The 54,774-nt window shown below is 71.9% G+C and carries 54 protein-coding genes and 1 pseudogene (2 of these 55 running past the window's edge); 21 read left to right on the top strand and 34 right to left on the bottom strand.

The window, feature by feature from the left end; genetic code table 11:
* Positions 1-405: the final stretch of a DEAD/DEAH box helicase gene (locus tag ACLJPL_RS24950; RefSeq protein ID WP_411083156.1), read on the top strand. 1,839 nt of this gene lie to the left of the window's left edge; 405 of the gene's 2,244 nt are visible here — the last part of the coding sequence; its start codon lies beyond the left edge, outside the window; the stop codon is at positions 403-405.
* A gap of 123 nt (positions 406-528) precedes the next feature.
* Positions 529-1,386, top strand: coding sequence for an alpha/beta fold hydrolase (locus ACLJPL_RS24945; protein ID WP_411083155.1), 858 nt, complete (start codon positions 529-531; stop codon positions 1,384-1,386).
* 152 nt (positions 1,387-1,538) lie between these two features.
* On the opposite strand, the gene ACLJPL_RS24940 is transcribed toward ACLJPL_RS24945, so the two are convergent.
* Complete coding sequence (locus tag ACLJPL_RS24940) at positions 1,539-2,450, bottom strand: NYN domain-containing protein (RefSeq protein ID WP_411083154.1); 912 nt, start codon at positions 2,448-2,450, stop codon at positions 1,539-1,541.
* A gap of 207 nt (positions 2,451-2,657) precedes the next feature.
* Between ACLJPL_RS24940 and ACLJPL_RS24935 the strand changes: the two genes are divergently transcribed.
* Entirely contained in the window at positions 2,658-2,810 is a 153-nt protein-coding gene (locus tag ACLJPL_RS24935; protein WP_411083153.1) for a hypothetical protein, read from the top strand.
* Positions 2,811-3,017: 207 nt separating this feature from the next.
* On the opposite strand, the gene ACLJPL_RS24930 is transcribed toward ACLJPL_RS24935, so the two are convergent.
* The 3 genes from ACLJPL_RS24930 to ACLJPL_RS24920 all read right to left on the bottom strand — a co-directional run bounded on the left by ACLJPL_RS24930 (position 3,018) and on the right by ACLJPL_RS24920 (position 5,402).
* A complete protein-coding gene (locus ACLJPL_RS24930) occupies positions 3,018-3,623 on the bottom strand; it encodes a MarC family protein (protein WP_411083152.1) in 606 nt (201 codons plus the stop codon).
* 135 nt (positions 3,624-3,758) lie between these two features.
* Complete coding sequence (locus ACLJPL_RS24925; RefSeq protein ID WP_411083151.1) at positions 3,759-4,625, bottom strand: PHP domain-containing protein; 867 nt, start codon at positions 4,623-4,625, stop codon at positions 3,759-3,761.
* A gap of 99 nt (positions 4,626-4,724) precedes the next feature.
* The gene (locus ACLJPL_RS24920; RefSeq protein ID WP_411083150.1) at positions 4,725-5,402 is read right to left on the bottom strand and encodes a DUF6758 family protein; all 678 of its coding nucleotides are present in this window, start codon (positions 5,400-5,402) and stop codon (positions 4,725-4,727) included.
* 160 nt (positions 5,403-5,562) lie between these two features.
* Between ACLJPL_RS24920 and ACLJPL_RS24915 the strand changes: the two genes are divergently transcribed.
* The gene (locus ACLJPL_RS24915; RefSeq protein ID WP_411083149.1) at positions 5,563-6,804 is read left to right on the top strand and encodes an MFS transporter; all 1,242 of its coding nucleotides are present in this window, start codon (positions 5,563-5,565) and stop codon (positions 6,802-6,804) included.
* Positions 6,805-6,831: 27 nt separating this feature from the next.
* Here ACLJPL_RS24915 and ACLJPL_RS24910 read toward each other — a convergent pair whose 3' ends face one another.
* Complete coding sequence (locus ACLJPL_RS24910) at positions 6,832-7,416, bottom strand: suppressor of fused domain protein (protein WP_411083148.1); 585 nt, start codon at positions 7,414-7,416, stop codon at positions 6,832-6,834.
* A 456-nt stretch (positions 7,417-7,872) separates the two neighbouring features.
* Here ACLJPL_RS24910 and ACLJPL_RS24905 point away from each other — a divergent pair, with 456 nt between their 5' ends.
* Complete coding sequence (locus ACLJPL_RS24905) at positions 7,873-9,000, top strand: magnesium and cobalt transport protein CorA (protein ID WP_411083147.1); 1,128 nt, start codon at positions 7,873-7,875, stop codon at positions 8,998-9,000.
* A 238-nt stretch (positions 9,001-9,238) separates the two neighbouring features.
* On the top strand, positions 9,239-9,760 hold the full coding sequence (locus tag ACLJPL_RS24900; RefSeq protein ID WP_411083146.1) for a hypothetical protein: 522 nt from the start codon (positions 9,239-9,241) through the stop codon (positions 9,758-9,760).
* Positions 9,761-9,965: 205 nt separating this feature from the next.
* Here the strand turns inward: ACLJPL_RS24900 and ACLJPL_RS24895 are convergent, their stop codons facing one another.
* Complete coding sequence (locus ACLJPL_RS24895; RefSeq protein ID WP_411083145.1) at positions 9,966-10,730, bottom strand: hypothetical protein; 765 nt, start codon at positions 10,728-10,730, stop codon at positions 9,966-9,968.
* Between the two features lie 266 nt (positions 10,731-10,996).
* Between ACLJPL_RS24895 and ACLJPL_RS24890 the strand changes: the two genes are divergently transcribed.
* The 3 genes from ACLJPL_RS24890 to ACLJPL_RS24880 are packed head-to-tail and all read left to right on the top strand — an operon-like array spanning position 10,997 to position 13,998.
* Positions 10,997-12,271 carry a magnesium transporter MgtE N-terminal domain-containing protein gene (locus ACLJPL_RS24890; protein ID WP_411083144.1) on the top strand — a complete coding sequence of 425 codons (1,275 nt, stop codon included), beginning with the start codon at positions 10,997-10,999 and terminating at the stop codon, positions 12,269-12,271.
* A complete protein-coding gene (locus tag ACLJPL_RS24885) occupies positions 12,261-12,821 on the top strand; it encodes a DUF1003 domain-containing protein (protein ID WP_411083143.1) in 561 nt (186 codons plus the stop codon). The genes ACLJPL_RS24890 and ACLJPL_RS24885 overlap by 11 nt, the downstream gene beginning before the upstream one ends.
* A 43-nt stretch (positions 12,822-12,864) precedes the next feature.
* On the top strand, positions 12,865-13,998 hold the full coding sequence (locus ACLJPL_RS24880) for an Mrp/NBP35 family ATP-binding protein (RefSeq protein ID WP_411083142.1): 1,134 nt from the start codon (positions 12,865-12,867) through the stop codon (positions 13,996-13,998).
* Between the two features lie 119 nt (positions 13,999-14,117).
* Here ACLJPL_RS24880 and ACLJPL_RS24875 read toward each other — a convergent pair whose 3' ends face one another.
* The 5 genes from ACLJPL_RS24875 to sigE all read right to left on the bottom strand — a co-directional run bounded on the left by ACLJPL_RS24875 (position 14,118) and on the right by sigE (position 19,217).
* The gene (locus ACLJPL_RS24875; RefSeq protein WP_411083141.1) at positions 14,118-14,783 is read right to left on the bottom strand and encodes a hypothetical protein; all 666 of its coding nucleotides are present in this window, start codon (positions 14,781-14,783) and stop codon (positions 14,118-14,120) included.
* Positions 14,784-14,908: 125 nt separating this feature from the next.
* Complete coding sequence (locus ACLJPL_RS24870) at positions 14,909-15,397, bottom strand: sec-independent translocase (RefSeq protein ID WP_411083140.1); 489 nt, start codon at positions 15,395-15,397, stop codon at positions 14,909-14,911.
* Positions 15,398-15,570: 173 nt separating this feature from the next.
* Positions 15,571-17,289: a S1C family serine protease gene (locus ACLJPL_RS24865; protein ID WP_411083139.1), complete on the bottom strand. Its 1,719-nt coding sequence runs from the start codon at positions 17,287-17,289 to the stop codon at positions 15,571-15,573.
* 99 nt (positions 17,290-17,388) lie between these two features.
* Complete coding sequence (locus ACLJPL_RS24860) at positions 17,389-18,459, bottom strand: anti-sigma factor family protein (protein WP_411083138.1); 1,071 nt, start codon at positions 18,457-18,459, stop codon at positions 17,389-17,391.
* A complete protein-coding gene (sigE, locus tag ACLJPL_RS24855; RefSeq protein ID WP_411083137.1) occupies positions 18,456-19,217 on the bottom strand; it encodes an RNA polymerase sigma factor SigE in 762 nt (253 codons plus the stop codon). Before sigE ends, ACLJPL_RS24860 begins: the two co-directional genes overlap by 4 nt.
* Positions 19,218-19,396: 179 nt before the next feature.
* On the opposite strand from sigE, the gene ACLJPL_RS24850 reads away from it, so the two are divergent.
* The gene (locus tag ACLJPL_RS24850; RefSeq protein ID WP_411083136.1) at positions 19,397-20,062 is read left to right on the top strand and encodes an O-methyltransferase; all 666 of its coding nucleotides are present in this window, start codon (positions 19,397-19,399) and stop codon (positions 20,060-20,062) included.
* An 83-nt stretch (positions 20,063-20,145) separates the two neighbouring features.
* Here ACLJPL_RS24850 and ACLJPL_RS24845 read toward each other — a convergent pair whose 3' ends face one another.
* On the bottom strand, positions 20,146-20,313 hold the full coding sequence (locus ACLJPL_RS24845) for a DUF3117 domain-containing protein (RefSeq protein WP_003966491.1): 168 nt from the start codon (positions 20,311-20,313) through the stop codon (positions 20,146-20,148).
* A gap of 316 nt (positions 20,314-20,629) precedes the next feature.
* Here ACLJPL_RS24845 and ACLJPL_RS24840 point away from each other — a divergent pair, with 316 nt between their 5' ends.
* The gene (locus ACLJPL_RS24840; protein WP_411083272.1) at positions 20,630-21,442 is read left to right on the top strand and encodes an enoyl-CoA hydratase/isomerase family protein; all 813 of its coding nucleotides are present in this window, start codon (positions 20,630-20,632) and stop codon (positions 21,440-21,442) included.
* 118 nt (positions 21,443-21,560) lie between these two features.
* Here the strand turns inward: ACLJPL_RS24840 and ACLJPL_RS24835 are convergent, their stop codons facing one another.
* Both ACLJPL_RS24835 and ACLJPL_RS24830 read right to left on the bottom strand, forming a co-directional pair.
* On the bottom strand, positions 21,561-22,151 hold the full coding sequence (locus ACLJPL_RS24835) for a DNA-3-methyladenine glycosylase I (RefSeq protein WP_411083135.1): 591 nt from the start codon (positions 22,149-22,151) through the stop codon (positions 21,561-21,563).
* On the bottom strand, positions 22,148-22,552 hold the full coding sequence (locus ACLJPL_RS24830; protein WP_411083271.1) for a cell division protein DivIVA: 405 nt from the start codon (positions 22,550-22,552) through the stop codon (positions 22,148-22,150). The genes ACLJPL_RS24835 and ACLJPL_RS24830 overlap by 4 nt, the downstream gene beginning before the upstream one ends.
* 136 nt (positions 22,553-22,688) lie before the next feature.
* Between ACLJPL_RS24830 and folP the strand changes: the two genes are divergently transcribed.
* A complete protein-coding gene (folP, locus tag ACLJPL_RS24825; RefSeq protein ID WP_411083134.1) occupies positions 22,689-23,561 on the top strand; it encodes a dihydropteroate synthase in 873 nt (290 codons plus the stop codon).
* Positions 23,562-23,775: 214 nt separating this feature from the next.
* Here folP and ACLJPL_RS24820 read toward each other — a convergent pair whose 3' ends face one another.
* Positions 23,776-24,561, bottom strand: a complete 786-nt coding sequence (locus ACLJPL_RS24820; protein WP_411083133.1) for a TIGR00730 family Rossman fold protein — start codon at positions 24,559-24,561, stop codon at positions 23,776-23,778.
* Between the two features lie 129 nt (positions 24,562-24,690).
* On the bottom strand, positions 24,691-25,770 hold the full coding sequence (dapE, locus tag ACLJPL_RS24815) for a succinyl-diaminopimelate desuccinylase (RefSeq protein ID WP_411083132.1): 1,080 nt from the start codon (positions 25,768-25,770) through the stop codon (positions 24,691-24,693).
* Positions 25,771-25,866: 96 nt separating this feature from the next.
* Here dapE and ACLJPL_RS24810 point away from each other — a divergent pair, with 96 nt between their 5' ends.
* Positions 25,867-26,787, top strand: a complete 921-nt coding sequence (locus tag ACLJPL_RS24810; protein WP_411083131.1) for a hypothetical protein — start codon at positions 25,867-25,869, stop codon at positions 26,785-26,787.
* A 309-nt stretch (positions 26,788-27,096) separates the two neighbouring features.
* Entirely contained in the window at positions 27,097-27,540 is a 444-nt protein-coding gene (locus ACLJPL_RS24805; RefSeq protein ID WP_411083130.1) for an ATP-binding protein, read from the top strand.
* Positions 27,541-27,636: 96 nt separating this feature from the next.
* Here the strand turns inward: ACLJPL_RS24805 and dapC are convergent, their stop codons facing one another.
* Entirely contained in the window at positions 27,637-28,731 is a 1,095-nt protein-coding gene (dapC, locus tag ACLJPL_RS24800) for a succinyldiaminopimelate transaminase (RefSeq protein ID WP_411083129.1), read from the bottom strand.
* Positions 28,732-28,924: 193 nt separating this feature from the next.
* Complete coding sequence (fdxA, locus tag ACLJPL_RS24795) at positions 28,925-29,245, bottom strand: ferredoxin (RefSeq protein WP_336679498.1); 321 nt, start codon at positions 29,243-29,245, stop codon at positions 28,925-28,927.
* Between the two features lie 117 nt (positions 29,246-29,362).
* Here fdxA and ACLJPL_RS24790 point away from each other — a divergent pair, with 117 nt between their 5' ends.
* Together ACLJPL_RS24790 and ACLJPL_RS24785 are read left to right on the top strand one after the other, a co-directional pair.
* Positions 29,363-30,403 carry a GNAT family N-acetyltransferase gene (locus ACLJPL_RS24790; protein WP_411083128.1) on the top strand — a complete coding sequence of 347 codons (1,041 nt, stop codon included), beginning with the start codon at positions 29,363-29,365 and terminating at the stop codon, positions 30,401-30,403.
* 60 nt (positions 30,404-30,463) lie between these two features.
* Positions 30,464-31,345 carry a tetratricopeptide repeat protein gene (locus ACLJPL_RS24785; protein WP_411083127.1) on the top strand — a complete coding sequence of 294 codons (882 nt, stop codon included), beginning with the start codon at positions 30,464-30,466 and terminating at the stop codon, positions 31,343-31,345.
* Positions 31,346-31,370: 25 nt separating this feature from the next.
* Here the strand turns inward: ACLJPL_RS24785 and ACLJPL_RS24780 are convergent, their stop codons facing one another.
* On the bottom strand, positions 31,371-32,348 hold the full coding sequence (locus ACLJPL_RS24780) for an ArsR/SmtB family transcription factor (RefSeq protein WP_411083126.1): 978 nt from the start codon (positions 32,346-32,348) through the stop codon (positions 31,371-31,373).
* 217 nt (positions 32,349-32,565) lie between these two features.
* Here ACLJPL_RS24780 and ACLJPL_RS24775 point away from each other — a divergent pair, with 217 nt between their 5' ends.
* Both ACLJPL_RS24775 and ACLJPL_RS24770 read left to right on the top strand, forming a co-directional pair.
* Positions 32,566-33,825, top strand: a complete 1,260-nt coding sequence (locus ACLJPL_RS24775; protein ID WP_411083125.1) for an MFS transporter — start codon at positions 32,566-32,568, stop codon at positions 33,823-33,825.
* A 95-nt stretch (positions 33,826-33,920) separates the two neighbouring features.
* On the top strand, positions 33,921-34,487 hold the full coding sequence (locus tag ACLJPL_RS24770) for a sugar O-acetyltransferase (RefSeq protein WP_411083270.1): 567 nt from the start codon (positions 33,921-33,923) through the stop codon (positions 34,485-34,487).
* Between the two features lie 98 nt (positions 34,488-34,585).
* Here the strand turns inward: ACLJPL_RS24770 and ACLJPL_RS24765 are convergent, their stop codons facing one another.
* Complete coding sequence (locus tag ACLJPL_RS24765; RefSeq protein ID WP_411083124.1) at positions 34,586-35,128, bottom strand: DUF4265 domain-containing protein; 543 nt, start codon at positions 35,126-35,128, stop codon at positions 34,586-34,588.
* 315 nt (positions 35,129-35,443) lie between these two features.
* On the opposite strand from ACLJPL_RS24765, the gene ACLJPL_RS24760 reads away from it, so the two are divergent.
* Both ACLJPL_RS24760 and ACLJPL_RS24755 read left to right on the top strand, forming a co-directional pair.
* A complete protein-coding gene (locus ACLJPL_RS24760) occupies positions 35,444-37,219 on the top strand; it encodes a coagulation factor 5/8 type domain-containing protein (protein ID WP_411083123.1) in 1,776 nt (591 codons plus the stop codon).
* Positions 37,220-37,413: 194 nt separating this feature from the next.
* The gene (locus ACLJPL_RS24755) at positions 37,414-37,926 is read left to right on the top strand and encodes a hypothetical protein (protein ID WP_411083122.1); all 513 of its coding nucleotides are present in this window, start codon (positions 37,414-37,416) and stop codon (positions 37,924-37,926) included.
* On the opposite strand, the pseudogene ACLJPL_RS24750 reads toward ACLJPL_RS24755, so the two are convergent.
* The 5 genes and pseudogenes from ACLJPL_RS24750 to ACLJPL_RS24730 all read right to left on the bottom strand — a co-directional run.
* A pseudogene (locus tag ACLJPL_RS24750) lies at positions 37,918-38,070 on the bottom strand (alpha/beta hydrolase); the annotation flags it as partial. The gene ACLJPL_RS24755 and the pseudogene ACLJPL_RS24750 sit on opposite strands and share 9 nt — an antisense overlap.
* Before the next feature lie 203 nt (positions 38,071-38,273).
* Positions 38,274-40,577, bottom strand: coding sequence for a hypothetical protein (locus ACLJPL_RS24745; RefSeq protein WP_411083121.1), 2,304 nt, complete (start codon positions 40,575-40,577; stop codon positions 38,274-38,276).
* Between the two features lie 175 nt (positions 40,578-40,752).
* Positions 40,753-41,262 carry a DUF6113 family protein gene (locus ACLJPL_RS24740; protein ID WP_411083120.1) on the bottom strand — a complete coding sequence of 170 codons (510 nt, stop codon included), beginning with the start codon at positions 41,260-41,262 and terminating at the stop codon, positions 40,753-40,755.
* Positions 41,259-42,305 carry an N-acetyl-1-D-myo-inositol-2-amino-2-deoxy-alpha-D-glucopyranoside deacetylase gene (gene mshB, locus ACLJPL_RS24735; protein WP_411083119.1) on the bottom strand — a complete coding sequence of 349 codons (1,047 nt, stop codon included), beginning with the start codon at positions 42,303-42,305 and terminating at the stop codon, positions 41,259-41,261. Before mshB ends, ACLJPL_RS24740 begins: the two co-directional genes overlap by 4 nt.
* A gap of 214 nt (positions 42,306-42,519) precedes the next feature.
* Entirely contained in the window at positions 42,520-42,714 is a 195-nt protein-coding gene (locus ACLJPL_RS24730) for a hypothetical protein (protein ID WP_411083118.1), read from the bottom strand.
* 161 nt (positions 42,715-42,875) lie between these two features.
* Here ACLJPL_RS24730 and ACLJPL_RS24725 point away from each other — a divergent pair, with 161 nt between their 5' ends.
* On the top strand, positions 42,876-45,002 hold the full coding sequence (locus ACLJPL_RS24725; RefSeq protein ID WP_411083117.1) for a prolyl oligopeptidase family serine peptidase: 2,127 nt from the start codon (positions 42,876-42,878) through the stop codon (positions 45,000-45,002).
* 160 nt (positions 45,003-45,162) lie between these two features.
* On the opposite strand, the gene ACLJPL_RS24720 is transcribed toward ACLJPL_RS24725, so the two are convergent.
* From ACLJPL_RS24720 to ACLJPL_RS24680, 9 genes are all read right to left on the bottom strand, one after another.
* Positions 45,163-46,524: an ABC transporter ATP-binding protein gene (locus tag ACLJPL_RS24720; RefSeq protein ID WP_411083116.1), complete on the bottom strand. Its 1,362-nt coding sequence runs from the start codon at positions 46,522-46,524 to the stop codon at positions 45,163-45,165.
* The gene (locus tag ACLJPL_RS24715; RefSeq protein WP_411083115.1) at positions 46,514-47,491 is read right to left on the bottom strand and encodes an ABC transporter ATP-binding protein; all 978 of its coding nucleotides are present in this window, start codon (positions 47,489-47,491) and stop codon (positions 46,514-46,516) included. The genes ACLJPL_RS24720 and ACLJPL_RS24715 overlap by 11 nt, the downstream gene beginning before the upstream one ends.
* Positions 47,492-47,504: 13 nt before the next feature.
* Entirely contained in the window at positions 47,505-48,482 is a 978-nt protein-coding gene (locus tag ACLJPL_RS24710; RefSeq protein ID WP_411083114.1) for an ABC transporter permease, read from the bottom strand.
* Positions 48,475-49,398 carry an ABC transporter permease gene (locus tag ACLJPL_RS24705; protein WP_411083113.1) on the bottom strand — a complete coding sequence of 308 codons (924 nt, stop codon included), beginning with the start codon at positions 49,396-49,398 and terminating at the stop codon, positions 48,475-48,477. Before ACLJPL_RS24705 ends, ACLJPL_RS24710 begins: the two co-directional genes overlap by 8 nt.
* Before the next feature lie 160 nt (positions 49,399-49,558).
* Positions 49,559-51,190, bottom strand: coding sequence for an ABC transporter substrate-binding protein (locus tag ACLJPL_RS24700; RefSeq protein ID WP_411083112.1), 1,632 nt, complete (start codon positions 51,188-51,190; stop codon positions 49,559-49,561).
* Positions 51,191-51,417: 227 nt separating this feature from the next.
* Positions 51,418-52,539 (bottom strand): ABC transporter ATP-binding protein, encoded by a 1,122-nt coding sequence (locus tag ACLJPL_RS24695; protein WP_411083111.1) that lies wholly within the window; start codon positions 52,537-52,539, stop codon positions 51,418-51,420.
* 14 nt (positions 52,540-52,553) lie between these two features.
* Complete coding sequence (locus ACLJPL_RS24690) at positions 52,554-53,615, bottom strand: ABC transporter ATP-binding protein (protein WP_411083110.1); 1,062 nt, start codon at positions 53,613-53,615, stop codon at positions 52,554-52,556.
* A 10-nt stretch (positions 53,616-53,625) separates the two neighbouring features.
* Complete coding sequence (locus tag ACLJPL_RS24685; protein ID WP_411083109.1) at positions 53,626-54,603, bottom strand: ABC transporter permease; 978 nt, start codon at positions 54,601-54,603, stop codon at positions 53,626-53,628.
* 106 nt (positions 54,604-54,709) lie between these two features.
* Positions 54,710-54,774, bottom strand: partial view of an ABC transporter substrate-binding protein gene (locus tag ACLJPL_RS24680; RefSeq protein WP_411083108.1) — the 3' end only. 1,732 nt of this gene lie beyond the right edge of the window; the window shows 65 of its 1,797 coding nt (coding positions 1,733-1,797); its start codon lies beyond the right edge, outside the window — the gene reads right to left on this strand; its stop codon occupies positions 54,710-54,712.

Below are 54,774 nucleotides of genomic sequence, written 5' to 3'. Positions count from 1 at the left end.
CCGGCGCGCGCCACGAGCCGGCCGAAGGCGGAGTCGAAGCCCAAGGCGGAGGCCGGTACGAAGGCCGAGTCCAGGCCGAGGTCGGCCGCCCGGTCGAAGACCGAGGCCGTCACGGAGGCCGAGTCGACGCCCAAGGCGGAGACGAAGCCGAAGAGGGCGTCGAGGGCGAAGGCCGCGGCCCCCGCCGAAGCCGTCGTCGCGCCGGAGACTCCGGCCGCCGTCGAGGCCGAGGCCAAGCCGCGCCGCCGCCGGGCGACCCGCAGCGTCACCTCCACCGCGACCCAGGAGGCCGCTGTGGTCTCCGAGGCCGAGGCCGTGGTGAGCGAGGCCGCAGCCGAGGTCAAGCCGCGCCGCCGCCGTGCCACCCGCGCCGCGGGCAAGGCCACCGCGACGACCGAGAGCTGACGGTCCCGCCAGACCCTACGGCCCCGGCCCCCGCACCATGCGGGGGCCGGGGCCGTTTCGGCTGCCCCGGGCGCCCGCACGCCCGGTGGCGCCCCGGCCCGGCCGCGGCGATAGCCTCGCCCCATGAGCCGCCCGCCCACCTTCACCCCGCCCGCCTGCGCCACGTCCCGCGTCCTGCGCACCGAGCGCGGCGACTTCGCCGTCCTGGACGCCGTACCGCGCACTCCCGCACGGGCCACCGCCCTCCTGCTGCCCGGGTACACCGGCAGCAAGGAGGACTTCATCGCCCTGCTCGAACCGCTGTGCGCGGCCGGGTACCGGGTGGTCTCCGTCGACGGACGCGGGCAGTACGAGTCCGAGGGCACGGGCCGCCAGGAGACGTATGCACAAGGGGAGTTGGCCCGTGACGTGCTCGCCCAGGCGGCGGCGCTGAGCGGCGTCGGCGAGACGCTGCACCTGCTCGGGCACTCGCTCGGCGGCCAGATCTCCCGCGCCGCCGTCCTGCTGGACGCCGCTCCGTTCCGCTCGCTGACGCTGATGTCCTCCGGCCCCGCCGAAGTGGTCGCCGCCCAGCGGGACAAGCTGAAGATGCTGAGCGACGCGCTGTCCGTGCTCACCATGGACGAGGTGTGGGAGGCGATGCGGGCGCTGGAACCGCCCCAGGAGGCGGACGTCGGCGACGGCGAGGACCTGCGCCGCCGCTGGCTGCTCCACGACCCCGCCCAGCTGATCGCCGCCGGCGCCCAGCTGTCCGCCGAACCGGACCGGGTGGACGAGCTGGCCGCCCTGGGGCTGCCCGTCCACGTCCTGTCCGGCGAGCGCGACGACGTATGGCCAGTGGAGCAGTTCGACGCGATGGCCCGCCGCCTCGGGGCGCGCCGCACCACGATCGCCGGGGCCGAGCACTCCCCCAACACCGCCCGCCCGCACGAGACCGCCGAGGCGCTCGCCGCGTTCTGGGACGGCGTGCCGGCCGCCTGAGAGCCCCGCGCGGACGACGTGCCGGCCGCCTGAGAGCCCCGCGCGGACGACGTGCCGACCGGCTGAGAGCCCCGCGCGGACGGCGCGCCGACCGGCTGATCCCTGCACGGACGCCGTGCCGGTCGGCTGAGACTCCGTGGTGAGGGCGCTGCTCAGTACTGCGACTGGAGGTGCTGCCAGAAGCCGTCGCGCAGCGCCCGGCGCAGGTGCGCGTGGCCGCGCAGCGAGTGCTGGAGCAGGCGTTCGGCCTCCACCAGCAGGTCCTGGTCGACGGAGCCCGGCAGATAGGGGTGGCCGGGCAGCAGGTCGGCGAGGGACTCCCGGCCGCGCGCGGCGAGCCAGGCGGCGGCGATCTGCGCGCCGACGAAGCGGACGTCGTCCCGTGCGGGGGCCGGGGTGTCGTCCTCGTACGTCGTGACGGGCCGCCGGGTGACGTAGGGGCGGCAGAAGTCGAGGTCGAAGGTGCGCTGGCTGTCGACCTCCCAGAGCAGCGGCTCCGCCTGGTTGCGGCCTTCGGCGGCCTCGATGCCCCAGAGGTGGACGCGGGCCCCGTAGCCCTGGGCCGCCTCGACCGCCGAGACCAGGTCCTCGTCGCCGCCGATGAGCGCCGCGTCGCTGATGGCGCGGTGCCGGGCGAGCGATTCGAGGTCGGTGCGGATGAGGGAGTCGACGCCCTTCTGCTGGTTGTTGGCGTTGAGGTTGCCCAGGCGCACCTTGACGTCCGGCAGTTCGGCGATCGCCTGCTGCTCGGTGGTGTGGATGCGCCGCCTGGCCCCGTCGTACCAGTACACGCGCAGCAGCCTGCTGTCCGCGAAGATCGTGCGGGCCCGGTCGATGAACGCCTCGATCAGCCCCTCGGCGTCGAGGTCGAAGGAACGCCGGTCCTCGGTGCCGGTGACGAGCAGCCCGGCGGCGGCGTACACATAGCCCGCGTCCACGAAGATGGCGTGCGTCGAGGGGGTCTTGGAGACCTCGACGAGCATGCGCTGGAGCAGCTCGTTGGTGCGGTCCAGGCGCTCGGCGATATCGGCCGGGACGGGGAACTGCGGCTCCGCCGCGCTCATACGAACCTCATGGTCTGTGTACAGATGACTACGGGCGGGTACTTAGACATCCAAAAAATTTCCTTAGCGTAGGGAATGTTTGTACCGGACAAGCCGTTGTCACATTCGTGGAACGCGAGGGAAGCCTCGCGTTCCTATCCTCGCGGGTGGGCCACATCGCCCGCGCCAGTAGTTCTCCAGCAGGAGGATCGGACGAAGGGAAGCCCCATGCGCTTCGAGATCACGCGACTCGACGACGTCGACGGTACCGCCGTGGACAGCACCGTCGTGGACGCCGCCTCCGTCAACCGGATCGTGCGGCAGGCCGCGGCAATCGGCCAGCGCATCTACATCCGGCCGGCCGACAGCTCGGCTTCGTAGCACTCCAAGCCGACAGCTTGGCTTCGTAACGCTTCAGGCCGACAGCTCGGCTTCGAAACGCTCCAGGCCGACAGCTCGGCTTCGTAACGCTCCATGGGCATCTGACGCCTGATCACGCATTGCGCCGCCGAAGACGAAGCGCCCCCGCAGGGATGGTCCGTGCGGGGGCGCTGTGGCGTCCGGGGCGTGACAGGGCGGGCGGCGGGTTCAGGCGTTCTGGATGACCTGGGTGACGCCGTTGATGATCTGCTGCACGGCGATGGCCGAGAGCATCATGCCCGCGAGCCGGGTCACCAGGACCACCCCGCCGTCCTTGATGATCCGGATGATCACCAGCGAGTAGCGCATCGCCAGCCAGAGCACCACGTGCATGGCCGCGATCGCGGACCACACCGAGAGCTGGCCGCCGAAACCGTCGGCGTGCTGCACGGCCAGGATCACCGAGACGATCGCGCCGGGCCCGGCCAGCAGCGGCATGCCCAGCGGTACGAGCGCCACGTTGACGTCCTTGGTCTGCGTCGGCTCGTCCGTCTTGCCGGTCAGCAGGTCCAGCGCGATGAGCAGCAGCAGGAGCCCGCCCGCGATCATCAGGGCGGGCACCGAGACATGCAGGTAGTCGAGGATCTGCTGGCCGAGCAGACCGAAGACGGCGATCACGCCGAAGGCGACCGCGACGGCCTGGAGCGCCATCCTGCGCTGCACCTTGGCGGGGCGGCCCGCGGTGAGGGCCAGGAAGATCGGGGTGATCCCGGGCGGGTCCATAATCACAAAAAGGGTGAGAAAGAGGGATCCGAAGACAGCGACGTCGAACACAGTGAGCCTTGCGAGAGAAGAGCGAGTGGTACGGGAGGTGCGCGGGTCCGGGCGGCGGACGTCGGCGCGAAGGCGCACGACGGCACGCGAAGAGCGCGCGAGGCGTGGGACGGGGTGCGGCGGGAGCGGAGGGGCTTACTTGCGGCCGGCTCCACCGGCGCCCGGCACCGGGAAGGCTCCCGTGGCGCGCCGGGTGATCTCGCCGTAGATCTCGGGGTCGGTCGTGTACTCGCCGAGCCGCACGGTCTTCCGGCTGCCGTGGTAGTCGCTGGAGCCGGTGGGCAGGAGTCCCAGCTCGCGGGCGAGGCCCCGCAGTCGGGCCCGGGTAGGCTCGTCGTGGTCCATGTGGTCGATCTCGATGCCGTCGAGGCCCGCTGCGGCGAGTGCGGCGATCGTGGCCTCGGGGACCACCTTCCCGCGCTTCGACGCGGCGGGGTGGGCGAAGACGGTGACGCCGCCCGCCGCCTTCACGAGCCGGACCGCCTCGAAGGGGTCGAACTCGTGCTTCGGGGCGGAGGCCCGGCCGCCGCTGCCCAGCCAGTCGGGCGTGAAGGCGTCGGAGACGGTGGGCACGACGCCCAGCTCCACCAGGGCGGCGGCGACGTGCGGACGCCCGACCGAGCTGTCTCCGGCGATGCGGGCGACCTGCTCCCAGGTGATCGGCACGTCGAGCGCGCGGAGCTTGCGGACCATCTCCTGGGCGCGGGGCACCCGGCCGTCGCGTACGCGTTCGCGCGCGCGGTCCAGCTCGGGTTCGGCGGGGTCGAAGAGGTACGCCAGCATGTGCATGCTCACGCCGTCGACGCGGCAGGAGAGCTCGGCGCCGGTGACGAGGGTGAGCCCTTCGGGCAGCGCGTCGATGGCCTGCTTGTAGCCGCCCACGGTGTCGTGGTCGGTGAGGGCGACGACGTCCAGCCCCGCGGCGGCGGCGTGGGCGACCAGCTCGGCGGGGGTGTCCGTACCGTCCGAAGCGGTGGAGTGGGTGTGCAGGTCGATGCGCACGACGCTTGGCTCCGGGGCTCGCGGGCGGACGGGGGACCGCTCAAGGGTAACCGCCGCGCACCGGGCCCCCGGCCGGGATCGGCCCCGCTCCGACGTGATCTAGCGCTCGCCCGTCCCCTGCCGGGGCGGGCCCTCAGGCGTGGTGAGCAGGCGCGGGGTGAGCGCCCCGCACGGGACGAGGTCCACCTCTCCCCCGGCGTCGCGCAGATCGGTCAGCACCAGTTCGTCATACATCAGCAGCCCCGACTGCTCGGGCCACAGGATCGCCCAGAGCCACAGCCCGCGCGCCTCGCCCGCGAAGACCGCCCGGTCCCCCGGGGCGTTCTTGACGTGCCAGAGCGGGGTGGGGCGACCGGCGGCGTGCACTTTGGCGTCGGGGGCGGAGTCGACGTTCAGGTGGGGGCCGGGGTCGGGGCCGTCGATTCCGGCGTAGCGGGCGCCGAGTCCGACGCCGAGCTCCTCGGCCACGAGCAGCAGCTCGCCCATGCCCCCCAGCGGACCGGGCCCCGAGCAGGCCACCGCGCTCGCGCGCCCGCCGCTGCGGTCGTCGCCCGCGCTGGCCACTCCGGTGAACAGCCAGCCCACCGGCAGCGGCCAGGGCATCCAGACGGGAACCTGCGCACGGTGCACCACGACGCCGAGCCCCTCGACGCTCGGCGGGATGACCGGCTGCATCGGGTGCACCTGGCCGTGCGCGGAGCACTGCCAGGCGTCGGCGAAAAGACCGGGCGCCCTGACCCGGCCACCGCACTTCGGGCAACTGGGTTCGCCCCTCATAGGGCCCAACGGTCCTCCCCGCCGGTCGCCGCGTCAAGGACGATCACCCGTCCGCAGCGTGGCCGCCGCCGGGACAGTTTAGGTGTAGCTTGCACTTATTAGCTCGCCTAACTTATTCTGTGTATGACACATCGACCTGGCGGAGAGAAGGAGTCGGCCCATGCAGGAAGAGGACCCGTTCGACGAAGGCGCGGGGACGCCGAGCATCCTGCGCCAGCCGAAGGCCGTCTGGGCCACGGCGGGCGCCTCGGTGGTCGCCTTCATGGGGATCGGCCTGGTGGACCCGATCCTGCCGTCCATCGCCCAGGGGCTGGAGGCCACACCCAGTCAGGTGTCGCTGCTGTTCACCTCGTACTTCCTGATCACCGCCGTCGCGATGCTCGTCACCGGCTTCGTCTCCAGCCGCATCGGCGGCCGCAGGACCCTGCTCGCCGGCCTCGCGCTCGTCGTCGTCTTCGCCGCGCTCTCCGGCACCTCGTCCTCCGTCGCCGAACTGGTCGGCTTCCGGGCCGGCTGGGGCCTGGGCAACGCCCTCTTCGTCTCCACCGCGCTCGCGGTGATCGTCGGAGCGGCGGCGGGCGGCAGCGCGGCGGCGATCCTGCTGTACGAGTCGGCGCTCGGCCTCGGCATGGCGTGCGGGCCGCTGCTCGGCGCGCTGCTCGGGGACGCCAGCTGGCGCTACCCGTTCTTCGGCACGGCGGCGCTGATGGCGATCGGCTTCCTCTGCATCGCCGTGTTCCTCAAGGAGCAGCCGAAGCCCGCCCGCAGGACGTCGCTGCTCGACCCGCTGAAGGCGCTGGGCCACGGCGGTCTGGCCTCGGTGGCGGCCTCGGCCTTCTTCTACAACTACGCGTTCTTCACGGTCCTGGCGTTCACGCCGTTCGTGCTGGACATGACCCCGTACACGTCGGGTGCGGTCTTCTTCGCCTGGGGCCTGCTGCTCGCGGTCTTCTCCGTGCTGGTCGCCCCGCGCCTCCAGCGCCGCTTCGGCTCGCTCAAGGTGCTCGGGGCGTCCCTGGTGCTGCTCGCCGCCGACCTGCTGGTCCTCGGTTACGGGAACCACGCCACCGCCGTCGTCGCCACGATCGTCTCCGGCGCGTTCATCGGCATGAACAACACCGTCTACACCGAGCTGGCCCTCGGCGTCTCCGCCGCGCCGCGCCCGGTGGCGAGCGCCGGGTACAACTTCGTCCGCTGGTTCGCGGCCGCCGCCGCCCCCTTCCTCGCCCCGAAGATCGAGGAGTGGAGCGACATCCACATCCCGTTCGTGGTGGCCGCCCTCGCCGCCCTCGCCGGAGCGGCCGTCGTGGGCGTACGGCGTACGGCGCTGACCCACGAGGCCGAGGAGCTGGAGCCGGTCCACGCCCTGGAGGACAGCGTGACGGTCTTCGCCGACCGGTAGGACCGGAGGCCGGGGGGGGCCGGCCGCTCAGTCCAGCGGTACGGAGTTACGCAGCGGATCCCGCAGGTCCGTCCCCTGCGAGAGCCATCGCTCCTGGAGCTCCTGCGCCCCGCGCACCCGCTTCCAGGCGGCCTCGTTGTGGGTCATCGGCAGCAGCGGCAGGAAGCGGACCGGGTCCATCGGCTCGTCCAGCTCCAGGTCCTCCACCAGTCCGCCGGACTCCGCCACCAGCACCGAGGTGAACGGCGCGCCGCTCCACAGCGGCTGCCCGAGGTCCAGCGAGGCCCCCGGGGCCACGATCAGCCCCTCGACCTGCGGGGAGGCGGCCAGCACGGCGAGCGGGCGCAGCACCTGGTCGGTGTCGGCGAGCCCGCCCCGCACCGAGAGGATCAGCTCGGCGCGGGGGCCCTTCACCGGGTCGGCGAGCGGCGAGGTGGGGTCGGCCATGGGCTGCCCGGACATGCCGAGCGTGGCGTAGCGCACCACGTCGCCGTCGAGGAAGCGGAGCACCTCGATACGGTCCGTGCCGAGGAACGTCACATCGGCGCGGGCGTCCGGTTCCCCGAGCGCCGAGCGGAGCCGGGCCTCGACCAGAGCGAGAATTTCTGCCATGCCGCGAGCATAGAGTGCGTACGGAATGGGCAAAGTAAGGGATTCGGCCTGGGTGGCTGATAGCCTGGCCGCCGGTCGGGACAGCACGCAGAAGCGTCGCTCTCTTCGTCCCGACGACACGTCGTCCCCCACGGGGGACCGGCCGGAGGAGGTGGGGACTGCCATGGATCCAAGTCGACCGTGCAGTACCGATCACCCTTCCGCGCACCGCACTTCCCGCTGAACTTCCTCTTGAACTGACGCCTCGTCGGCCGCCCCCCGGCGGCCCCTGACGGTCGTTCGCACCGCGGAAGAGCTCCAGGAAACCCGCGGAAGAGTCTCTCGTTCTTTTGCCTGTCTGTTGCGAACGCCGTCATCGCGCCCGCGCGGTGCCGCCCGCTTTGCGGACGTGAGCACACGTCCTCGTTCCGGGCTGTTCCACGCCCTCGCCGACGGCCCTCCGTGAAGGAGCCAGCCATGTCGATGATCCGTGACCTGCGCGCCGCCGTGCGCCCGTCCCTGCGTCCCTCCCTCCGTAAGAACAGCGCTCCCCACAGCGGTTACGACACCACCCGCGACCCGTCCGCCTCCAGCGCGGTCGTCGACTGCGCGGTCTACCGCAACGGCACCCGCGTCAAGTCGCCCGCGGCCCCGACCCCGCACGAGGCGATGCTCCAGGTGCGCGAGGACGGCGGCTTCGCCTGGATCGGCCTGCACGAGCCGACCGAGGAGGAATTCGCGGGCATCGCCCGGGAGTTCGGGCTCCACCCGCTCGCCGTCGAGGACGCCGTGCACGCCCACCAGCGGCCCAAGCTGGAGCGTTACGACGACACGCTGTTCACCGTCTTCAAGACGATCCACTACGTGGAGCACGCCGAACTGACCGCGACCAGCGAGGTCGTGGAGACCGGCGAGGTGATGTGCTTCACCGGCCGGGACTTCGTCATCACCGTCCGGCACGGCGGCCAGGGCTCTCTGCGCGCCCTGCGCCACCGCCTCCAGGACGACCCCGAGCTCCTCACCAAGGGCCCGTCCGCCGTGCTGCACGCCATCGCCGACCACGTCGTCGACGGGTACATCGCGGTGGCGGAGGCCGTGCAGGACGACATCGACGAGGTGGAGATCGACGTCTTCTCCACCCCGGCGAAGGGCGGCCGGCGCGGCTCGGACGCGGGCCGGATCTACCAGCTCAAGCGCGAGGTGCTGGAGTTCAAGCGGGCCGTCTCGCCGCTGCTGCGCCCGATGCAGCTGCTCAGCGAGCGGCCGATGCGGCTGATCGACCCCGACATCCAGAAGTACTTCCGGGACGTCGCCGACCACCTCGCCCGGGTCCAGGAGGAGGTCATCGGCTTCGACGAGCTGCTGAACTCGATCCTCCAGGCCAACCTGGCGCAGGCGACCGTCACGCAGAACGAGGACATGCGCAAGATCACCTCCTGGGCGGCGATCATCGCCGTGCCCACGATGATCTGCGGGGTCTACGGCATGAACTTCGACTACATGCCGGAGGTGAAGTGGAAGTACGGCTATCCGCTGGTCCTCGGGCTCATCGCGGCGGTCTGCTTCTCCATCCACCGCATCCTGAAGCGCAACGGCTGGCTGTGAGCTCGAAAGGCCATGCGGCAGGCCCTAAGACCCACCGGCAATTGGGGGGTGGAAGAAGGAGCGGGGCTGGGTGCGTGCAGCTGCAAGGCGGAGGATTGAGGCATGGCGGAGCCATGGTGATTGACGACAACGCCGGAGGGGGCCCCTCCCTGCTCGAGCGAAGCCGAGAGCTTGGGGGAGGGCGTGCCCAGCCCCGCGACGCCGCCCCCCAATTGCCGGTGGGTCTAAGCTCCCGCCCATGACTGACGCCGCCGAAGCGCTGCTGGAGAGGGCCCTCGTCGAGGAGGCCACGAAGAAATCCGGCCTCATCTGGGTCCGGGCCGCCGGGCCCGCCCGCGCGGTGTGGCACGTCTGGCACGAGGGCGCGGCGCACCTCGTCGGGGACGGCCCCGGCGAGCAGCCGCTCCCCGAGGGCCTGGCGGACGGCGGCCGCGCCGAGGTGACCGTACGCAGCAAGGACAAGGGCGGCCGGCTCGTCGCCTGGACGGCGGGCGTACGGGTGCTCGCGCCGCACTCCGAGGAGTGGGAGGCGGCCGTCGCCGAGCTGAAGGGCAAGCGGCTGAACGCTCCGGACGCCGAGGTGATGACCGAGCGCTGGGCGCGGGAGTGCGCGGTGGTGCGGCTCACGCCCGAGGCGGTCAGCACGGACCTGCCGGACACCTCGCTGGCCGCGGCCCCGCTGCCGACCGGGGCGACGACCCGGCATCCCGTACCGGCGGGGCTGCCCCGGCTGCTGCTGAAACGACGCCGGGCGCGCTGACGTGCACATGAAGCCGACGTGCGTAAAGGCGTGTATGTCGTGCACGTGAAGCCGACGTATGTCTAAAGGCGCACATAAGGCGTGTATGCCGTGTACGTGAAGGCGTGTGCGCAGAGACGCGTCCCACCCCGCACCGAAGCCGTACGTGAAGACGCGCCGCAAGCGCTGACGCGTCCGTCCGGAGGGCTCAGCCGCAGGACTCGGCTCAGCCCGACGACTTCGGGAGCTGGCCCCCGTAGTCGACGGTGTCGTCGCCCTTCGGGGCCTCCAGCGGGAAGGGGCGCCCCCAGTCGGCCAGGGACACGGTGCCCCCGCCGCCGGCCCGGGCGACGCGCACCGGGTACGGCTTGTTCTCCAGGGAGACGTCGAGCGCGCCGCCCTCGCCCTTGCCGCCCAGCAGCTGGATGGTGCGGTGCCCGGCCACCGTGCCGCGGTCGCCCTTGGTCACCGTGCCGTGCAGCGCGAGCAGACCGTCCAGCAGGACCTTCTTGTCGGTGAAGCCGCGCAGCTGCCGGTAGGTGGGGTCGTCCTGGGGGACCTTCACGTACTTGCCGCCCAGCTTCTCGGCGGCCTCCTGGTCGGAGGGGCCCGCCTTGCCGCCCTCCTCGTGGATCCAGAAGTCGGCGTCGGCCTTGAGGAAGAGTTCGTCCTCGATCCGCAGCAGGACGAAGCTCTGCTTCTTGGAGGAGACCGACCCCGTGCCGCCCTTCGCGCTGAGCTTCATGTTCAGCATGTAGGTGCCGCCCTTGCTCACCAGGGTGCCCGCCAGCCGTACGGTGTCCGCGCTGTCGGCCGCCGCTCGTGTCTTCTCCTCGATCTGCTCCGCCGGCAGTTTCGCGACCCCGTTGGTCCCCTTGTCCGGGTCCTCGTCCGCGCCGCAGGCGGTGAGGCCCGCGACGAGCCCCCCGCAGAGCACGAATACGAGAGCGATCCGGCGGTGAATCCGGACTGCCGGGGCAAAAGAGGTCACGGGCGTACTGCCTCTCAACTGCGATCGGGGGGCAGAGCGCAGCGTACCCGGGCTCCGCGCGCCGTCCGGCAGCCAGCCGTACGGACGGGTCCCCCGGGGCGCGGTGCGGCGGCAGGGGCTAGCCTGATCCCGGTGTACCGGCGAAACGCGCTGGTCGGCGCGGAGGCGTCGGCCCGCGGTGCGCCGGTGGCCGGCCGGACACCGTGGAACGCGACGCGGCCGGGCGCCGTGGAACGGGACGGAAGAGACGGAAGAGGAGGCGGGGCATGGCGGCAGGCGCCCCCAGGATCTTCGTCTCGCACCTCTCCGGGGTGCCGGTCTTCGACCCGAACGGGGACCAGGTCGGCCGGGTCCGTGACCTGGTGGCGATGCTGCGGGTCGGCGGACGGCCGCCGCGCATCCTGGGACTGGTCGTCGAGGTGGTCAGCCGCCGGCGGATCTTCCTGCCGATGACCCGGGTGACGGGCGTCGAGTCCGGCCAGGTCATCACGACCGGCGTGGTCAACATGCGGCGCTTCGAGCAGCGGCCCACCGAACGGCTCGTCCTCGGAGAGTTCCTCGACCGCCGGGTGCGGCTGGTGGAGGATGACGAGGAGGTCACCGTCCTGGACGTGGCGATCCAGCAGCTGCCCGCCCGCCGCGACTGGGAGATCGACAAGTACTTCGTCCGCAAGGGCCGCGGCGGTGCGCTGCGCCGCAAGGGCGAGACGCTGACGGTGGAGTGGTCGGCGGTCAGCGGCTTCTCCCTGGAGGAGCACGGGCAGGGCGCGGAGAACCTGGTCGCCACCTTCGAACGGCTGCGCCCCGCCGACGTCGCCAACGCCCTGCACCACCTCTCCCCCAAGCGCCGGGTCGAGGTGGCCGCCGCGCTCGACGACGACCGGCTCGCCGACGTCCTGGAGGAGCTGCCCGAGGACGACCAGGTGGAGATCCTCGGCAAGCTCAAGGAGGAGCGGGCCGCCGACGTCCTGGAGGCGATGGACCCGGACGACGCGGCCGACCTGCTCTCGGAGCTGCCCGAGGAGGACAAGGAGCGGCTGCTGACGTTGATGCGGCCGGACGACGCGGCCGATGTGCGCCGGCTGATGGCGTACGAGGAGCGGACGGCGGGCGGTCTGATGACGACCGAACCGATCGTGCTGCGCCCGGACGCCACGGTGGCCGACGCGCTGGCCCGGGTCCGCCAGTCGGACCTGTCGCCGGCGCTCGCCGCACAGGTGTACGTGTGCCGCTCCCCCGACGAGACCCCGACCGGGAAGTACCTGGGGACCGTGCACTTCCAGCGGCTGCTGCGCGACCCGCCGTTCACCCTGGTCAGCTCCATCGTCGACAGCGACCTGGTGCCGCTGCCCCCGGACACCCCGCTGCCGACCGTGACCAGCTATCTGGCCGCGTACAACCTGGTCTCGGCGCCCGTCGTGGACGAGAGCGGTTCGCTGCTGGGCGCGGTGACCGTGGACGACGTACTGGACCACCTGCTGCCCGACGACTGGCGCGAGACCGACTTCCACGGCGAGGGGGGCATCCGGCATGGCCGGTGAGGAGCGGTCGAAGGCGTCCTCGACGGGCTCCTCCGGTCTGGTGCGCCCGCCGCGCACCCGGCTCGACCAGCCGAAGTCGCCGCGGCGCAGGCTGCTGCCGGAGTACGACCCGGAGGCGTTCGGCCGGTTCTCCGAGCGGATCGCCCGCTTCCTGGGGACCGGGCGGTTCATCGTCTGGATGACGCTGATCATCATCGTGTGGGTGCTGTGGAACATCTACGCGCCCAAGGATCTGCGGTGGGACGAGTACCCGTTCATCTTCCTGACCCTGATGCTGTCGCTCCAGGCGTCGTACGCGGCCCCGCTGATCCTGCTCGCCCAGAACCGGCAGGACGACCGCGACCGGGTCACCCACGAGCAGGACCGCAAGCAGAACGAGCGCTCCATCGCCGACACCGAATACCTCAGCCGGGAGATCGCGGCACTGCGGATGGGCCTCGGCGAGGTCGCGACGCGGGACTGGATCCGCTCGGAGCTCCAGGACATGGTGAGGGACATGGAGGACCGGCGGATCGTCCGCACGTCCGAGAGTGACGAAGGCGACCGCTGACGGGCTACCCGCCCGTAGGCCCGCGCGCCGTAACATCGTCGGTATGGCTACGGAAGACGCGGTGCGTGAAGCACTGGCGACAGTGAACGACCCGGAGATCCACCGCCCGATCACCGAGCTGGGCATGGTGAAATCGGTCGAGATCGATCCTGACGGTGTAGTCGCTGTCACGGTGTATCTCACGGTCTCCGGCTGTCCGATGCGCGACACGATCACCAGGAACGTGACGGACGCGGTCTCCCGCGTGGAGGGCGTCTCCCGGGTGGAGGTCACCCTCGACGTCATGAGCGACGCCCAGCGCAAGGAGCTGGCGAGCTCGCTGCGCGGCGGAACCGCCGAGCGCGAGGTGCCCTTCGCCAAGCCCGGCTCCCTGACCCGGGTGTACGCGGTCGCCTCCGGCAAGGGCGGCGTCGGCAAGTCCTCGGTGACGGTGAACCTCGCGGCGGCGATGGCGGCGGACGGGCTGAAGGTGGGCGTCGTCGACGCGGACATCTACGGGCACAGCGTGCCCCGGATGCTCGGTGCGGACGGCAGGCCCACCCAGGTCGAGAACATGATCATGCCGCCGTCCGCGCACGGCGTGAAGGTCATCTCCATCGGCATGTTCACCCCGGGCAACGAGCCCGTGGTGTGGCGCGGCCCGATGCTGCACCGGGCGCTCCAGCAGTTCCTCGCCGACGTCTACTGGGGCGACCTGGACGTCCTGCTCCTGGACCTGCCGCCGGGCACCGGCGACATCGCGATCTCGGTGGCGCAGCTCGTGCCGAACGCGGAGATCCTGGTCGTCACGACCCCGCAGCAGGCGGCGGCCGAGGTGGCGGAGCGGGCCGGTTCCATCGCCGTACAGACCCATCAGAAGATCGTCGGCGTCGTGGAGAACATGTCGGGCATGCCGTGCCCGCACTGCGACGAGATGGTCGACGTGTTCGGCTCCGGCGGCGGCGCGCGGGTCGCGGAGGGCCTGACGCGGACGATCGGGGCGCAGGTGCCGGTGCTGGGCTCGATCCCGATCGACGTACGCCTGCGCGAGGGCGGCGACGAGGGCAAGCCGGTCGTCCTGTCCGACCCGGACTCCCCGGCGGGCGCGGCGCTGCGGTCGATCGCGGAGAAGCTGGGGGGCCGTCAGCGCGGTCTGTCGGGCATGTCGCTGGGGATCACCCCGCGCAACAAGTTCTGACCCCACCCGGCCCGTCCGGCGCTGGAGGGCGTCTTTCCCGTCCCCGGCGCCGGACGGGGCCGAGCACATCCAGCCCGTCCGGCGCTTGAGGACGAAGCGGCCCGCCGGCCGCCTCCGGCCTACTCGTACGTCGTGATGTCCTTGATCACCGCGAAGCCGAGCCCGTACGCGCTCATGCCCCGCCCGTACGCCCCGATGTGGACGCCCTCGTGCGCCGATCCGGCGAGCACCCAGCCGAACTCGGACTCCCGGTAGTGGAACTCCACCGGAACCCCGTCCACCGGCAGGGAGAGCGTCGACCAGGGCGCGGAGCCGAGGTCGTCGGCGAGCGTGAACGCCGTCTCGGTCTGCTGGTCCAGCCAGTCGTCGCGCAGCGTGTGGTCCATCTGGGGCGGCCAGGTGTACGCCAGCAGCCCGGAGCCGGCCAGCCAGGCGGCCGAGGAGACCGTCGTGGCGTCCAGGACCCCCGTGCCGTCGCCGCTGCGTCTCACGGGGCTAGCGGCGACCGTGATGACGGCCGCGAACCGCTCCTTCTCGGCGGTGGAGCCGTCCGTCTTCACCGACGGCTCGTCCCCGTGCCCCGTCGAGCCGTGCTGCACCGCGCCGTCCGCCGCCGTGCCGACCTGCATCAGCCAGCGCGGTCCGGTGAACGCCTCGTCCAGCCCGTACCAGGGGAAGGTCGCCTCCAGGTAGCCGTCGACGGTACGCAACCGGGCCGCCGGCGCCTCCTTGGCCGTGACCGTGCCAGGGGCACCGTCCGCATCCACCCGACTCGTCGTCTCCATCTGAGCGGCCGCCTCCTCGATCAGTTCTGATCCGGAGCGGCCCGCCCCCCGCGGGCTTGGGCGTCCTCGCAACCGGACAGATGGAGAATAGCCATACCGTCCGGACGACTCGGGATTGACCGGCGTCAGGTGGCGTCCGCGTCGAACGGCGGTCGCTCGGTCCGCGTCGGCTGCGGGGCCTTCTTCAGCAGGTCAGGGGTGCTCTCGCCGGTCTTGGTGAGGTCGAGCGAGGTGCTGAGGCCCGATGCGCCGTTCGCCGCACTGTCGGCGGAGTCGGACGCCGGCGTGCGCCCGTTGACCGCGTCGGTGACGTCGGCCAAGTCCTTGCGCAGGTCGAAGCTCTCGCGGATCTCCTTCAGCCCCAGGCTGTCGTCGCCGTCCATCAACTGCTTGCGGACGAACGTCTTGGGGTTGAGGTCCTCGAACTCGAAGTCCTTGAACTGCGGGCCCAGCTCCGAGCGGATGTCTTCCTTGGCGCTGTCCGAGAACTCACGGATCTTGCGGATGGTGCGGGTGAGGTCCTGGATGAGCTTGGGCAGCTTGTCGGGGCCGAAGACCAGCACGGCCAGCACTCCGAGCGTCAGCAGCTCCAGTGCGCCTATGTCATTGAACACCTAGCTGCTCCTCGTGTTCTCCGCGTGTTCTCCGTCAGATCCCGGCCGGGGTGGGACGAGGTCCGGTCCCGGCCGGGTGAGACGGGGTCGGATCTCCCGGCCCGGTCGGACGGGTGCCCGGGCCGTTCAACGGTACCTGTCCCGTGTGTCCGGGCGGTACCTCGCCGTGTCGCTCACGTGCCGCTCGCCGAACCGAGCGTCAACGTGATGGACAGCTCCTCGCCGCCCCGGGTCAGCCGGAGGCCGAGCCGGTCGCCCGGCCGGTGGGCCCGGATCTTCACGATCAGCTCCTCCCCGCTGTGCACCCGCTGGCCCTGGACCTGGGTGATGACGTCGCCGGGCTTGATGCCCGCCTTGTCCGCGGGCCCGTCCTCGGTGACCGCAGGACCGCCCTCGGCCCCCTTCGAGCCGACCTTGGCGCCGTCGCCGGTGTACTTCATGTCCAGCGTGACGCCGATCACCGGGTGGGTCGCCCTGCCGGTGTTGATCAGCTCCTCGGCGACGCGCTTGCCCTGGTTGATCGGTATCGCGAAGCCGAGGCCGATGGAGCCGGACTGGCCGCCGCGCTCGGCCCCCTTGCCGCTGTCGGCCGCGCGGATGGCGCTGTTGATGCCGATGACGTGGGCCTGGGCGTCGACCAGCGGGCCGCCGGAGTTGCCGGGGTTGATCGGGGCGTCGGTCTGGAGGGCGTCGACGTAGCTGATGTCGCTGCCGTCGCCCTTCTCGCCGCCCGCGGTGATCGGGCGCTGCTTGGCGCTGATGATGCCGGAGGTGACCGTGTTGGACAGGTCGAAGGGCGCGCCGATGGCCACCACGGGGTCGCCGACCCGGACGTTGTCGGAGTTGCCCAGGGGCAGGGGCTTGAGTCCGGAGACCCCCTTGACCCGGACGACGGCGAGGTCGTAGCCGCTGTCCTTGCCGACGAGTTCGGCCGCGGCGCTCTCGCCGCTGCTGAACGTCACGGTGATGTCCCCGCTGGATCCGGCCGGGGCGACGACGTGGTTGTTGGTGAGGATGTGGCCCCGGCCGTCGAGGACGAACCCGGTGCCGGTGCCGGACTCGGCGGTGCCGCTGACGTGCAGGGTGACCACGCTGGGCAGGGCGCTGGCGGCGATGCCCGCGACGCTGTCGGGGGCCCGGTCGCCGCCGGTGCGGCTCGCCTGCGGCAGCTCGACGGTGGTCAGGCCGCCGGTGCGCTCGATGTACGCGCCGACTCCGCCGCCGATGCCGCCGGCGACCAGGGTCAGCAGGAGCACCCCGGCGAAGGCCCCGCCCCGGCGGCTCTTGCGGCGGCCCGGCTCGGCTCCCGGCGGCGGTCCTGCCTGGGTCAGCGGCTGCCCCGGCGCACCCCACGGGTCGTACTGGAGCCACTGCGAGGGCCCCGGCTGCCCCGGCCCGGGGGCGGGGAGGCCCACGCCGTTCGCCGACGCGTAGTGCGGCTGCTGCGGCGGTACGGAGGCGGCCTGCGGCTGCTGCGGTACGGGAGGGGCCTGCGGGGGCGCGGCGGACGGCTGCTGCTGCGGCGGAGGCGCCGGAGCGGCCTGCGGCGGTACGGGGGTGGCTCGCGGCGGCACGAGGGCGTCGGCCTGCGGTGGCACGGGGGTGCCGTGGGCCGGGGTCGGGCGCTGCACCGGGGGCGCGGGGGCCCATGGCCCGGGGCCGCCGTACGGCGGGGTGCTGTACTCGTCGGGCTCGTGCAGCGGCGGCCCGGACGGCAGGAGCTGTCGCGGCTCCGGGTCCTCGGTGTGGCCCGCGCCCGCGGTGTCCGCGGCCGGGGCGGCGCCCTCTGCGGCGCCCGCGCCCTCCGGCCCGGTCTCGGTGCGGTCGGCCCGGCCCGCCGCGGGGCGGCTCCACCACTTAGCCTGCGGCCCGGTGGGCTTCCCGTCGTCCATGCTCTCCCCGCAAGTGGCCTTTGCACGCCCCACAGAGGCGTCCCTCCCGGAATTCAACCAGGTTTGCGAATCCCCGCGCAGGGTCCGGACGGGCTCCGGTCAGCGGCGCGGGGCCAGCTGGCTCGCCAGGTCCTGGGTCGGCGCGGGCCGCGACGGCGCCGTGGAGGCCGGTGGCGTGAGCGTCTTCGCCGTCGAACCGCTGCCCAGCAGCGCCGCGAGCAGCGAGGCGGAGTCACCGGTCGGGCGTATGAGCGGCGGCACGGACACGTTCAGCGCGGGAAACGCGGCCCGGTGCCCGCCGCCCAGCGCGGAGGCGGAGAACAGCGGCGGGACCGTCGACTGCGGATGCGGGGACAGGGGCGGCCGCACGGCCGGGGCGACGGCCGCCGACGGGGCGTTGGGCACCGGGTAGGCCGGGTGCGAGCCGGTCGACAGCACCTCGGCCGGGGCCCGGTCGACGGCCGGGCGGTCGCCGCTCACCGGCTGCGCGCCGCCGCGACGGCTGACCGCCTCGGCGGAGCCGCCGGCGCGGGTCTCGGAGTTGAGGGGGGTCACGCTGTTCCCGCTGCCCTCGGCGCGCAGGACGGGGTCGGCGCCGGAGTCCAGCGGCAGGGTGCCGCCGAGCGCGATGGCCGCCAGGGAGACGGCGCCGGCCGCGGCGAAGGCGAAGCGCCGGCCGCGCCACGGCGAACGCTCGGCGTCCCGTGCCACCTCGTGGATGCGGAAGACGGAGCGGGAGCCGCCGGGCAGCACGGCGGTGGAGCCGTGGGCGACGGGGAGATAGCCGAGATCGTCCAGCCGGGGGGAGGCGGAGTCGCGGCGGGTGGAGGAGGAACCGGTCGGCCTCGGCGGAGCGTAGAACTCGTCCGCGAAGGGCCCACCGGAGCCGAACGGCCGGCCGGAGCCGGTGTCGTCGCCGCCAGGACCCCCGGGAAGGCCCTGGAGACGGGCCAGGAACCCCTCGGAGGGCGAGGGTGAGGCGGACATGGCGAAGGCGCTCTTGAGGCGGCGCTGCGCGTCCGCCTCGGCCTTGCACTTGGCGCATGTCGCCAGGTGGGCGAGGACCCGCTCACGGGCGTCGTGGTTCAGCTCGCCGTCGACCAGCGCGGCGAGCCGGTCCCCCAGGTGCGCTTCGGCAGGGGTGGGACCGGTCGGACCTGTGCCGCTCACGCCGATCCGCCCTCCCCCGCCAGGACCGCGTCCGCCAGGGAGCGCTGCTCGGCGCGGGCTTCGGGCGAACGGTGCTTGAGCGCCTTGCGCAGGTGCGAGCGGCCGCGGTGGATACGGCTGCGCACGGTGCCGAGCTTCACCCCGAGGGTCGCGGCGATCTCCTCGTAGCTGAGGCCCTCGATGTCGCAGAGGACCACGGCGGCGCGGAATTCCGGCGCGAGGGTGTCCAGCGCCTGCTGCACATCGGCGTCGAAGTGGGTGTCGTTGAAAACCTGCTGCGGGGACGGCTCACGGCTGGGCAGCCGCTCGGCCGCGTCGTCGCCGAGCGAGTCGAAACGGATCCGCTGCTTGCGCCGGACCATGTCCAGGAAGAGATTGGTGGTGATGCGGTGCAGCCAGCCCTCGAACGTGCCGGGCGTGTACGTCGACAGCGAGCGGAAGACTCTGACGAAGACTTCCTGGGTGAGGTCCTCGGCGTCGTGCTGGTTGCCCGTCAGGCGGTAGGCGAGGCGGTAGACACGACCGCTGTGCGTGCTGACGATCTCTTCCCATGAGGGCGGGGTCCACGCCTGAGAATCCGCATCAGAGGCGAAGGTCGCGGTCGGTGCGGAGTCTTCGGAAGAACGGTCAGCAATGTCGGTCACGGATTTCGGCTCACCGGCCGACCTGAGAAGGCGCCGCAGCACCCCTCCCCGATCCGCAGGCGCAGCCGCACCTCCCCTATCGGCTCTGGTGGTGTCCAGTGGAGCCCCTACCATAGCCACCTCGCCCGTTAGCTCCGGATAAGCCTTACTTCCCTGCTGGGGCCGGGCTTCACCCGGAACTTCGCGGCAGCTCGCCGGTCCGATCCGCGGCCCGGTTCGCTGCGCTTTCCCCACTCCTTGCACAACGCCCGGTCCCATCTGCGGGTTCCCGGGTCCAGCGGATACAGTCACCGTTGCGCCAACTACGGGGACAGGAGAGGGTCATCACCGCCAACCGGCAGACGAGCTGGGGCCTCGCCGACGCCTTTGTCGCCGAGGACGAAGCTCTGCTCCGGGCCCGGGAGCGAGCCCGTGAGCTGGGGCTCCGCTCGGTGTCACCGGGCACCGGCGCCGCGCTGCGCCTGCTGGCCGGTGCCGCGGACGCCAAAGCGGTGGCGGAGATCGGCACGGGCACCGGCGTGTCCGGCATCTACCTGTTGCACGGAATGCGGCCGGACGGCGTGCTGACCACGGTGGACCCGGAGCCCGAGCGCCAGCAGTTCGCCCGGGAGGCGTTCCGCGAGGCGGGCTTCGCCTCGAACCGTTCCCGCTTCATCCCCGGCCGCGCCCTGGACGTCCTGCCCCGGCTCGCGGACGGCGGTTACGACCTCGTCTTCTGCGACGGCGACCGGCTGGAGAGCCTCGACTGCCTCGCTGAATCGTTGCGCCTGCTGCGGCCCGGCGGCCTGGTCTGCTTCGAGGGCGTCTTCGCGGACGGGCGGACGGTCGACTCCGCCGCCCAGCCCGCCGAGGTGCTGCGGCTGCGGGAGCTGCTGCGCGCGGTGCGCGACAGCCAGGAGCTGATGCCGACACTGCTCCCGGTCGGCGACGGGCTGCTCTGCGCGGTCCGGCGCGCCTGAGCGGCGGAGAACCTCGTCCGTACGCACCACTGCCCGGTACGGAATCCGTACCGGGCAGTGGTGAAGGTGATGGGCGTTCCGCGTCAGCCGACGACCTTCTTCAGTGCGTCGCCGAGGGCATCGGCCTCGTCCGGAGTCAGCTCGACGACAAGCCGACCGCCGCCTTCGAGCGGAACGCGCATGACGATGCCCCGCCCCTCCTTTGTCACCTCGAGCGGGCCGTCGCCCGTCCGCGGCTTCATGGCCGCCATGCTCGTTCCCCTTCCTGAAACCAGCTCATCGCAACCGGCGGCCCCATGACAGGCGCTGCCTCACCGGCATCGAACACATTGCTTCTTCACCATTATCCCGCATCAACGACCCCGATGACCAACATCGCTCTGCATCGCTTCCGCAACGCGCTCTCTCAAAACCACTCAATTCGGCGATCCGGCTGCGATACTGCGCCGCCCCGGACCCCCAGGTGAGAGCCAATTGTTAGACGCAGGTCACATCTCCGTCCCACCTCGCGTCGGCCATGCTTGCCTCCAGTGGCAACGATGCCCGAGCAGTGAGGGGATGACCGCAATGGCCGACGAGCTGGCGAACACCGTGCTCTACGACGTGACCGAGGGTCTCGCGACGATCACGATCAACCGACCCGACGCGATGAACGCCATGGACACGGCGGCGAAGGTCGCGCTGCGGGACGCCCTGCTGGCCGCTGCCGGGGACGCGGGCGTACGGGCGGTTCTGCTCACGGCCACCGGGCGCGCCTTCTGCGTCGGCCAGGACCTCAAGGAGCACGTCGCCACGCTCGCGGCGACCCGTGAGGCGGGCGGCGGCAACGCGCTGAGCACCGTGCGGGAGCACTACAACCCGATCGTCCGGGCGATCACCGGGATGCCGAAGCCGGTCGTCGCCGGGGTGAACGGCGTCGCGGCCGGGGCGGGGTTCGGGTTCGCGCTGGCGGCCGACTACCGGGTGGTCGCGGACACGGCGTCCTTCAACACCTCCTTCGCGGGCGTCGCACTGACCGCCGACTCGGGCGTGTCCTGGACGCTGCCCCGGCTGATCGGGCAGAGCCGCGCCGCCGATCTGCTGCTCTTCCCCCGCTCGATCTCCGCCCAGGACGCGTTCGAGCTGGGCATCGTCAACCGGGTCGTCCCGGCGGCCGAGCTGGCCGAGCAGGCGGCGGCGGTGGCCCGCACGCTGGCGGACGGCCCCACGGTGGCGTACGCGGCGCTCAAGGAGTCCCTGGCGTACGGCGCCGGGCACACGCTCGCGGAGGCGCTGGAGAAGGAGGACGAACTCCAGACCCGGGCGGGCGCGTCGCAGGACCACACCATCGCGGTGGAGGCGTTCCTCGCGAAGGAGAAGCCGGTCTACCTCGGGAAGTAGCCGACCCCTCGGGAAGTAGCCGACCCCTCGGGAAGCGGCCGACCCCTCGGGAAGCGGCTGGTGACCTGTCGGCGGGGGCTCCGCACCGGTGGCCGGTCAGCGGAGCCCGCGCCACCGGTCACCGACCGGCGGAGCCCCGTGCCACGCAGTCCGCGAGGTGGTCGTCGACCAGGCCGCACGCCTGCATCAGGGCGTACGCGGTGGTGGGGCCGACGAAGCGGATCGAGCGCTTCTTCAGCGCCTTGGCGAGCGCGGTGGACTCCGGGGTGACGGCGGGGACGTCGCTCAGGGCGCGCGGGGCGGGCCGACCGACCGGGTCGGGGGCGTACGACCAGATCAGCTCGTCGAGCTCCCCGGCCGGCCAGTCGGCGAGCACCTTCGCGTTGGCGAGGGTGGCGTCGACCTTGGCCTTGTTGCGGATGATGCCCGGGTCGGCGAGGAGCCGCTCCCGGTCGCTCTCGGTGAACTTCGCGACCTCGGCGATGCGGAATCCGGCGAACGCCGTACGGAAGGTCTCGCGGCGGCGCAGGATCGTGAGCCAGGACAGGCCGGACTGGAACGCCTCCAGGCAGAGCCGCTCGAACAGGGCGTCGTCCCCGTGGACCGGGCGGCCCCACTCGGTGTCGTGGTACGCGAGGTAGTCCTCGGTGGACAGGCCCCAGGGGCAGCGCAGCCGCCCGTCCGGGGCGGCCATGGCTCCGCCGCTCATCGGCCCTCGCCCTCCGCCCCGTCCGGGCCGCCGGTGCGCGGTGCGTCGCCCGGCTCCTCGCCGGGCTGCTTGAAGAGGTCGGGGCCGGTCACGACGGCCGCCTGCGCCCCGGCCAGGGCGGACTCCAGCTCCGCGATCCGGGCGTCCCGCTCGGCCAGCTCCGCGCCGAGCCGGGACAGCGCCTCGTCGACGTCCGCCATCCGGTAGCCGCGGGCGGCCATCGGCAGCCGCAGCGCCTCGACGTCCGCCCGGCCGACCGGGCGGCTCGCGGGCAGGGGGTCGGTGAACCGCTGGGGCTCCACGTCCTGGAGCACCGCGCTCCCGCCACCGCCGACCACCGCGAGGGTGACCGCGGTGACGACCACGACCATCGTCAGCAGCAAGAACCAGAACACGCGCATCTCCCCGGGGGCGGAAACCTCGACCGGCTCCGATCGTGCCATGCGGCACGGACAGTCGGGGCCGACCGTCAAAGGCCATAGGGTCGCAGGCGGGCTATCTAGGGTCGCAGGCGGGCTATCGAGGAGGAAATACGGGATGCGAAGCGGTGCACTCAGGCTGGGGCGGCGGGAATTCGGACCGCACGAGCCGGTGATCATGGCGATCGTGAACCGGACCCCGGACTCCTTCTACGACCAGGGCGCCACGTTCCAGGACGAACCGGCGCTCGCCCGGGTCGAGCAGGCGGTGGCCGAGGGCGCCGCGATCATCGACATCGGCGGGGTGAAGGCCGGACCGGGCGAGGAGGTGAGCGCCGAGGAGGAGGCGCGCCGCACGGTCGGGTTCGTCGCCGAGGTCCGCCGCCGTCACCCGGACGTGGTGATCAGCGTCGACACCTGGCGGCACGAGGTGGGCGAGGCCGTCTGCGAGGCCGGGGCGGATCTGCTGAACGACGCGTGGGGCGGGGTCGACCCGAAGCTGGCGGAGGTCGCCGCGCGGTACGGGGCGGGGCTCGTGTGCACGCACGCGGGCGGCGCGGAGCCGCGGACCCGGCCGCACCGGATCGCGTACGAGGACGTGATGGCGGACATCCTCCGGGTCACGGTGGGGCTCGCGGAGCGGGCGGTGGAGCTCGGGGTCCGGCCGGACGGGATCATGATCGATCCGGGTCACGACTTCGGGAAGAACACCCGGCACTCGCTGGAGGCGACGCGGCGGCTGGAGGAGATGACGGAGACGGGGTGGCCGGTGCTGGTCTCGCTGTCCAACAAGGACTTCGTGGGCGAGACGCTGGACCGGCCGGTGAAGGAGCGGGTCGTCGGGACGCTCGCGACGACGGCGGTGTCGGCGTGGCTCGGGGCGCGGGTGTACCGGGTGCACGAGGTGGCGGAGACGCGGCAGGTGCTGGACATGGTGGCGTCGATCGCCGGGCGCCGGGCGCCGGCGGTGGCACGGCGGGGGTTGGCGTAGGGCTTGCCGCCCGCCCGGCGGGGCGGGGTCCGGGGCGCTGCCCCCGAGCCCCGCTCCTCAAGCGCCGGAGGGGCTTCGAAGATGTCCTCAAGCGCCGGACGGGCTTGAATGGGCCGGACCGGCCGAAGAGATGCCCTCAAGCGCGGACAGGCTTGAATGGGCCGGACGGGCTTGAATCAGCCGGGTGGGCTTGATTGTGCCGGGATCGGCGTCCCTACCGCCCGACCTCCTTCGTCACCAGGGTGACCGCCTCCTCCACGTCGTCCGTCACGTGGAAGAGCAGCAGGTCCTTCTCCGACGCCTTGCCGCCGGCCACCACCGTGTCGCGGAGCCAGTCGACCAGGCCGCCCCAGTAGGCGGTGCCGAAGAGGACGATCGGGAAGCGGGTGACCTTGCCGGTCTGGACGAGGGTGAGCGCCTCGAAGAGTTCGTCGAGGGTGCCGAGGCCGCCGGGCAGGACCACGAAGCCCTGCGCGTACTTCACGAACATCGTCTTGCGGACGAAGAAGTAGCGGAAGTTGACGCCGATGTCGACGTGCGGGTTCAGCCCCGACTCGAAGGGCAGCTCGATGCCCAGGCCGACCGAGACGCCCTTGGCCTCTCTCGCCCCCTTGTTGGCGGCCTCCATCGCGCCGGGCCCGCCGCCGGTGATGACCGCGAAGCCCGCGTCGACCAGGGCCTTGCCGATCGCGACGCCGGCGTCGTACTCCGCCGATCCGGCCGGGGTGCGGGCCGAGCCGAAGACGCTGATCGCGCTCGGCAGTTCGGCGAGCGCGCCGAAGCCCTCGACGAACTCCGACTGGATGCGCATCACCCGCCAGGGGTCGGTGTGCACCCACTCGGAGTCGCCCTCGGAGTCCAGCAGCCGCTGATCGGTCGTGCCGGGCTGGACCTGCTCCCTGCGGCGCAGTACCGGACCCAGCCACTGTTCCTCGGGGGCCACCGCGCCCTCCGGGACCTCCGCGCCCTCAGGGATCCGTGCGTCCTCGGCGTTGCCCATGTTCCGCTCCCTCCACCGACCTGCGTCGTACCGGGTCGTGCTGTGTCGTACCGGTCGTGCTGCGTCCGACCAGCGTAGATCGACGGAGGTTACGTACGGGGGAATGCCGTACGTCAGCCGGTCAGCCGGTCAGCCGGTCAGCCAGGAGCGGAGGCGGTCCTCGCAGTGGGTGATCCTCTCGACCACCACGTGCTCGTCGCGCTTGTGGGCGTACATCGGGTCGCCGGGGCCGTAGTTCACCGCGGGGACGCCGAGTGCGCCGAAGCGGGAGACGTCGGTCCAGCCGAACTTGGGCCTGGCCGTGCCGCCGACCGCCGCCATGAACGCCTGGGCGGCGGGGTGGGAGAGGCCGGGCATGGCGGCGCCGGAGTGGTCGTCGATGACGATCTCGGCGAGCCCGCAGTCGGCGAAGACCTCGTGGACGTGGGCGATCGCCTCTTCCTCGGTGCGGTCGGGGGCGTACCGGTAGTTGACGACGACGGTGCAGGCGTCCGGGATGACGTTGGTGGCGACGCCGCCCTCGATGCCGACCGCGTTGAGCCCTTCGTGGTATTCGAGGCCGTCGACGACCGGGCGGCGCGGCTCGTACGCGGCGAGCTTCGCCAGGATCGGGGCCGCGGCGTGGACGGCGTTGGACCCCATCCAGCTGCGCGCGGAGTGCGCCCGCTCCCCCGTCGTCCGCAGGTGGACCCGGAGCGTGCCCTGGCAGCCGCCCTCGACCTCGCCGTTCGAGGGCTCCAGCAGGACGGCGAAGTCTCCGGCGAGCCAGTCGGGGTGGGCGTCCGCGATGTGGCCGAGGCCGTTGAGGTGGGCGGCGACCTCTTCGTTGTCGTAGAAGATGAAGGTCAGATCGCGGTTGGGCTCGGGGACCGTGGCGGCGATCCTGAGCTGGACCGCGACGCCGGCCTTCATGTCGGTGGTCCCGCAGCCCCAGAGGATGCCGTCCCCGTCGAGGCGGGAGGGGACGTTGTCCGCGATCGGCACGGTGTCGATGTGCCCGGCGAGCACGACGCGCTCCGCCCGGCCCAGACTCGTCCGGGCGACGACGTTGTTGCCGTGCCGGTCGACGGTCAGGTGGGGCAGGCCGCGCAGAGCCGTCTCGATCGCGTCGGCCAGCGCCTTCTCCTCCCCGCTGACCGAGGGGAAGTCGACGAGCCGGGCGGTGAGCGCCGGGCCGTCCAGGGTCAGGTCAAGCGTGCTGTCGGACATGGCCACGACCCTAGAGGACGGGGGCACGGGCACGGTGACGCCCCTGGAGGACCGGGGTATCCGCCCCCGCTTGCGCCCTCCAGTACGGTGGGGCGCGTGCCCCGGACAGCCAGCCCCGCCCGCCGTCGCAGCCGCCTCTTCCGTTACGCGGCCGCTTTCGCCGTGCTCGTCGCGCTGGGCGGTTATCTGGCCGTGCAGTACGTCTCCTCCAACACCGAGGCCGCCCCCCGCTGCACGGTCCGCTCCGCGGACGGGGACCACGTGTACGACATGAGCCTGCACCAGGCGGCGAACGCGGCGACGATCTCCGCCGTGGGGACCACGCGCGGGATGCCGGAGCGGGCGGTGACCATCGCGATCGCGACGGCCATCCAGGAGTCCACGCTCCGCAACATCGACTACGGGGACCGGGACTCGGTGGGCCTGTTCCAGCAGCGGCCCTCGCAGGGCTGGGGCACCGTGGAGCAGATCATGGACCCGGTGTACTCGGCCGGCGAGTTCTACGACCACCTCGCCGAGGTGCCGGGCTACTCGCGGCTCCCGCTGACCGTGGCGGCGCAGCGCGTGCAGCGCAGCGGCTTCCCGCAGGCGTACGCGAAGCACGAGCCGGACGCCGCGCTGCTGGCCGCCGCGTTCACCGGGCGCAAGCCCGCCTCGCTGAACTGCACCCCGTCGAAGGCGACGACCACGCAGGGCCCCGGGGACGCGGCGAAGGTGCGGGCCGAGCTGGTGCGCGGCTTCGGCAAGGACGTGCTGCCCGCCGCGAAGGCCGCCGGAGCCTCCGCCTCCGCCACCGTCTCGGTGCCCGTGCCGGCGGCGGCCCGGGCGAGGAGCGAGGAAGCGCCCCGGCGCGGCTGGGAGCTGGCGCACTGGGCGGTGGCGCACTCCCAGGAGCTGCGGATCGAGCGCGTGAGCTACGCCGACCGGGTCTGGGACGCCGGTTCGGGCTGGCGCACGGAGCGCGAGAAGGACAGGGAACCGGGCACGGCGACCGTGGGAATCAGGGTCGCTCAGTAGTACGACCCGTCACCCGTAAGGACCTTTGGCGCGGCCGTTCCCACCGCCCTCCGCGGCCGCTTCCGCGACTCGTTCCTGGTGCACTGATTCCCTTGTACGCCAAGGGCAGTGACGGTTCGTCGAACAGATGCGGAATGCGTTGTCCGCCCGGGTTCCTCCGCTGCGGATTATCGGACGCATTACTCAGTCTTTACCTTCCTTCACCGCAACCTTCCCGCCCCTCCGACCGGTTGTCACTGCGTCCGGCCCACCGGACGGACCTCGTCAGACACCGTTGACACCACGTCGACATCCCGTCGAAGGAGCACCATGTCCCTCCCCCTGACCCGCCGGATCGCTCGTACCGCGCTGCTGATCGCCGCGGGTGCAGCCCCCGTGGTCGGTGCGGCCGGCGCCGCGAGCGCCGCTGAGCTCCCGCAGACCCCGGACCTCGGCGGCGTGACCGCGCTGGACGGTGCCGGACTCGGCAACACCCTGGACAGCGCCGCCCAGCAGGGCACCCAGGCGGCCGGCGACACCGGCGGCCGCATCGTCGGCACCGCCCTGCCGGCCGCGGGCAAGACGGTCGGCAAGACCGCCGCGGTCGCCGCCCCGGCCGCCCAGGAGACCGCCGGTCAGACCGCGGGCCACGCGGGCGAGACGGTCGGCGGAGTGGCCGACGCCGCCGGCGGCGGCCTGCCCACCGACTCCCTCACCAAGGGCGGCGGCCTGCCCCTCGACGGCCTGCCGCTGAGCGGTCTGCCGATCGGCTGACCCGTACCGCAGGATCATGAACGCGCCGAGGGCCTGGGGAGTGCGCACTCCCCAGGCCCTCGGCGCAGTGGTGAACGGATACGGGGCGCGTTCCCGTCAGGACAGCCGCTTGACCGCAGCCGCCACCCGCTCGTCGGTCGCGGTGAACGCGACCCGGACGAAGCGCTCGCCCGCCGGGCCGTAGAAGTCGCCGGGCGCGACGAGGACGCCCAGCTCCGCGAGGTGGGCCACGGTGTCCCAGCACGGCTCGTCGCGGGTCGCCCAGAGGTAGAGGCTCGCCTCGCTGTGCTCGATCCGGAAGCCGTGCGCCTCCAGGGCGGCGCGCAGGGCCAGGCGGCGGTCCGCGTACCGGGCGCGCTGCTCGGCCACGTGCACGTCGTCGCCGAGGGCGGCGACGGCGGCGGCCTGGACGGGGGCGGGCGTCATCATCCCGCCGTGCTTGCGGATCAGCAGCAGCTCACCGAGGACGGCCGCGTCGCCCGCGATGAAGGCGGCCCGGTAGCCGGCCAGGTTGGAGCGCTTGGAGAGCGAGTGGACGGCGACGATCCCGTCGTAGTGACCGCCGCAGACGTCCGGGTGGAGCACCGAGACCGGCTCGGCCTCCCAGCCCAGTTCGAGGTAGCACTCGTCGCTGAAGACCAGCACGCCGTGCTCGCGCGCCCACGCGACGATCCGGATCAGCTCGTCCTTGGCCAGCACCCGGCCGGTCGGGTTGGAGGGCGAGTTGAGCCAGAGCAGCTTCAGCCCGGCCGGGTCCAGCTCGGTCGGGTCGTCGTAGACGACGGGCTCGGCCCCGCAGAGCCGGGCGCCGACCTCGTACGTCGGGTAGGCGAGCCGCGGGTAGGCGACCCTGTCGCCCGCGCCGAGCCCGAGCTGCGTCGGCAGCCACGCCACCAGTTCCTTGGAGCCGACGACCGGCAACACGTTCGCGTGCGTCACGCCGACCGCGCCGAGGCGGCCCTCCACCCAGCCGGTGAGCGCGTCGCGCAGGGCCTCGGTCCCCCACACCGTCGGATAGCCGGGGCTGTCGGCGGCGGCGACGAGCGCCTGCCGGATCACCTCGGGCACCGGGTCGACCGGCGTGCCGACGGAGAGGTCCACGATGCCGTCCGGGTGGGCCTGGGCCGTCGTCTTGTACGGCGTGAGCCTGTCCCAGGGGAAGACCGGGAGGCGGGAGGAGACTGCGGACACGGGGCTCTGCTTTCTCGGGTGCTTTCCCGGGACTCCCGGGTTGTTCTCGTCGGAGCTGCCTGGTGCGCGACGTTCCGATGCGCGGCGTTCGCGGCGGTACGGGGGCTTCCGGATTCCCGCCGTACGGGGAAACGCCTCGGCCCCGCACGGTGACAAGCCGTACGGGACCGGGCCGCGCTCGTGGTGCCGCCGGTTACTGGTTCTGCGGCGGCAGTCCGGCGACGAACGGGTGGTCACGCTCGATGAGGCCCAGCTTGGAGGCACCGCCCGGCGAGCCGAGGTCGTCGAAGAACTCGACGTTCGCCTTGTAGTAGTCCTTCCACTCCTCCGGGGTGTCGTCCTCGTAGAAGATGGCCTCGACCGGGCAGACCGGCTCACAGGCTCCACAGTCGACGCATTCGTCCGGGTGGATGTACAAGGACCGCTGGCCCTCGTAGATGCAGTCGACGGGGCACTCTTCGATGCAAGCCTTGTCCTTCACGTCGACACAAGGCTGCGCGATGACGTAGGTCACGCTGTCGTTCCTCCTCGGTAGGGCGTTGGCTCTCGCGCGGGAGCGCGGCGTCGTCGATGCCCGCCCCTAGTATCTCCGTTCTCGGGCACGATCCGAACAGGAGGGGCGGACGGAGCTGTGGAATTCACCATCGGCGGACGGCTGGAAGTCCGCATCACACCGGCTGACGTGGGCAAACGGGTATCCGTTCGGCGTCGGTCAAAGGACGGCGGAGCGGGCGCGGAGTTCACCGACACGGTCGGCGTTCTCACATCATGGGACAAGGGCGTGCTGTCGATCACACGAAAAAGCGGGGAGTCCGTCCGCATCGTGGAATCGTCGCTGGTGGCGGGCAAGGTCGTGCCCGCCGCACCGGCCCGCAGGCGCGGTCCCGCTGCCTCCTTCCGTGAGTTGGCCACCGTAACCGCCCGTGCTTGGCAGCCGGTGGAGAGCGAACCGCTGGGCGACTGGCGGCTGCGCGCGGCCGGGGGCTTCACCCGCCGCGCCAACTCCGCGCTGCCGCTCGGCGATCCCGGTCTGCCGGTCGGCGAGGCGTTCGGACGGGTCAGGAGTTGGTACGAGGAACGGGGGCTGCCCGCGTACATCCAGACGGCGACCGGGGCCGAGGGCGCGCAGGAGGGCCTGTGCGCGGAGCTGGAGCGGCACGGGTGGCGGCGCGAGGTGTCGGCCCAGGTGCGGATCGCCGCGCTGGCCCCGGTCGGCGACCTGGACGCGGACGTGTCGGCGGTCCGGCTGACCCGCGAGCCGGACGCGGCGTGGCTCTCGCGCTACCAGCGCTTCTCCACCCCGGGCCCGCACGTGCTGCGGGTACTGGGGAGCGGGCCCTCGGTCTGGTTCGCCACGGTGGCGGGCGAGGCGGAGGAGGGGGATGCGGGCGACGGGGCGCGGGGCAGGGACCGGGCGGCCGCGCCCGCGGCGATCGGCCGGTGTGTCGTGGACGGGCGCTGGGCCGGGTTCATGGCCGTCGAGGTGGCCCCGGAGCACCGGCGGCGGGGGCTGGGCAGCGCGGTGATGGCGGCGCTGGCCCGCCGGGCCCTGGAGGAGGGCGCTTCGGCGGCCTGGCTCCAGGTGGAGGAGGACAATGAAGGGGCGCGGGCGCTGTACGACGGCATGGGGTTCGCGACGCACCACCGCTACCACCACTTCCGGCCCGCCTGAGCGGAGCCGGGGGTCCGGCGGACGCACGGCAGCAGGAACGAGCAGGGGCATGGGTCGCATATGAGTGCGCAGGATTCCGGTACGGCCGAGAGGCGACGGCAGTTCGCCGAGGAGGCCCGGTCCGAACGGCCGGATCTGGCGCTGCTCTGTCTGCTGCTGGGCGCGGAGGCGGGCCCGGTCGGCCCCGAGGAACCGCGCCCGGTCGATCCTGCGGAGGTCTCCCCCGACCCGTACGGGATGGACGCGGCCCAGATCGAACTGGACCGGCTGGCCGGACTGCTGCCGTACGGCTCCCGCTCCCCCGCCGCCTGGGCCTCGGCGCTGGCCGAACTACTGGGTGAGCGGTACGAGTTCAGCGGGTCGTCGGCCGACTACCAGCGGCTGGAATCCTCGCTGCTCCAGCAGGTGCTGCGCCGCCGCCGGGGACTGCCGATCCTGCTCTCGGTGGTCTGGATCGAGGTCGCCCGGCGGGCGGGCGCGCCGGTGTACGGGGTGGCGCTGCCCGGCCACTTCGTGGTCGGCCTCGGGGACCCGGCCGAACCGGTGCTCGTCGATCCGTTCGCCGGGGGCGCGCCGTTGACCGGTCAGGACGCGGATCTGCTGGTCGCCGGGGCGACGGGGGCGCGGCTGGAGCCGTCCATGCTGACGCCGGCGCGGCCGTTGGAGATCGTGCTGCGGATCCTCAACAACATCAGGGCCTGGGCCGCCGCCCGTCCCGAGCGCACGGATGTGGCCCTGTGGGCGGTGGACCTGTCGCTGCTCCTGCCCTCGCACCCGGCGCGCCTCCGTTACGAGCGGGCCCAGCTGCTGGTGCAGCGCGGGGAGTTCCAGCGCGGGGCGGCGGAGATGGAGGAGTACGCGGGGGTGCTCGACGGCATCGAGCCGACGACGGCCGAGACGATCCGCCACAAGGCGCAGGCGGCCCGCGCGCTCCTCAACTGAGCCCCGAAGCCCCGGAGGGTGTCGTTCAGCCCGCGGCGCGTACCAGCGCGTCCCCCGCCGCCGTACGGAAGTAGAGCACCGAGCGCCCGTCCCGGCGGCGGCGTACCAGCCCCGCGTCGAGCAGGATCCGCAGGTGACGCCCGACCGAGCCCAGCCCCTGCCCGGTCAGCGCGACGAGCTGGGTCGTGCTCAGCGGGGAGGCCAGCAGCACCAGGACCCCCGCCCGCGCCGGGCCGATCAGGGCCCCCAGCGCCTGAGGTACGGGGGCGCGGCCGGGGTCGGCGAGCACTCCGGAGCACGGGTACACCACGCCGTAGCGGTACGGGATGTCCCAGCAGACCCAGCCCACCTCACCGGTGACGGGCGTGAACACCAGTTGCGCGCCGCCCAGTTCACGCGGCGGGTTGTCGTAGGTGTTGATCTGGAGCCGGTTCTCCCCCAGCCAGCGCATCCCCGGCCGCATCCCCGCCAGCGCCTCGGCCCAGCCGCCCCGGCTCAACTGGGCGGCCCGGGCGATGACATCGGCCTCCAGGACCCGCCGCCGGGTGGGCCACTCCGGCAGCACGGTGTGCGTCCACACCCACTCCAGGACGTCCGCGCTGCGCCCCGCCAGGTCGTCCCGGTCCAGACCGGCCGGCAGCGGCCCGCGCAGGGTGTGGACGAGATCGGCGCGGGCCCGGTCCGGCGGCGTCGCGCGGACCTGCTCCAGCTCCTGGGCGAAGGTGGCCGGCGGCTGCCCGGCGAGCGGCGGGACCGGGGCCGGGGTGAGGTAGTCGGCGCTCCAGTGGGGGGTGAGGGCGGCCCGGACGATCCACGCGGAGAGCGGGTCGCCGGACTGCCGCAGCCGATAGGCGGGCAGCCAACGCTCCAGCCAGGCGCGCCCGCCCGGGTGCCCGGACGCGGCCCGCTCCAGGGTCCTCAGGCTCGCCACGGTCTCCGCCAGCGGCGACACCACGAATCGGCCGCCCGCCAGCGTGTCGGCGCTGATCTGCCACCAGCCCATGTGCCGCCCCCTCGCCGTACCGGAAGGAAGCCTGCCGCACCGGAAGGAAGCCCCGGGAGCCCTTCGCGAGCCCCCGCCTTCGCCTCCCCGGACCCTGCTTCCCTCGCCCTCGCCTCCCCGGCCCCTGCTTCGCCACTCCCCGGATCTCCCCGGACCTCGCTTTCGCCTCCCCGCGAAAGAGTAACGAGGCCGGGAAGCACCCCCGCAGACTCCGCGGATGCGCACCTACCGCGAACTCTTCCGGACTCCCGAGTTCCTGCCGCTCTTCGCGACCGCCTCCGTGCAGGTGGCGGCACAGACCGCGAGCGGCCTCGCCCTCGGCACGCTCGTGTACGCGTCGACGGGCTCGCCGCTGCTGTCCGCGCTGGCCATGTTCGGCCCGTCCCTGGCGCAGGTCGCCGGGGCCCTCACCCTGCTGTCGGCGGCGGACCGGCTGCCGCCGCGCGGCGCGCTGGCCGGCCTGGCGCTGCTGTTCGCGCTCGGCACCGGCGTACAGGCGGTTCCCGGGCTGCCGCTGTGGGCCGCCTTCGCCGTGCTGCTGGGCCTCGGGGTGGTCTCCTCGCTGGGCGGCGGAGTGCGGTACGGGCTGCTCAACGAGATCGTTCCGCAGCGGGGCTTCCTGCTCGGCCGCTCCGTGTTCAACATGTCGGGCGGCGCGATGCAGATCCTCGGTTTCGGGGTGGGCGGACTGCTGGTGGCCGCGCTGTCGGCGCGCGGCACGCTGCTGGTCGGGGCGGGCCTGTACGTCGTCGCCGCGGGCCTCGCCCGGTTCGGGCTCGCCGCCCGGCCGCCCCGCGCCACCGGCCGGGCCTCGGTCCGGGAGACCTGGCGGACCAACGCGCGCCTGTGGTCGTCCGGACCCCGCCGCACCGTCTACCTCGCCCTGTGGGTGCCCAACGGGCTGGTGGTGGGCTGCGAGTCCCTGTACATCGCGTACGCGCCCGGGCACGCCGGGCTCCTCTTCGCCTGCGGGGCCCTGGGGATGCTGGCCGGGGACACGCTGGTCGGCCGGTTCGCACCGGGGCGGTGGCGGGTGCGGCTGGGCAGCCCGCTGCGGGTGCTGCTGGCCGCGCCGTACCTGGTGTTCGTCCTGCGTCCCGGGGTGCCCGTGGCCGTGGTGGCGGTGGTCCTGGCGAGCGCCGGATTCAGCGCGAGCCTGCTGCTCCAGGAACGGCTGATGGCCCTCACGCCCGAGAAGCTGAGCGGTCACGCGCTGGGGCTGAGCTCCTCGGGGACGCTCGCGATGCAGGGCGTGGGCGCGGCTCTCGCGGGGGGCATCGCGCAGCTGACCTCTCCGGGGACCGGGATGGCCGTGGTGGCGGCGCTGTCGCTGGCGGTGACCGCGGCGCTGGCCCCGGGGCTGCGGACGGGACGGGAGCCGGGACAGGGGATGGGACAGGGCCCGGGTGCGGCGGGCAGACTGCTCGGGGACGGATCACCCCGTGCGAAGGATACGAAGGAGACGACGACATCGTGACCAGCCAGGACACCCCCGACTCCCCCGGCTCCCCCGCCGTCCCCGGCTCCCCCGAGGGCGGACCGGAGAAGACGCCGCGCAGCCAGCGGGAAGCCATGCTCGCCGGTGAGCTCTACCTCGCCGACGACCCGGAGATCGAGGCCGACGCCCGGCGTTCGGCGCTCCTGAACGAGCGCTTCAACGCCACGTCGGCCGGCGACCCCGAGGCCCGCCGCGCCGCGCTGGCGGAGCTGCTGGGCGAGTTGGGCGAGGGCGCCGGGATCCGGCCGCCGCTGCGGGTGGACTACGGCCACCGGATCACCGTGGGCCCCCGCACGTTCGTCAACTTCGGGGCGGTGTTCCTGGACGTCGCCCGCATCACGATCGGGGCCGACGTCCAGATCGGCCCGAACGTCCAGCTCCTCACCCCGACCCACCCCATCGACCCGGAACCGCGCCGCGCCAAGTGGGAGGCCGCGGAGCCGATCACGATCGGGGACAACGCGTGGCTGGGCGGCGGGGCGATCGTCTGCCCGGGCGTGAGCATCGGGGAGAACACGGTGGTCGGCGCGGGGGCCGTGGTCACCAAGGACCTGCCGGCCAATGTGGTCGCGGTGGGCAATCCGGCCCGGGTGATCCGGAGGATCGGGAAGGCGGAGGAGGCGGGGCCGACGACCCCGTAACGTAAATCCGGGGTCGTGGACCGGGCCGGGTCCACGCCCCCGAGCCCCAGCCCGGTCCTGATCCGCCGGACACCGCCGGACACCGCCAGACAGGCCCTTTAAGCCTCCCGCCACGCGTCCGTGACGCACCCGACCTCGAAGTGCCACCACCCCTCGTCCTGGCCCCGGACGAGCAACGCCTTGATGGCCCGGAGGTCCGCGTCGCCCGGCACGGTGAGCGCGACCAGCGGGAAATCCGCGCTGAACACCTCGCCGCCCAGCCCGAACGGCGCGAACCGCTCGTGCACGGCGCGGGCGTCCCGCCCGAGCGGACCGTCCGGCACGGGCAGCACCCGTATGGTGCAGTTCCCCGATTCGGCCACCCGCCCGGTGGCCCAGTGCACCCCGTCCGCGTCGGTCGTGAACCGTACGGTCTCGCCCTCGGCGACCCCGTCCTGGAGGAAGGGCACGTTGTCCACCCGGGCGGTGTCGGCGCTCAGCCGGGTCGCCCACAGCCCCTCGGTGTCGTACGGCAGCCAGCCCTCACGCGGCACGAAGCGGAACCAGACCTTGATCCGCGGCCCGAAGCCCCCGGGCGGGAGCCCGTCACGGAGCGGGCGCTCGTCACGGAGTGGGCGTTGCGGACCGGGGGGCGAGCTCATGGCCCCATGGTCCCCCCTGTGCCGCACGGCCGCTCGTCCGGCCCTCTCAGGGGGCGGCGCGCCGGGCGGTACGTCAGTTCATGAAGTCAGCGAGCACCCCAACTGACCACGAAGTCGGCCAATCACCGCACCACCGGCGTCAGTTGTTGCGAACCGGCCCCGCCCCCGAGACACCTCACGCACACCTCTTGACGCGTACAGGCCCACCGGGGAAACATCACCGTAACGAGAGAGCGCTCTCTCACTTTCTCCCCACAGGCGCTCTCCCGCCCGTCCGTCGTGCACGCGTAACCACGACCCAGGAGACGTACCCACATGCATGCTCCCCCCACCGCACCACGCAGCCGCCGCCGCTCCAGGGCGCTGGGCTTCGCCGCGTTCGCCGTGTCCCTGCTCATGGCCGTCCCGACCGCCCAGACGGCGTTCGGCGAGGAGGTCCGAGCCGTGCCGGGCGGCGGCGACCTCGGACCGAACGTCCATGTCTTCGACCCGTCCACGCCCGACATCCAGGGCAAGGTCGACGAGATCTTCAAGAAGCAGGAGTCGGCGCAGTTCGGCAGCGACCGCTACGCGCTGATGTTCAAGCCGGGCACATACGACGACATCAACGCGCAGATCGGCTTCTACACCCAGATCGCGGGCCTCGGGCTCCACCCGAACGACACCACGTTCAACGGCGATGTGACGGTCGACGCGGGCTGGTTCGACGGCAACGCCACCCAGAACTTCTGGCGCTCGGCGGAGAACCTGACCCTCAACCCGGTCTCCGGCACCAACCGCTGGGCGGTCTCCCAGGCCGCGCCCTTCCGCCGTATGCACGTCAAGGGCGGACTCAACCTCGCGCCGGACGGTTACGGCTGGGCCAGCGGCGGCTACATCGCCGACAGCAAGATCGACGGCGAGGTCGGGCCGTACTCCCAGCAGCAGTGGTACACCCGCGACAGCTCGGTCGGCGGCTGGACCAACGGCGTCTGGAACATGACGTTCTCGGGCGTCGAGGGCGCACCGGCCAACGGCTTCCCCGAGCCGCCCTACACCACCCTCGACACCACCCCGATCTCGCGCGAGAAGCCGTTCCTGTACCTCGACGGGGACGACTACAAGGTCTTCGTCCCCCAGAAGCGCGAGAACGCGCGCGGCACGTCCTGGGCCGACGGCACGCCCGCGGGCGAGTCGATCCCGCTGGACCAGTTCTACGTCGTGAAGGAGGGGGCGGACGCCGCCACCATCAACGCGGCCGTGGAGCAGGGGCTGCACCTGCTGTTCACGCCCGGCGTCTACCACATCGACGAGACGATCACCATCGACCGCCCCGACACCGTGGCCCTCGGCCTCGGCCTCGCGACGATCATCCCGGACAACGGCGTGACCGCGATCAAGGTCGGTGACGTGGACGGCGTCAAGCTCGCCGGCCTCCTGGTCGACGCGGGCCCGGTGAACTCCGAGACGCTGATCGAGGTCGGCCCGGAGGGCGCGTCCGCCGACCACTCGGCCAACCCGACCTCGCTCCAGGACGTGTTCGTACGGATCGGCGGCGCGGGCCCCGGCAAGGCGACCACGAGCATCGTCGTCAACAGCGACGACACGATCATCGACCACACGTGGGTGTGGCGGGCGGACCACGGCGAGGGCTGGGGCTGGGAGACCAACCGCGCCGACTACGGAGTCCGCGTCAACGGCGACGACGTCCTGGCGACCGGGCTGTTCGTGGAGCACTTCAACAAGTACGACGTGGAGTGGTACGGCGAACGGGGCCGCACGATCTTCTTCCAGAACGAGAAGGCGTACGACGCCCCCGACCAGGCCGCCATCCAGAACGGCGACACCAAGGGCTACGCGGCCTACCGGGTCGACGACTCGGTCGAGCAGCACGAGGGCTGGGGCATGGGCAGCTACTGCTACTACAACGTCGACCCGACGATCGTCCAGGAACACGGCTTCAAGGCACCGGTGAAACCGGGCGTGAAGTTCCACAGCCTGATCGTGGTCTCGCTGGGCGGCAACGGCCAGTACGAGCACGTGATCAACGACGTCGGCTCCCCGACGTCCGGCACGGAGACCGTTCCGTCCCAGGTGGTGTCCTTCCCGTAGTTCCGTCCACGCGGGGGGGGGGTACGGGAGCGGGGCCCGGCTGCTGATGAGCGCCGGGCCCCGCTTCACCGCCTCCGGGCCCGGACCGGATGGGGCGGATCGTTCCGGGCGGATGATCCCGGGCGGATGATCTGGGGCGGATGATCCGGGCCGGGTGGTGCGTCCGTACGGCAGCGGGCTCTAGGGTCACCCGTATGGGTGCAGCAACAGCCGCCATGGTCACCGCCGTCGTCGGAGTGCTCGGCACTCTCCTCGCGCCGCTCGTCGCACGGTGGGCGGCGAAACGCCAGCGCGCGGAGGAACTGGGGGCCGAGGAGCGCAGGAGGCTCTTCGAGGACCGGCGCGCCGCGTACACGGCGATGAACCGGGCCTCCCGGCACCTGCACACCATGCTGAAGGACGCCCTGCACCGGCTGCGGGACGGGGTCTACTCCGACGAGGACCGGGCGGCGGTGGAGGAGGCCCGGCGGGACCACAGGGACCGCTACGCCGAGGCGCAGATGATCGTTCCCGAGGCGGTGCTCGTGGCGTCGCGCGAAGTGAACGCGGTCCTGTCCGAGGTCGACGCGACCGCCAAACGCATCGACCGCAGCCGGGCCCGGGACGGGGAGACCCCGGAGGAGGCGCTCGTCGCCCTGAAGGCCGCCGAACCCAAGCTCACCGTGATGCGCCGCATCATGCGCGAGGACCTCGGCGTGGACGACTGACCGGGGGGCGCCGACCCACGCCCGCGCCCGGTCCGCCGCCGTGCCCACGTCCGGATTCTCGTCGGGCTGGAAGGTGTTGGGGAACACCAGGAACTCTTCGTCGGTCCCGTCCGCGAAGAACGCCGCCTTGAGCGCCGCGAGGGCGCCGCGTCACGGGCCAGACCGTCCACGTCAACGGGGGCGCGTTCACGACACGGCAGGGGGCACGGGAAGGACGAGCGGGTCTTCCCCGGGCCACGTCGGTGCGAGCTCTGTCAGCAGCGGTGGCGGAGACGGCCGCCGCCCCCGGCCGGAGTGGTCCGGTCGGGGGCGGCCAGGGTGGTGCCTGAGAGCGTACGGCCGAGGCGTCAGCCCTGGCCCGTCAGGTCGATGGTGACCGTGCGCTCGGCCGGGGTCTTCCCGGTCAGGGCCGTCTTCATCGCCTGCGCCACGTCGTCCGCGCCGACCTGGTGCTCCTTGCCATCGGCCTTGACCGCCATGATGCCGTCGAAGACGCCGTCCAGCAGGGTGTCGATGGCCTTCTTGTCGTAGACGTCGACCAGTCGGCCGTCGACGGCCTTCATGGACAGGATCTGCGGCAGGGACCGCGCCGGGCCGAACTGGATCTGCTTCGGGCCGGCCTTGACGGTGATCAGGCCGGACATCGCGGGCTCGGCGAACTCCTTCATCGCCCGGGTCAGTTCGGCCTGGGTGATGGTGGGCTCCTTGGTGGCGACGGGCAGTTCGACCACCCGGGCCTGCCCGGTCTGCACCTGGGTGCGGTAGGCGTCGCGGACGGAGATCAGCGACTGGCCGGCGTCCAGCGTCTTGCCGGCCTTGCCCGGCACCGCCACGGCCTTGTTCGGCTCGAACCGGATCGTGCCGTCGTCGGCGGAGCCGGAAGCGCCCGCCAGCTCGGACAGCGCGACGCTGAGCTTCTCCTCGTCGACCGGGATCACCGGGTCGGCGGGACGCTCCCCGCCGAACAGCGAGCCGATCACCGAGACCGGGTTGTAGTCGCTGCCCGCGGCGCCGCGCACGGTCTCCTGGCTGTCCAGGGTCAGCCCGGCCTTCTCCGGGTCGAGCTTCTGCTGCTTGCCGTCGACGGACAGCGTCAGCGGCGCCTGGGCCCGCTCGCCGAGGGCGGCCTCCAGCTTGCCGACCGCCTCCTCCTTCGTGCCGCCGCCGATGTCGACGCCGAGCACCGTGGTGCCCTTGGGGACCTCGGAGTGGTTCAGCAGAAGGCCCGCGCCGTAGGCGATGCCGAGCAGCACGATCGCGACCACGCCGAGCAGGACCAGCTTGGAGCGGCCCTTCTTGGCGGGGGCGGGGGCGGCGGGTCGCGGGGCCGGGCGGGCGGCGGCGGGGCCGGGCGCGGGAACACCCGGGGCGTTGAAGCCCCCGGGCCCGCCCGGACCCCCGGCCGACGGGCCACCGGGACCGGCGGGCCCCTTAGACCCGCCGCCCATCGGACCGCCCGGACGAGCAGCTCCGCCAGGACCACCCGGGCCGCCCGGGAAGGTCGAACGGGGCTCGCTGGGCACCACCGGGATGCCGCTGGTCAGCGTGTCGCCCGAGACATGGCCGCCGGGGCCGGAGTCGGGCCCCGAGGGCTGCGGCGTCAGGATCGCGGTGTCGTCGGACAGCCGGGGCGGTACGCCGCCGGGGGCGCCCGGGACCATCGGGCCGGGGCCGCCGAGGCCGGGGACGCCGTCGAGGTTGGGCGTCAGCGACGACGTGCCGGTGACCGGGCCCGTGGTGGGGCCGTTGGGGCCGGCGGGGCCGGGGGTGCGGACCCCGAGGTCGGGGGTGGCGCGCGGACCGGAGCCGGGGGGCTCGGTGCCGTAGCCGCCCGGGCCGCCGGGGCCCATGCCGCCGGAACCTGAGCCCGGGGTTCCGTGACCCGGGGCCACGGGGCCCGAGCCTGGAGCACGCTGACCGGAAGCGCCCTGGCCGCCGGGGCCACCGGACCCGGGTGCGCCGGGCCCGCCACCGGGCTGCTGGGCGGCGTCCGAGAAGTACGGCAGGTCGGGACGCGACCGCCCCGCACCGCCATCGAGCGCGGCACCGGGAACGCCGGGAGCCCCTGGAGCCCCGGGAGCACCACCTGTACCGGGCGCACCACCGGGAGCCGGGGCGGTCGGGTTCTTGCGCGGGGCGAACCAGTCGCTGCCGCTCTTCGCCTTGGCCTGCTCCTCGGCGGGGGACGGCTCGGCGGACGGGCCGCCGCCTTCCCGCGCCTGGGCCGCGGACCCGCCGGGGCCTCCAACGGCACCGGAGGCCCCGGGAGCACCCGGTGCACCCGGTGATGTGCCGTTGGCCCGGCCCGAGGGCGCGGGCGGGGGCGTGCCGGGGCGCGGAGTGCTGCCGGTGCGCTCGGCGTCGGGGCGGCCCGGGGCGGAGTCGCCCTCGCCCATCGGCGTACGCATCACGACCGGCGGGATGGGACGCGAGCCGGGGATGTTGATCCGGATGCGCGTCGTCAGCGTCGTCTCGGTCTTCGGTTCCTCGGGCCGTGGCGGATCGACGGATTCCGGGGTCTCGTCCGAGCCGTCCTGCGACGGGTGCAGCGACGGATACTGGCGGGATCCGTACGGCGGCGTACCCGACGGGTACGCGGCTCCACCGCGCCCCTGGGGCCCGGAGGACGAACTGTCAGTTTCACGACTCAAAGCAGGTTCTCCCGATTGGCTCCGCCGCCCGTACTTCCCCCATGCCGCAGGCCAGGGGACGGCTCGGCGCGCGCACCACCATACTGGCCGCCGCCGTAGGACACTCCGCGACCGGGGAAAACCTCCACTGCGGCATCACACCTGTGGGGGGCATTCCGGGCGCGGACTTAGCACTTCAGATACCGGACCGGCCGTTGCGGGTGGCTGATTGCGGCACTTTCGAGGTGGTGGCGCACATCACAGCGACGGCTGTCCCGCCGACCATGAAGAGCACCAGGCCGAGTTCGTCGCCGAAGACGTAGTCGCCTTCCGGCCGGCCGGACAGCAGGACGAAGACCGCGACGAACCAGCCGACCGCCGGGGCGAGCGCGCCGATCTGGGTCCCGGTCAGGATCCGGCCGCCGTGGAAGAGGCCCGCCGAGCCCGCCAGGGCGAGGATCAACCCGCCCGGGAACCACGCCGCTTGAACGAGCGTCCCGGCGAGCGCGACGAGGGCCCCGAGGACGGCGAGCCCCAAGTAGGCCGCGATCCGGCCCGGGTTCGGCCGCGCGGCGAAGCCGACGCCCTGGGGGGCCCTGGGCGGGGCGTTGGTGCGGGGGCTGTTGGCGCGCGGCGCTTTGGCGAGCGACGCGCCGGTACGGGGCGCACGGGCGCGGTCGCGGCCCTTGCCCGGGTTCTGGCTCATGCGCCCGCCCCCGGGGCGGAGTCCGCCGCGGAGCCCGCCGCGTGACCCGGCCCCCGGTCCGGCACGGAACCCGGCACGGCATCCCGTACGGAATCCGGCACGGAACCCGGCGAGGAATCCCCTACAGGACGCTCCCCGGCATCCCGCACACCGTCCCCCACTCCCCCCAGCCCCGCGAACAGGTCGTCCTCTCGCACGCCCCCGGCCGTCCCCGGCACTCCCCGCACCAGCTGGTAGTACTCGGTGGTCAACAGGGGCTGTCCCAGGTCGTTGGAGAGGGCGAAGAAGGGCCCGTCCACCGCAACCTGTGTCGCATGGGCGCGCATCGCCGCCGCCTTCGCTCCGGCGTACGCCGATCCGTCGATCTCCGCGGTGATCTCGTCGGCGTCCACCACTCCGGGTACGTCGGCCACGGCGGCGATGCCCGGGAAGACGTCGGGTGCGGTGGTGCGCAGCCGGTCGAAGGCGGCCTCGACCACCGCTCGCTCGACCCGGTTCCAGTAGACCTTGTCGATGGTGTGCGGGTCGCCGGTGCCGTACGCGGGGTCGGCGGCCAGGTCCGCGGCGCGCATCGCGACCCGGTGGGCCTGGATGTGGTCGGGGTGCCCGTAGCCGCCGTGGGGGTCGTAGGTGACCAGGACCTGCGGCCGGACCTCCCGGATCACCTCGACGAGATGCGCGGCCGCCTCGTCCACCGGGGCGGCCCAGAACGCGCCGGGGCGGTCGTTCTGCTCGGCGCCCATCATTCCGGAGTCCCGGAAGCGGCCCGCGCCCCCGAGGAAGCGGTGATCGGTGACGCCGAGCTCCTTCATCGCCCCGGCCAGCTCGCCGACGCGGTGGGGGCCGAGCACGTCGTCCCGGTCGGCGGCGAGATGGGCGAGGGCGGGCGGGATGACCTCGCCCTCCTCGCCGAGCGTGCACGTCACCAGGGTGACGTGGGCACCCTCGGCCGCGTACCTGGCCATGGTCGCGCCGTTGTTGATCGACTCGTCGTCCGGGTGCGCGTGCACCAGCAGCAGACGGCGGGCGGGGAGGTCCTTCATGGGGACCACCCTACGAGCCCGGCGGCCCCCCGTGTCCCCCGCTCCCCGCCGACCGCCTCCCCGGCCGCGCGTGTACGCCGCCGGGCACCGGGTACACGCGACCGGACGGCGGCGGCCACCGTGACGGCCACGACGACGACCAGCGTGACGGTCGAAGACCAGAACCAGAGGATCAGAGCCCGAGGATCAGGACGTGAGGATCAGGACTTGAGGATCAGAACTTGATGCTCCCGATCATCCCGGCCACGTTGGACGTCAGGTCCGAGATGGTCGGCGCGATGGACGAACTCGCGATGTAGAAGCCCAGCAGCACGCAGACCACCGCGTGTCCGCCCTTGAGTCCGGATTTCCGGATCAACAGGAAGACGATGATCGCCAGCAGCACCACCGCCGAAATCGAGAGCGCCACGGCGGTTCACCTCCATCAGTACGGTCGGGACGGGATTCGCGGAGTCAGCAGGTTCCTACCCACCGAGCGCTACGGATCATAACTATCCGTGCCACCGCATTGATCGGGGCACAGCAGCACGAGGGGCGCACGAACCGCCGACCGAGGCTAAGTTCAGAGCCATGACCTCAGAGAAGCTGTCATTTCCCCGCCAGCACGCGCGGACCCAGCGGTTCACTCTCGGCGCACCGCGCGCCTTCACCGTCTCATCGGATGAGACGCGCGTGATCTTCCTGCGCTCCACTTCGGGAACCGACCGGACCAACCGGCTGTGGGTGCTCGACCCGGCCACCGGCGAGGAGCGCCTCGTCGCCGATCCGCAGGCGCTGTTGGGGGGTTCGGAGGAAAAGCTGTCGCCGCAGGAGCAGGCCAGGCGCGAGCGGACCCGTGAGGGGTCCTCCGGCATCGTCTCCTACGCGGTCGACGCGGCGGCGGAGTTGGCGGCGTTCGCCCTGTCGGGGAAGGTGTACGTGGCCGGGTTGCGGGCCGGTACGGCGCGGGCGCTGCCGGTTCCGGGTCCGGTGATCGACCCGCGCCCCTCCCCGGACGGGCGTCTCGTCGCGTACGTCTCCAAGGGCGCGCTGCGGGTCGTGGGCGCGGACGGCGACGGTGACCGGGCGCTGGCCGAGCCGGAGGGCTCCCATGTCACCTACGGCCTGGCGGAGTTCATCGCGGCCGAGGAGATGCAGCGGCTGAGGGGCTTTTGGTGGTCGCCCGATTCGGACCGGCTGCTGGTGGCGCGGGCCGACGAGAGCGCCGTACAGCGGTGGTGGATCGCGGACCCGGCGCACCCGGAACGCAGGCCGGCCGAGGTGGCCTACCCGGCGGCGGGGACGCCCAACGCCGAGGTGCGGCTCTTCGTGCTGGACCTGGAGGGGGGCCGCCGGGAAGTGGTCTGGGACCGGGCGGCGTTCCCGTACCTGGCCCAGGTGCACTGGTCCTCGGCGGGCGCGCCGCTGCTGCTCGTACAGGCCCGTGATCAGCGCAGCCAGCGGTATCTGGCGGTGGACACGGAGACCGGTACGACGCGGACGGTCCATGTGGACGAGGACCCTGCATGGCTGGATCTGTTCGGCGGAGTGCCCGCGTGGGCGCCGGACGGGCGGCTGGTGCGGATCGTGGACGAGGGCGGGGCGCGGGTGCTGGCCGTGGGCGACCGGCCGCTGACCGGGGCGCAGTTGCACATCCGGGCCGTGCTGGACATCGGTGATTCGGACATCCTCGTCTCCGCGGTGGCGGGTGAGGAGGCCGCGGAGCCGGAGATCGGCGAGAGCCATGTGTACCGGGTCAACGAGCTGGGAATCGAGCGGATTTCCGAAGGGGTGGGTGTGCACTCCGCGGTCCGTTCGGGCGACCTGACGGTGCTGGTCTCGGCCACGCCGGACGAGCCCGGGTCGGTCGCCTGGGTGGTGCGGGACGGCAAGCGGCTGGTCCGGATCGCGAGCCACGCCCAGGAGCCGGTGATCTCCGCCCGGGTCACGCTCACCGAGGGGGGCGCACGGCGAATTCCGTGCGCCGTGCTGCTCCCCACGGGCTACCAGGAGTCGGACGGTCCGCTTCCGGTCCTGATGGACCCCTACGGTGGTCCGCACGGCCGCCGGGTGGTCGCCTCCCACAACGCGCATCTGACCTCGCAGTGGTTCGCCGACCAGGGCTTCGCGGTGATCGTGGCGGACGGCCGGGGCGCGCCCGGCCGCTCGCCCGCCTGGGAGAAGGCGGTACTGAACGACCTGGCACTGACCTTGGAGGACCAGGTCGAGGCGCTGCACGGGCTCGCGGACCGGTTCCCGCTCGACCTGTCCCGGGTGGCGATCCGGGGCTGGTCCTTCGGTGGGTACCTGGCGGGACTGGCGGTGCTGCGCCGCCCGGACGTCTTCCACGCGGCGATCGTGGGCGCTCCGGTGACGGACCAGCGGCTGTACGACACGCACTACACCGAGCGCTATCTCGGCGACCCGGCGCAGCAGCCCGAGGTGTACGCGCACAACTCGCTGGTCACCGACGAAGGGCTGTCGGAGGCCGCCGGCCAGGTCCGCCCGATCATGATCGTCCACGGCCTGGCGGACGACAACGTGGTGGTGGCGCACGCCCTGCGCCTGTCCTCGGCCCTGCTGGCCGCCGGCCGCCCCCACGAGGTGCTGCCGCTGAGCGGGGTGACGCACATGACCCCGCAGGAACAGGTGGCGGAGAACCTGCTGCTGTTCCAGGTGGACTTCCTCAAGCGCTCCCTGGGCCTGCCCCGCACCTGAGCCGGCCGCCGGACCCGCGCCGGGGCGCCCGGGGGGACACGGCCAACCGGCCGGAGCGACGAGAAGCCGCTCCGGCCGGTCCACGGCACCCGCACGGCCGTACGCTGTTCAGCATGGGGCGTTCGTATATCGGTGTGGCGACGGTGGAGTTGCCTGCTTGTTAACGCGGCTCCCCGGGCTCCGGAGGCTCACCCAGGTCCGGCGGAGGCGGCTCCGACAGCGGCCCTGGCTCGACGTCCGGCGCGGACAGCGGCCCCGTGTCCGCCCGCCCCAGCGGCTCGGGCGGCGGCTCCTCGCCGTCCCGGGAAGCCCCCGGCTCCTCCACCGGCCGCCCACGCGTCGTCGTCCCCGGCTCCTCCACGTCCGGCCCCGGTCCGCGCCCCGACGCCCCCAGCTCGCCCTCCGGCGGCACCACGCGCTTCTCCTCCGCGAAGTGGCACGCCGAGTCGTGCCGCGCCGGGCTGTCCACCAGGCGGAACTCCGCCGGGACCGCCAGCAGCGGCACCTCCAGTTCGCAGCGTTCCTGAGCCTTCCAGCAGCGGGTGCGGAAGCGGCAGCCGGAAGGGACGTTCGCGGGCGAGGGCACGTCGCCGTGCAGGATGATCCGCTCCCGGTGGGCGCGGGCCTCCGGGTCCGGTACGGGGACGGCGGAGAGCAGCGCCTGCGTGTACGGGTGCGTGGGGTGGTCGTAGATCTCCGCGTCGGAGCCGATCTCCACGATCCGGCCGAGGTACATCACCCCGACCCGGTCCGAGATGTGCCGGACGATGGAGAGGTCGTGGGCGATGAAGACGAAGCTGAGGCTGAACTCCGCCTGGAGCCGGTCCAGCAGGTTGACGACCTGGGCCTGTACGGAGACGTCGAGCGCGGAGACCGGTTCGTCGGCGACGATGATCTCCGGGTTGAGCGCGAGGCCGCGGGCGATGCCGATGCGCTGGCGCTGGCCGCCGGAGAACTGGTGCGGATAGCGGTTGATGTACTCCGGGTTGAGCCCGACGACGTCCAGCAGGTCCTGGACCCGCTGGCGGCGGCTGCCTTTGGGGGCGACCTCGGGGTGGATCTCGTACGGCTCTCCGATGATGTCCCCGACCGTCATCCGCGGGTTCAGCGAGGTGTACGGGTCCTGGAACACCATCTGGATGTTGCGGCGCACCGCCTTCAGCGCCCGCCCGGAGAGCCGGGAGATGTCCTCGCCCTTGTAGCGGATCGTGCCGGCGGTGGGCTGCTCCAGGTGGACGAGCATCCGCGCCACGGTCGACTTGCCGCAGCCGGACTCCCCCACGATGCCGAGCGTCTCGCCCGCGTGGAGGTCGAAGTCGACGCCGTCGACGGCACGGACCGCGCCGACCTGCTTCTTGAACAGGATGCCGCTGGTGAGCGGGTAGTGCTTGGCGAGGTCGCGGACCTCCAGGATCGGGTCGCCGTTCGCGTACGCCGTTCCCTGCCGTGCCTTGGTCAGCAGGGTGGAGGCCGCCTGGCCCTCTTCGCGCGCCGACCTGCGGCCGGAGTGGTCAGCGTGCATCGAGCGTCTCCTCCCAGAAGTGGCAGGCGCTCCGGCGGTGTCCGTCCACCTCGTAGAGCGGCGGCACATCGCTGCGGCACACGTCCTGAGCCATCGGGCAGCGGGGGTTGAACGCGCAACCGGGCGGGATGCGCAGCAGGTTGGGCGGCAGGCCCTTGATCGCGTACAGCTCCTGGCCCTTCTGGTCCAGGCGCGGGATCGACTGGAGCAGGCCCTTGGTGTACGGGTGGGCGGGCGCTTTGTAGATCTCGTGGACGGGGGCGCTCTCGACGATCCGGCCCGCGTACATCACCGCGATCTTGTCCGCCACGTCCGCGACCACGCCGAGGTCGTGGGTGATCAGGATGAGGCCCATGTTCAGCTCGCGCTGGAGTTCCGCGAGCAGGTCCATGACCTGGGCCTGCACGGTCACGTCGAGGGCGGTGGTCGGCTCGTCCGCGATGATCAGGGACGGTCCCAGCGCCATCGCCATGGCGATCATGATGCGCTGGCGCATCCCGCCGGAGAACTGGTGCGGGTAGTCGCCGACCCGCTGTTTGGCGGCGGGGATGCGGACCCGCTCCATCAGCTCGATGGACTTGGCCCTGGCGTCCTTGCGGGACATGCCCCGGTGGACGACGAACATCTCGCCGAGCTGCTGGCCCACGGTGAGGACCGGGTTCAGGGACGACAGCGCGTCCTGGAAGATCATGGCCATCTCCCGGCCGCGGATCTTGCGCCGCTCCTCGGCCTTGAGCTTCAGCAGGTCCTGGCCCTTGAAGAGGATCTCGCCGCCGGTGATCTTCCCGGGCGGCATGTCGAGGATGCCCATGACCGCCTGCGCGGTGACGGACTTGCCGGAGCCGGACTCCCCGAGGACGGCGAGCGTCTCGCCCTCGGCCACCGAGTAGTCGACGCCGTTGACGGCCTTGGCCACCCCGTCGCGGGTGTGGAACTCCACGTGCAGATCGCGCACTTCGAGCAACATGGCAACCGGCTCCTCAGCGCAGCTTGGGGTCGAGGGCGTCGCGCACCGCGTCGCCGAGCATGATGAACGCGAGCACGGTGATCGCCAGCGCCCCGGCCGGCCAGAGCAGCATGTGCGGGGCGTTGCGGATGTAGTTGGAGGCCGCGGAGATGTCGATGCCCCAGGAGACGGCCGGGTCCTTCAGGCCGACCCCGAGGAAGGAGAGGGTCGCCTCCAGCGAGATGTACGTGCCGAGCGCGATGGTCGCCACGACGATGACGGGCGCGATGGCGTTGGGGGTGATGTGGCGCAGCAGCATCCGGGAGTTGGACGCGCCGAGCGCGCGGGCCGCCTGGACGTAGTCGTTCTGCTTGGCGGTGATCACCGAGCCGCGGGCGATGCGGGCGATCTGCGGCCAGCCGAGCAGGACGATGAAGCCGACGACGGGCCAGACGGTGGAGCTGGTGACCACGGAGAGGAAGACCAGGCCGCCGAGGATGACGGGGATGCCGAAGAAGACGTCGGTGAGGCGGGAGAGGATCGAGTCCCACCAGCCGCCGAAGAACCCCGCCAGACCCCCGAGCACGCTGCCGAGGATCGCGACGCCGAGGGTGGCGCAGACGCCGACCGTGACCGAGGTCCGGGTGCCGTAGACGACCCGGGTGTAGACGTCGCGGCCCTGCGGGTCGAAGCCGAAGGGGTGGCCGGGCCGCGAGCCTTTCTGGGCGTCGTCCAGGTTGGCCTGGAGGGGGTCGCCGCTCGCGATGAGCGAGGGCCAGATCGAGATGATCACCAGAAAGAGGATGACCAGCGCGGAGATGATGAAGACCGGGTTGCGCCGCAGGTCGCGCCAGGCGTCCGACCAGAGGCTGCGCGGCTTGCCGGCCGGTCCGGCGCCGTCGGGTCCGTCCGGACTCTTCTCCAGGCTGGCGCCCTCCTCCATGGCGAGGTCCGTGGGGCCGCCGGCTCCCGCCTGGGAGATCGCTTCGTCCGGTGTCTGCGGCTCAGGCATAGCGGATCCTCGGGTCGAGTACGGCGTACAGGAGGTCGACGATCAGGTTGGCCGCCAGGAAGACGAGGACCAGGATCGTCACGAACCCGACGACGGTCTGGGAGTTCTGGCGCAGGATGCCCTGGTAGAGCTGATAGCCGACGCCGTGGATGTTGAAGATCCGTTCGGTGACGATGGCCCCGCCCATCAGGCCCCCCACGTCGGTGCCGATGAAGGTGACGACGGGGATCAGGGAGTTGCGCAGCAGGTGCCGCACGACGACCCGCCGCCGGGGCAGGCCCTTGGCGACCGCGGTGCGTACGTAGTCGGCGCGGGCGTTCTCGGCGATCGAGGTCCGGGCGAGCCGGGTGACGTAGGCGAGCGAGACCGAGGCGAGGACGAGCCCGGGGACGAGCAGCTCGTCGACGGTGGGGTCCGGGGAGACCGAGGGCTTGATGATGCCCCACTTGACGCCCAGCAGGAGCTGGAGCAGCAGGCCGGTGACGAAGGTGGGGACGGCGATGACGATCAGGGTCAGGACGAGCACCGTGGTGTCGACGGGCCGGCCGCGCCGCAGGCCGGTGACGACGCCGAGGCTGATGCCGATGACGATCTCGAAGACGATCGCGACGATGGTGAGCCGGATCGTGATGGGGAAGGCGGTGGCCATCAGCTCGGTGACCTTCTGCCCGTTGAACGCGGTGCCGAAGTCGCCGGTGAAGAGGTTCCCCATGTACGTGAGGTATTGCTGCCACACCGGCTTGTCGAGGCCGAACTCGGAGCGCAACTGGGCGGCGGTGGCCGGGTCGCACTGGCGGTCGCCGCAGAGGCCCGCGATGGGGTCGCCCATCACGTTCACCATGAGGAAGATCAACAGCGTGGTGCCGAAGAAGACGGGGATCATCTGCAGCAGCCGCCGGATCACATAACGTCCCATGAGGGGCTCCGGGGGTCGTGGCGAGCGAGCGGGAGGACGGGCAGGCGGCCGGGCGGGCCGGCGAGCGAGCGGACGGACGGGCAAGCGGGCGAACGGACGGACGGGCGAATGGACCGGGGCCGGGGCGCACTGGGCGCCCCGGCCGGCCGGTCTCAGCGGGTCAGTTGACCGTGATGTCCGTGTAGACCGGCACGCTGAACGGGTTCAGCTCGACGTTGTCGACCCGCTCCGAGTAGCCGGCGCTGCCGTTCTGGTACCAGAGCGGGATGGACGGCATCTGCTCGACGAGCACCTTCTCCGCGTCCTGGAACGTGGTGATGGCCTTCGCCTTGTCGGTCTCCGCGTTCGCCTTGTCCACCAGGTCGTCGAACTTCTCGTCGCTCCACTTGCCGTCGTTGGACGGGGCGTTGGTGTAGTACAGCGGCTGGAGGAAGTTCTGGATCAGCGGGTAGTCCATCTGCCAGCCCGCGCGCCAGGGGCCCTCGAACTTCTGGGTGGACGCCTGGCTGCGGAAGTCCGCGAAGGTGCCGACCGCACGGCCGACGCACGCCTGGTTGTCGCCCATGACGTTGTTGATGCTGTTGCAGACGGCGTCGATCCACTCCTTGTGGGAGCCGGTGTCCGCGTTGTACGAGATCTTCAGCTGACCGCCGGGGATGCCGCCGCCCTCGTCGATCAGCTTCTTGGCCGCGGCCTTGTCGTACGTGCACTCCTTGCCGCACAGCCCCTTCTTGAAGCCGCCGTCGTCGCCGAGGACCGGGGAGGTCCAGTCGGAGGCGGGGGTGCGGGTCTTCTGGAAGATCTGGTCGGTGATCTGCGCCCGGTTGATCGCCATGGAGAGGCCCTGGCGGACCTTGCGGGCGTCGTCGGTGTCCCATTCCTTGTCGTAGAACGGGAAGGAGATGGTCTGGATGATGCCGGCGGGCGTGTTGATGTACCGGTCGCCGAGGTCCTGCTCGACGTTGCGGAGCTGGGAGGCGGGCACGTCGTCGACCAGGTCGAGGTTGCCGGAGGTCAGCGAGGTGTAGGCGGTGTTGTTGTCGGTGAAGACCTTGAGGTCGACGCCGCCGTTCTTCGCCTTGTCGTCGCCCGGGTAGTCGTCCCAGCGCCGCAGGTTCATCGACGAGCCCTTGGCGTACGAGTCGATCGTGTACGGGCCGTTGCCCACGGGCTTGGAGAGCCAGGCGTCGTGGTCGTCGTAGAACGCCTTTGGCAGCGGTACGAAGGCCGAGTAGCCCAGGGTGTCGGGCCACAGCGAGAACTTCTGGCTGAGCTTGGCGGTGAAGGTCAGCTCGTCGACGAGCTTGAGGCCGGAGAGGGTGTCGGCGGAGGCCGAGCCGGACTCGGGGTGGACCTTGTCGTAGCCGTCGATGTACTGGAAGAAGTAGGCGTTCTTCTGGTTGTTCTTCAGCGCCGCGCCGTAGTTCCAGGCGTCGACGAAGGACTTGGCGGTGACCTTCTCGCCGTTGGAGAAGGTCCAGCCGCTCTTCACCTTGACCGTGAAGTTCTGGGCGTCGCTCGACTCGATGGACTCGGCGAGCATGTTCTGCGCCTCGCCGGTCTTGGGGTCGTACCGGACGAGCCCCCGGAAGACCATGTCGAGGACCTTGCCGCCCTGCACCTCGTTGGTGTTCGCGGGCTCCAGCGGGTTCTGCGGGTCGCCCCAGGAGGAGCTGACGATCCCGTCGGCGCCACTGCCACCGCCGCTGTCGCCCCCGCCGCCGCAGGCCGTCGCTACCAGGGCGACGCCCACCGCACATGCGGCCCACCTGGCCCGTGTGGCTCCGCGCATGAAGTGCCTCCTAGAGTCATCGAGTAGCTCAATGCCTCATATCACCCCATACAGCCCCTTACCGCATGTCTGCTTCCGCCGTACGGGGAGGAGCGCGCCGTAGCCGAACGCCTCGGGAACGGGCACGGTCGGCGCCGGACGGAGAAGCGCGAGAACGCACGACCGCCCGGTCACCACGAAGGTGACCGGGCGGTCGTGCGGGGCGACGCGCCGAAGCGTCGTCCGCCTCAGTGCTTCGCGTCCTGCTCCTCCTCCAGCGCGACGAGAGCCGGGTCCATGACCACATCCTGGTCACGGCCCTCCGTAGTCGGCTCCTCCGGGAAGTGACAGGCCGTGAGGTGACCTGCCTTGTTGCCGCCGATCTGGACGAGCGGCGGCTCCTCCGTCGCGCACTTGTCCTGCGCCTTCCAGCAGCGCGTGCGGAAACGGCAGCCGGACGGCGGCATGATCGGCGAGGGCACGTCGCCCTCCAGCCGGATGCGCTCCTTGGCCCCGCTGTCGACGTTCGCCTCGGGCACGGCCGAGAGCAGGGCGTGCGTGTACGGGTGCCGGGGGCGGTTGTAGAGGGAGTCGCGGTCGGCGACCTCCACCACCTTGCCGAGGTACATCACCGCGACGCGCTCGGAGAAGTGCCGGACGATCGCCAGGTCGTGCGCGATGAAGACGAACGCGATGCCCATCTCCCGCTGCACCTTCTGCAGGAGGTTGATCACCTGGGCCTGGATCGAGACGTCGAGGGCCGAGACCGGCTCGTCGGCGATGATCAGCTTCGGCTGGAGCGCGAGGGCCCGGGCGACGCCGATGCGCTGGCGCTGGCCGCCGGAGAACTCGTGCGGGAAGCGGTTGTAGTGCTCGGGGCTGAGGCCCACGAGCTCCAGCAGCTCCCGCACCCGGGCTTCCCGGCCCCCCGGGGGCTTGATGCCGTTGACCTCCATCGGGCTCTTGATGATGGTGCCGACGGTCTGCCGGGGGTTGAGCGAGGAGTACGGGTCCTGGAAGATCATCTGGATCTCGGACCGGATGGGAGCGAGCTCCTTGCGGCCGGCGTGCGTGATGTCCTTGCCGGCGTACGTGATCTTCCCGCCGGTGGGCTCCAGGAGCCGGGTCATCATGCGGCCGGTGGTCGACTTGCCGCAGCCGGACTCGCCCACGAGGCCGAGGCTCTCGCCCTCGTACACCGTCAGGTCGATGCCGTCGACCGCCTTCACCGCGCCGACCTGGCGCTTGAAGGGGAACCCCCCGTAGATCGGGAAGTGCATGGCCATCTTCTCGACGGAGAGCAGCTCGCGGCGCTCGCCGGCCTTCTCCGTGGAGCCCTGCTGATCCGGCAGGGCGACGTTGTTACTCATGTCTGTGCGTCTCCCTAGCCGAGCCGAGGCTTGATCTGGTCGATGAAGATGGACTGCTTCTCCCCCGGGGTGAGGTGGCACGCGGCGGCTCTGCCCTCGGGAAGCAGCGGCTTCTCACCGCTGCACCGCGAGCCCTCGACCCGGTCGGTGAACGCGCACCGCGGGTGGAAGGGGCAGCCCGTCGGCCGGTTGAGGAGGCTCGGCGGCGACCCGGGGATCGGCACGAGCTCCTCGCTGATGTCGCCCCCCAGGCGAGGCATCGAGCTCAGCAGACCCCAGGTGTACGGGTGCTGGGGCGCCCGCAGCACCTCACGGACGCTGCCGCGCTCCACGGCCCGGCCCGCGTACATCACCAGCAGGTCGTCCGCCATGTTGGCGATGACGCCCAGGTCGTGGGTGATGAAGATGATCGCGGAGCCGAACTCCTGCTGGAGGTCCTTGAGCAGGTCCAGGATCTGGGCCTGCACGGTCACGTCGAGCGCGGTGGTCGGCTCGTCGGCGATCAGCAGGTCGGGGTCGCACATCAGGGCCATGGCGATCATGGCGCGCTGGCGCATACCGCCGGAGAACTGGTGCGGGTAGTCGTCGAAGCGCGTCGCGGGCTGCGGGATGCCGACCTTGGTCAGCATCTCGATGGCCCGGGCCTTCGCCTCCTTCTTGGAGGCGCCGGTGTGCTTGCGGAACGGCTCGGAGAGCTGACGGCCCACGGTGTAGTACGGGGACATCGCGGTCAGCGGGTCCTGGAAGATCATCGCGACCTTGTTGCCGCGAAGCCTCTCCATCTCCTTCTCGGAGGACTTCAGGAGGTCCTTGCCCTCCAGCAGGATCTCTCCCTCGACCTGGGAGCTCTGCGGGTTGTGCAGCCCCAGGACGGCGAGGTTGGTCACGGACTTGCCGGAACCCGATTCCCCGACGATGCCGAGCGTCTTGCCGCGTTCGACGTCGAAGGAGAGGCCGTCGACCGCCTTGACGATGCCGTCCTCGGTGGAGAACCGCACCCTCAGGTCGCGCACCGAGAGAAAGCTTTCGGGCCCGGTCGGGGCCGGCTTGTCCTCGGTCTTGGTGAGTGTGGTCACGGTCGTTCTCCTAGGCGAGGCGCACGCGCGGGTCGATGTAGGCGTAGGTGAGGTCCACGACGATGTTCAGGATCAGGATGAAGAAGGCCCCGAACAACATCACCCCCATGGTGAGGGGAAGGTCCTTGGTCAGCGAGGAGTCCACCGCCAGGCGTCCGATGCCCGCGAGGTCGAAGGTGAACTCGGTGACCACGCCGCCCGCGAGCAGTGAGCTGAGGTCCATGCCGAGGATGGTGACGATGGGGGCGAGCGACCCGCGCCAGGCGTAGCGGAAGAAGACGTACCTCGCCGGCATGCCCTTGGCACGGGCGGTACGGACGTGCTCCTCCTGGAGCTGCTCGATCATCGTGGAGCGCGACATACGAGTGTACTGCGCGGTGAAGATGGTCGCCATGACGGCCCAGGGGATCAGCAGGCCGACAGCCCACTTGATCGGGTCGTCCATGAACGGGTAGTACTTGGGATTCTCCAACCAGCCCGTGCTGAAGACGAAGATGGTGAGTACCAGCGGACCGAGGAAGTAGATCTGGAACGAGCTGAGCACCATCGACGCACCGCTGACGGCCTTGTCGATCGCCGTGCCGCGCTTCCAGGCGGCGAGCAGGCCCGAGCCGAGGCCAAGGATCAGGAAGATGATCAGACCGCCGATGGTCAGCGACAGTGTCAGCGGAAAGCGGTCCATGATCGAGTCCCAGACGAACTCGCCACTACTGAAGGACTGCCCCAGGCAGGGAGCCGAGCAGTGCCCCACCGCGAAGTCCCGACCGACGACGATGCCGGACATGAAGTCCCAGAACTGAGTGGTGATCGGCTTGTCCAAGCCGAGATTCTCGCGGATGACCGCAATGTTCTCCGGCGAGCAGTTCTTGCCGCAGGAGAGCTGGGCGAAGTCCTGAGGGATTGTGTAGAACAGGAAGAAGGTGAAGGCGCCGATCAGGAACAAGATGACGACTGCGCCGGTCAACCTGCGGATGAGGAACTGAAGCATCGCGGGAGGCTGCTCTCTTCGGATACGGCGGGTAGTGAGGGGTGAAAGTCCGTGGGGGCGCGCTCCGCCTGGCGCGCGCCCCCACGGATTCAGGCACGGTTCCTGGTTACGGCTTCTTCAGGTACAGGTCGTTGATGTTGATGTAGCTGGAGTTGGTGCTGTAGCGGGCGC

The organism is Streptomyces sp. cmx-18-6 (assembly GCF_046548915.1).
GTDB lineage: Bacteria > Actinomycetota > Actinomycetes > Streptomycetales > Streptomycetaceae > Streptomyces.
This window is presented reverse-complemented; position numbering and strand designations above follow the sequence as displayed.

Bases quoted from the DNA above. Each gene is read 5' to 3' on its own strand.
- ACLJPL_RS24945 (WP_411083155.1), top strand. From the start codon at position 529: ATGAGCCGCCCGCCCACCTTCACCCCGCCCGCCTGCGCCACGTCCCGC.
- ACLJPL_RS24940 (WP_411083154.1), bottom strand. From the start codon at position 2,450: ATGAGCGCGGCGGAGCCGCAGTTCCCCGTCCCGGCCGATATCGCCGAG.
- ACLJPL_RS24935 (WP_411083153.1), top strand. From the start codon at position 2,658: ATGCGCTTCGAGATCACGCGACTCGACGACGTCGACGGTACCGCCGTG.
- ACLJPL_RS24920 (WP_411083150.1), bottom strand. From the start codon at position 5,402: ATGAGGGGCGAACCCAGTTGCCCGAAGTGCGGTGGCCGGGTCAGGGCG.
- ACLJPL_RS24915 (WP_411083149.1), top strand. From the start codon at position 5,563: ATGCAGGAAGAGGACCCGTTCGACGAAGGCGCGGGGACGCCGAGCATC.
- ACLJPL_RS24910 (WP_411083148.1), bottom strand. From the start codon at position 7,416: ATGGCAGAAATTCTCGCTCTGGTCGAGGCCCGGCTCCGCTCGGCGCTC.
- ACLJPL_RS24905 (WP_411083147.1), top strand. From the start codon at position 7,873: ATGTCGATGATCCGTGACCTGCGCGCCGCCGTGCGCCCGTCCCTGCGT.
- ACLJPL_RS24900 (WP_411083146.1), top strand. From the start codon at position 9,239: ATGACTGACGCCGCCGAAGCGCTGCTGGAGAGGGCCCTCGTCGAGGAG.
- ACLJPL_RS24890 (WP_411083144.1), top strand. From the start codon at position 10,997: ATGGCGGCAGGCGCCCCCAGGATCTTCGTCTCGCACCTCTCCGGGGTG.
- ACLJPL_RS24885 (WP_411083143.1), top strand. From the start codon at position 12,261: ATGGCCGGTGAGGAGCGGTCGAAGGCGTCCTCGACGGGCTCCTCCGGT.
- ACLJPL_RS24880 (WP_411083142.1), top strand. From the start codon at position 12,865: ATGGCTACGGAAGACGCGGTGCGTGAAGCACTGGCGACAGTGAACGAC.
- ACLJPL_RS24875 (WP_411083141.1), bottom strand. From the start codon at position 14,783: ATGGAGACGACGAGTCGGGTGGATGCGGACGGTGCCCCTGGCACGGTC.
- ACLJPL_RS24865 (WP_411083139.1), bottom strand. From the start codon at position 17,289: ATGGACGACGGGAAGCCCACCGGGCCGCAGGCTAAGTGGTGGAGCCGC.
- sigE (WP_411083137.1), bottom strand. From the start codon at position 19,217: ATGGTAGGGGCTCCACTGGACACCACCAGAGCCGATAGGGGAGGTGCG.
- ACLJPL_RS24845 (WP_003966491.1), bottom strand. From the start codon at position 20,313: ATGGCGGCCATGAAGCCGCGGACGGGCGACGGCCCGCTCGAGGTGACA.
- ACLJPL_RS24840 (WP_411083272.1), top strand. From the start codon at position 20,630: ATGGCCGACGAGCTGGCGAACACCGTGCTCTACGACGTGACCGAGGGT.
- ACLJPL_RS24835 (WP_411083135.1), bottom strand. From the start codon at position 22,151: ATGAGCGGCGGAGCCATGGCCGCCCCGGACGGGCGGCTGCGCTGCCCC.
- ACLJPL_RS24830 (WP_411083271.1), bottom strand. From the start codon at position 22,552: ATGCGCGTGTTCTGGTTCTTGCTGCTGACGATGGTCGTGGTCGTCACC.
- folP (WP_411083134.1), top strand. From the start codon at position 22,689: ATGCGAAGCGGTGCACTCAGGCTGGGGCGGCGGGAATTCGGACCGCAC.
- ACLJPL_RS24820 (WP_411083133.1), bottom strand. From the start codon at position 24,561: ATGGGCAACGCCGAGGACGCACGGATCCCTGAGGGCGCGGAGGTCCCG.
- dapE (WP_411083132.1), bottom strand. From the start codon at position 25,770: ATGTCCGACAGCACGCTTGACCTGACCCTGGACGGCCCGGCGCTCACC.
- ACLJPL_RS24805 (WP_411083130.1), top strand. From the start codon at position 27,097: ATGTCCCTCCCCCTGACCCGCCGGATCGCTCGTACCGCGCTGCTGATC.
- ACLJPL_RS24785 (WP_411083127.1), top strand. From the start codon at position 30,464: ATGAGTGCGCAGGATTCCGGTACGGCCGAGAGGCGACGGCAGTTCGCC.
- ACLJPL_RS24780 (WP_411083126.1), bottom strand. From the start codon at position 32,348: ATGGGCTGGTGGCAGATCAGCGCCGACACGCTGGCGGGCGGCCGATTC.
- ACLJPL_RS24775 (WP_411083125.1), top strand. From the start codon at position 32,566: ATGCGCACCTACCGCGAACTCTTCCGGACTCCCGAGTTCCTGCCGCTC.
- ACLJPL_RS24770 (WP_411083270.1), top strand. From the start codon at position 33,921: ATGCTCGCCGGTGAGCTCTACCTCGCCGACGACCCGGAGATCGAGGCC.
- ACLJPL_RS24765 (WP_411083124.1), bottom strand. From the start codon at position 35,128: ATGAGCTCGCCCCCCGGTCCGCAACGCCCACTCCGTGACGAGCGCCCG.
- ACLJPL_RS24760 (WP_411083123.1), top strand. From the start codon at position 35,444: ATGCATGCTCCCCCCACCGCACCACGCAGCCGCCGCCGCTCCAGGGCG.
- ACLJPL_RS24755 (WP_411083122.1), top strand. From the start codon at position 37,414: ATGGGTGCAGCAACAGCCGCCATGGTCACCGCCGTCGTCGGAGTGCTC.
- ACLJPL_RS24740 (WP_411083120.1), bottom strand. From the start codon at position 41,262: ATGAGCCAGAACCCGGGCAAGGGCCGCGACCGCGCCCGTGCGCCCCGT.
- mshB (WP_411083119.1), bottom strand. From the start codon at position 42,305: ATGAAGGACCTCCCCGCCCGCCGTCTGCTGCTGGTGCACGCGCACCCG.
- ACLJPL_RS24725 (WP_411083117.1), top strand. From the start codon at position 42,876: ATGACCTCAGAGAAGCTGTCATTTCCCCGCCAGCACGCGCGGACCCAG.
- ACLJPL_RS24720 (WP_411083116.1), bottom strand. From the start codon at position 46,524: ATGCACGCTGACCACTCCGGCCGCAGGTCGGCGCGCGAAGAGGGCCAG.
- ACLJPL_RS24715 (WP_411083115.1), bottom strand. From the start codon at position 47,491: ATGTTGCTCGAAGTGCGCGATCTGCACGTGGAGTTCCACACCCGCGAC.
- ACLJPL_RS24710 (WP_411083114.1), bottom strand. From the start codon at position 48,482: ATGCCTGAGCCGCAGACACCGGACGAAGCGATCTCCCAGGCGGGAGCC.
- ACLJPL_RS24705 (WP_411083113.1), bottom strand. From the start codon at position 49,398: ATGGGACGTTATGTGATCCGGCGGCTGCTGCAGATGATCCCCGTCTTC.
- ACLJPL_RS24700 (WP_411083112.1), bottom strand. From the start codon at position 51,190: ATGCGCGGAGCCACACGGGCCAGGTGGGCCGCATGTGCGGTGGGCGTC.
- ACLJPL_RS24695 (WP_411083111.1), bottom strand. From the start codon at position 52,539: ATGAGTAACAACGTCGCCCTGCCGGATCAGCAGGGCTCCACGGAGAAG.
- ACLJPL_RS24685 (WP_411083109.1), bottom strand. From the start codon at position 54,603: ATGCTTCAGTTCCTCATCCGCAGGTTGACCGGCGCAGTCGTCATCTTG.